Below are 53,965 nucleotides of genomic sequence, written 5' to 3' on the forward strand. Positions count from 1 at the left end.
TCGTCACCGGGCGCGTGCAGGGCGTGTCGTTCCGTGCGTACGCCGAGCAGGAGGCACGCCGGGTGGGTGTGACGGGCTGGGTGCGCAACGAGCCGGACGGGTCGGTCGCCGCCCACGTGGAGGGCGACGACGAAGCCGTCGACGCCCTGGTGGCCTGGCTGCGGCACGGCCCCCGGCTCGCGGTTGTCGAGCACGTCGACGTCCGCGACGCGGAGGCGGTCGGCGCGAGCTCGTTCGAGGTCCGCTACTGACCGCTCACGCCCGGGCGTGACCGCCCCAGTTGGCGAGCTTGGTCGCCACGGTGTGCAGGTCGGCGCGCCAGACGGTCTCGTCGACCGGCGGCAGGATGGCGTCCCACTCGACCGCGAAGGACCCCTTGATCTGCTCGAACCCCGCGGGCCGCGCGAAGAACCAGACGTGGAAGTGGGCCGAGCCGTCGCCCCAGCGGTTGACGTGGACGCGGCCGATGCCGTCCAGGCCCTGGATGATCCGGACCAGGCGGTTGCAGATCCGGCCGAACGTCGAGGCCTGGTCGTCGTCGAAGTCGCCGGCGTCCATGTGCTCGCGCGAGTGCAGGACCACGACCATGGGCAGCCCGCTCGGCTCGCCGTCGTGGGTGAGGATCCAGTCGTCGTCCTCCCACACGATCCGGTCCTCGGGGACGCCGGCGCACACGCGGCAGGGGGCGCCGCCCTCGTCGCCCTCGCGGGGCGCGGCGGGAGCGGGCGCGTCGAGCGCCTTCGGGGCGAGGGCCCCGTCGACGACCTCCCACGGGAAGACGTCCCACCCGGTGATCTCCGGGGCGGGCAGCCGTCCGTCGGCAGCGGCGGCGAGGACGCGGGCGTGGATCTGGGATGCAGACTCCGGCATGGCCTCATGCTGCCAGCCCGACTTGCGCCGTACGGCGGCACCCCCGGACGATCGAGCCCATGACTGCTCCCGTCACCGTCTCGATCACCCGGACCGTCAGCCCCGGCCACCACGACGAGATGGTGGCCTGGATCCGTGCCGGCTCGGCGCTCGCGGCCCGATTCGAGGGCTTCCTCGGCTCCGGCTGGGTGCGGCCGTCGACGGGGTCGGAGGAGTGGCACATGCTCTACCGCTTCGCCGATGACGCTGCGCTCGCGACCTGGGAGGCGTCCCCGCAGCGCGAGTGGTGGCTGGGCGCCGCCCAGGGGTTGGTCGGCGAGTCGAGCATCGAGCGCCGGACCGGCATCGAGGGCTGGTTCGACCCGCCCGCGACGTACGACGTCGAGGACCTGCGGCCCACCCCGCCGGCGCCGCCGCGGTGGAAGCAGGCGTGCGTGATCTTCCTCGTCTTCTTCCCGCTCAGCGTCCTCGCCAACTGGGGCGCGAGCCACACGATCTCGGGCCTCCCGCTCGTCCTCCGCGTGCTGTGCACGGTCCTGGTGATGACCCCGGTGATGACGTACGTCGCCCTGCCGTGGATCACCAAGCGGATGGAGTGGTGGCTCCGGCCCTCCTCTTGACGTCGAGGTTTCTCCCTCGAGGGCCCGGGCAGGGGACCTGCATGAAGAGAGTCTCGGGAATCCTCATCGTCCTGCTCACCACGCTCGGTCTCACGTTCGGGACCGTCGGCACGGCCGCCGCCGTGACGCAGTCGAGCGCCGCGTCGCAGTTCTCGGCGGCCGGTATCGGCTGGACGTCGTCCGGCGGCTGCACCGACCCCGGCAACTCGACGTGCACCTCGTTCGAGGGCATCCGGCAGGCCACCATCGACGGCGCGATCACCCTGAAGAACGCCAGCGGCTGCTCGCTCACGATCACCGGCGGCACCGAGACCGGCCACGCGGGCGGCCAGTACAGCCACTCGACCGGCTACAAGCTCGACTTCTCGCGCACCGCGTGCCTGACCACGTGGGTCCACAACACCTACACCTACTCCGGCACCCGCACCGACGGGACGCCGCTCTACACCGCCGCCTCGGGCAACGTGTACGCCGACGAGGGCAACCACTGGGACGTCCTCTACTACTCCTGCGGCTGCTGAGCGATAGTCGAGCGACCGACTCGACTATGCTGGCCCCATGTCCGTCGACACGCTGCCCCCGCTCCCGTCGTACGACGACGTCCAGGTCGTGGTCCCCGCGCCGGGTGTCGGTCCGGGCAACTGGGCGGGCGCGGCGAGCGCGGTGCTGGTCGACGGGACGTTTTGGCTGACCTACCGGGTGCGCCGCCCCCTCACCGAGGGGCGCGGCGTCTCGGTGGTCGTCGCCAGCTCCACCGACGGCGTCACCTTCGAGGAGGTCGCCGTCGTCGACCGGGAGGCGTTCGGCTGCGAGTCGTTCGAGCGTCCGGTCCTGGTGCCGGTGCCCGGCATCGGCTGGCGCCTCTACCTCTCCTGCGCGACCCCGGGCTCCAAGCACTGGTGGGTCGACAGCCTCACCGCGGCGACGCCGGCCGACCTGCCCGGTGGCGAGCGCCGGCTGGTGCTGCCCGGTGACGACGAGGTCGCCGTCAAGGACCCGGTCGTGGACCGGACCGAGGACGGCTGGCGGATGTGGCTCTGCTGCCACCCGCTCACCGAGACCGGTCACGAGGACCGGATGACGACCCGGCTGCTGACCAGTGCCGACGGCCTCGACTGGACCGACGCCGGCGAGGTGCTCGCCGGTCGCCCGGGCCACTGGGACGCCCGCGGCGCCCGGGTGACGACGGTGCTGTCCGACGCCCCGCTCGTGGTCCTGTACGACGGTCGCGCCGACGCCGCCTCCAACTGGTACGAGACGACGGGGGTCGCGCGCTGGGACGGCGAGCGCCTGGTCGCCGACGACTCCGACCCGATCGTCTCGCCGCACTCCGACGGCGCCTGGCGCTACGCCTCCGCCGTGCCGCTCCCCGACGGCCGCACCCGGTTCTACGTCGAGGCCGCGCGCCCCGACGGCGCGCACGACCTCGTGACGCTGGTCCGTTAGCCGGCCTGTGCGGGACGCCGCTCGTCGAAGGAGCCTTTCGGCTCGCTGGAGAGCCAGTCGGAGAAGTCCTGTCCGGTGAGCTCGGAGAGCAGCCGGACGTCGTCGGCGAAGGCCGGCACCAGCCGTTCGCGCTGCTCCGGCGACAGCCGCGGGCGACGGGCGTCCTCGCGGGTCCGCAGCCGCTCGGTCAGCGGCACGCTGGCCCGACGCCACACCTCGGGGCGGGCGAACTGGCCCAGGTGCGCCCCCGCGCGGATCACCGGGCCGAGCACGGTCGGCCGCCACCCCGGCGGGACATAGCTGCGTGAGTTGTCCCGCGGGATGGTGGCGACCAGCCCCGGCGTGATGCCGAGGAAGCGGCAGGCGCGGTCGACGGCAGCCGGCGGGTCGTCGACGATGTCGCGGTAGCGCAGCACCAGGATCCGCGCGGGATCCACGTGCTGGTGCAGGTGGGCCAGCTGCTCGCCGTACATCCCGAGCTCGCGGTAGCGCCAGAACGGCGCCCAGCCGGCGCGGACCCGCTCGTCCTGACGCGCGAAGGCCGTCTCGAAGTCGGCGATCGGCTCGAGGCCGTCGCACCACAGGTGCATCCAGTTGGAGTAGGCGCGGTCCACCGGGTCGCGCACCACGGCGATGATGCGTACGTCGGGCAGGGCCTCCCCGATCCGGCGGTGCGCGCCGCGGCTCCACAGGTAGAACGGCGTGCTCTCGCCCCGGACGGTGTCGGGGCGGGCGGCGTCGAACAGCGCGGCGTACTCGTCGTGGCGCCAGATCCACTCCTGCTGGGAGTGCGCGTCGCCGGGTCCGCGCCAGGCCGGTGGGGGAGCCCCGTCGCAGAGCCAGAACTTGGGCTCCTTGGGGCGGGTCACGAAGACCTCGGGGTGCTGGGAGAGGGCGGCATGGAGCGCCGTCGTGCCGGCCTTGGGCGCCCCGACGATCAGGAAGTCGGGCTGCGGTGCTCGGATCATGGGTCCCTCCTCGAAACCAAAGTAACTCAGTACGAAAAGGAGGAGAAGGGGGAACTCCTAGAGTGTCCGTGTGGCCGACGTCAACATCCCCTCCGCGCCCGTCATCAGCGGCGCCACCCACCTCCACTCCGGCAAGGTGCGCGACCTCTACGAGCTGCCCGGCGGCGACCTGCTGATGGTCGCCAGCGACCGGATCTCGATCTTCGACTTCGTGCTCGACACGACGATCCCGGACAAGGGCGAGATCCTGACCCGGATGTCGCTGTGGTGGTTCGACCAGCTCGCCGACCTCGCGCCCAACCACGTCATCTCGACCGACGTGCCGGACGCCGTCCGCGGCCGCGCGGTCGTCTGCGAGCGGCTCGCGATGTACCCCGTCGAGTGCGTCGCCCGCGGCTACCTGACCGGCACGGGCCTGCTCGACTACCGCGCCTCGGGCGAGGTGTGCGGCATCGCGCTCCCCGCCGGTCTCGAGGACGGCAGCCGGCTGCCTGGGCCGATCTTCACGCCCGCGACCAAGGCCGAGCTCGGCGACCACGACGAGAACGTCTCGTACGACGCGGTCGCGGCCACCGTCGGCGGCGAGCGCGCCGCCGAGCTGCGCGACCTGACGCTGCAGGTCTACGGCCGGGCCGAGCAGGTCGCCCGGGAGCGCGGCATCATCCTGGCCGACACCAAGCTCGAGTTCGGGTCCCGACCCGACGGCACCACCGTGCTCGCCGACGAGGTCCTGACGCCCGACTCGTCCCGCTTCTGGCCGGCCGCCGAGTGGCAGCCCGGCCGCACCCAGCCGTCGTACGACAAGCAGATCGTGCGCAACTGGGCCCTGTCGCCCGAGTCGGGCTGGGACAGGTCGTCCGGTGACGCGCCGCCCCCGCTGCCGCCGGAGGTCGTCGAGCGCACCCGGAGCCGGTACGTCGAGGCCTACGAGCTCCTCACCGGCGAGACCTGGTGAGCACCCGGTTCCCGGTCACCTGCGAGGTGGCGTTCGACTACCTCGTGGACCCGCGGAACCGGCCGGCGTGGCAGTCGAGCCTCAAGCGCGTCGACGAGGTCGACGGCGACGTGCGCGTCGGCCAGACCTGGGTCGACGTGACCCGACCCGGTCTGCGGCCGCAGATGGAGACGACCGAGCTCGACCGCCCGCACCGCTGGACCGAGCGGGGCACCTGGCGCGGGTACGCCGCGACCCTCACGCTCACCTTCACCGAGACCGCGGAGGGGTGCGACGTCGACGCGGAGGTCGTGATCACCGGCCCGTTCGTGTCCCTGCTGCGGCAGATCGCGCCCCGCGCCGTCCGGCGTGACCTCCGCCACGCGGCCAGTATGTTGAGCGCATGACGACGTACAACCTGGCGAGCCTCCTCGAGGACGGCGCCACGACCTACCCGGACCGGACCGCGATCGTCTTCGGCGACTCCCGGCTGAGCTACGCCGAGGTCGACACGTTCTCCAACATGGTGGCCAACCTGCTGGTGTCACGCGGCATCGAGCCGGGCGACAAGGTCGCGCTCACCTGCCCGAACCTGCCTTACTTCACGGTCGTCTACTTCGGCATCCTCAAGGCCGGTGCGACGGTCGTCCCCCTCAACGTCCTGCTCAAGGGGCGCGAGGTCGCCTACCACCTCGGCGACTCCGACGCGAAGGCCTACTTCTGCTTCCAGGGCACGCCCGAGCTGCCGATGGGCGAGGCCGGCCATGCCGGCTTCAGCGAGGCCGAGGGCTGCGAGCACTTCTTCGTGATCACCGCCGGGCTCGGCGACGCCTCGCCGATCGAGGGCGTCGAGACCATGGCCCAGGCGATGGGTGGCCAGCCGGCGACGTTCGACACCGTGGCGACCGACGAGGACGACACGGCGGTCATCCTCTACACGTCCGGCACCACCGGCCAGCCGAAGGGCGCCGAGCTGCGGCACCGCAACATGCGCGACAACGCGCTCTCGGGTGCCGCGCTGTTCGGGGCGGACGCCGACAACCCCGACACCTACCTCTGCGTGCTGCCGCTCTTCCACTCGTTCGGCCAGACCGTCTGCCAGAACGGCGCCTTCGCGTACGGCGGCACCGTCGTCATGCTGGCCCGCTTCGAGGCGCGCGCGGCGCTGGACCTGATGCAGAAGGAGCGGATCAGCTTCTTCGCCGGGGTGCCCACGATGTACTGGGGACTCCTCGGTGCCCTCGAGGGCGCGCAGGCCGACGGCCTCGACGTCGCCGAGCTGGCCGGCAACCTCCGGGTGGCCGTCGCAGGCGGCTCCGCCCTGCCGGTCGAGGTGCACAAGGAGTTCGAGAAGCGCTTCGGCGTCACGATCCTCGAGGGCTACGGCCTGTCGGAGACCTCGCCGGTCGCCTCGTTCTCCAAGTACGGCGAGCCGGTGCGGGTCGGCTCCATCGGGCTCCCGATCCCGGGCGTCGAGATGCGGCTGATCGCTCCGCCGGACGGGTCGGGCGAGTGGAAGACGGTCGAGGGCGCCGACGAGATCGGTGAGATCGCGATCAAGGGCCACAACATCATGAAGGGCTACTACGACCGCCCCGACGCCACCGCGGAGGCCATCCACGACGGCTGGTTCCGCTCCGGCGACCTGGGCCGGCGCGACGAGGACGGCTGGTACTACATCGTCGACCGCTCCAAGGACATGATCATCCGCGGCGGCTACAACGTGTACCCGCGCGAGATCGAGGAGGTGCTGATGACGCACCCGGCCGTGTCGCTGGCCGCGGTCATCGGCGTACCCCACGAGAGCCACGGCGAGGAGATCAAGGCCGTGGTCATCCGCAAGGACGGCGCCGAGGTCACCGAGGACGAGCTGGTCGCCTGGGGCAAGGAGCAGATGGCCAGCTACAAGTACCCCCGTATCGTCCAGTTCGTCGACGCCCTCCCCATGACCTCCACCGGAAAGATCCTCAAGCGTGAGCTCAGCTGACACCCACGTGGTGATGGAGACGGACCGCCACGAGACGCGGTTCCGGCTCACCCTCATCGCCATGATCGTGCTGCTCTTCGCGGTGCCGATCGGCACCGCGAAGGCGCTCGACCTCGACGCCCGGACCCCGGTGACGATCGCCGAGGACACGCTGCGCGAGAACTACGACCTGGTGCTGATCGACGATGCGGGTCACGCGATCCCGGAGGACTCGGGTGCCGTCACCCAGTCGGAGTTCAGCATGACGCCGGGCTCGACCACCGAGGGCGTGCCGTTCAAGCTCCACGGCAAGCTCGTCCACTGCACGATCTCGATGCCGGACGACGACCCGAGGTCGGTCACCGCGACCTGCGACTCCTGACCCGCCGACGGCCTACTCGAACGGGTTGGGCAGCGCCCCGGGGAGACCGGCGAGCAGCTCGCGCGCCTGGCCCGCGACCTTGTGCTCGACGAGCACCTCGTAGCGCGTTGCGACCACCTGGGTGATCGACGAGAAGTCGCGCTGGCCGCGCGTGAGCGCGTAGCCGAGCAGCGCCCACACGATGCCGAAGACGGCGCCGAGCAGGATCGTGGAGACGATCATCGCGAGGACGTTCTCGTCCACGAAGAACGAGAAGATCAGCCCGACGAACAGGCCGAGCCACAGTCCGGACAGCAGGCCGCCGAGGGCGACCCGGCCGGTCGTCAGCCGGCCGGTGATGCGCTCGACGCGCTTGAGGTCGGTGCCGACGATCATCAGGTGCTGCACCGGGAACTCGTTGTCGGACAGGTAGTCGACGGTCTTCTGGGCCGACGCGTAGTCGTCGTACACGGCCAGCGACTGCGGGAACTCGAGGCGGAGCGGGTTCAGGCCGGGCACAGGGGAGGACATGCTCATGGCCCCAGTCTGCCCTGCGCCGGTCACAGCCGCGTTTCTGGCTCGCAGCGACCGGGTAGGTGCCGAGGAAGCGCGACGACTCGGGACGGGGACCGACATGACGCTGGAGATGCTCAGGGGCGACGTCGACGCAGCCGCCCAGAAGATCGGCGCAGCCGCGGACGGCATCGGCGCGACCGAGCCGGGGCCGCACCTGGCCGGCGTGCACGGGGCGCTGCCCGACAGCCAGAGCGCGGGGGCGGCGCAGTCGCTCACCGAGAGCTGGGGGACCGCAGTCAGTGACCTGACCCGCGACCTCGGTGCGCTCCGCGACCAGATGATCGCGGCGGCCAACCACCTCGAGGCCGAGGACGAGGTCGTGCACACCGCCTTCCGCCGGCCGATGGTCGGTGCCCAGTGACCACCATCGCCCAGCTCGAGAGCTGGGATCCCGCAGCCGTGGGCGCCAGCGCGGAGAGCCTCAACGCCGACCGCAAGGCCCTCGTGGACCTCCAGGACGAGATGGACGCCGGGAGCCCGCCGGGCAGCTGGCAGGGCGAGGCCGCGACCGCGGCCGTCGGCTCCCACGACCGGATCTACGCGCGGCTCGCCGACCTGGTGGCCGCCGTGTCGCCCGTCGTCGAGGCGCTCGATGCCGCCCAGGCCTCGATCAAGAGTGCCCAGGACTCGCTCCACGCGGCGCTGTCCACGGTCGCAGCGGAGGGCTGGAAGCTGGAGGAGACCGGCGGTGGCGGCGTGCGCATCACGGCGCCGGCATCGTCCGACGACGGTGGCGGCCTCCTGGGCGCGATCGACGAGAAGGTCGACCAGGCCCGGATGACCGCGCTGGCCCAGCAGATCGCCGACGCGCTCCAGGCCGCGTCCGACGCGGACTCCCAGCTGGCCTCGGTGCTCACCGGGGCCCGGGTCGGCAGCTACGACGGCGGCACGGGCACCCTCGCCGACGCCGCCCTCCCGCCGGAGATGCGCGGGCTCAGCAACGCCGAGCTCGTCGACTACATGTTCAAGCACCCGAAGGAGACAGCGCCGTACCTCGACGCCCTCTCGGACGACCAGCGCCAGGCGGTCGGCAGTGCGCTCTCGACCCGGTGGGACGACATGGCGGTGCCGGTGGTCGCAACCGGCGACCAGGACGCCTACCCCACGCAGGCGGAGCTCGACGAGCTCAACGAGCTGACCGCTGCGTTCGGCGAGGACCCCGTCGTCGCGACGACGCTCCTCGACGACCTCGGCCCCCGCGGCCTGCTCGAGCTCCAGACCACGCTGCTCGCCAACCCACCCGCCGGTGCCGACCCCATCAGCTGGGAGTCGGCCGGCGAGGCCCAGCGGATCTGGGGGCACACCCTGGCCGCCGCCACGGCCGGTGCGGACTCGGGCCCCGGTGGCGTCGACCACGTCTCGGCGGAGTGGATCGACCAGCTGAACGCTGCCGCGCAGGGGCACTACGACCTGGCGCCGGGCGTGATCGGCAACGCCTACGGCTACCAGGTGCTCTCGCCGCTCCTGGCCGCGGACGGCCACTCGGCGTACTTCCTCAACGAGGTCGGCACCGGGATGGAGAAGTTCGAGCACGACTACATGGACGACAACGGCGGAGCGAGCCCGTGGGACAGCTACACGTTCCCCGGCGAGCTCGACCTGACGCACCTGAAGGACGGGATGCCCGACCCCGACCAGCCCAACGGGCACGATCCGTTCGGCGGGCTCATGGAGGGCCTCTCGCACAACCCGGTCGCGGCGCGCGAGTTCTTCAACGACCCGTTCGGCGACTCGGTCTACGACAACCGGGTCGACCACTACCTCAACGACCGCGACTGGTCGAACTTCGAGGACTACGGCGACCGCCCGTCCGAGATCGGCACGCTCGGCGACGCGTTGACCACGGCGACCACCGTCGACCCCGAGGCCGGCTCGGCCTCGGTGATGAACGACGTCGTCAACGCCGTCGGCGACCCCGACCACGAGCTCGCCCCCGAGCTGCGCTCCGACGTCGGCACGATGGTCAGCCACTACATGCCGTCGGTGTTCGACACCATGAACGGCGACCACCCGATCACGACCGGCGACCCGGTGCCGTGGCTGCCCGGCGACCAGCGCAACGACCTGATGGTCGACTTCGACCCCGACCACCTCAAGTACACGCTCGACCAGGTCGGCCGCAGCGAGGACGCCGGCGGGATCGTGTCGGACGCGGCGGCGAGGTACGCCAACCTCGGCTACGACACGATCTTCAGCGGCGGCGCGGACGGCGACCTCGGCCCCGGCCCCGACGACCCCGACGCGCTCTGGGCCAACCGGCTCGACCTCGCCGACAGCCGGGTGAGCGACCCCTACGCGCACGTCGCCAGCTACCTCGGCGGCGGGTACGCCGACCAGCTGCGCGCCGACGGGCTCGCGGCCGACGCCGCGACCAGCAACGCGGGCGACAGTGCCTGGAAGGTCGGTGGCTTCATCGCCGAGCAGGCCGTCGGCAAGGTGCCGGTCGTCGGCAGCTTCGGCGACTTCCTCGTCGGTCAGGGTGTCGACGCGATCACCGGCGCCAACGACGTCGACACGACCGAGCAGGTCGAGCAGCAGATGGGTCACCACCTCAGCGACGTCAACGGCTCCGCGCAGGCGATGGCCCAGAACGCCGTCTACCGGAACCTCCCCGACTCCGTCCTCGACCACGTCGGCAGCGACGGCCACGGCGGCTCGGTCTTCGACGCCCCCGACGGCACCCGACTGCCGATGTCGCAGTGGGGCCCGGAGCAGGCAGACGCCTGGCACCGGGCGCAGGACATCACCGGCGTCTCGTCCACGGGCTCCCAGCTCCAGGACGCGATGGGGGACCGCATCACGACCGCCCTCTCCGAGCGCGACCAGTTCATGGGCAACTACGGCGAGCAGACCGGCGACGGCGACGGATGAGGTCGGTGCTCCGGGGGATCGTGGGGGTGGCCGTCGCGACCGTCCTGCTGTCCGGCTGCACGGACGACCCGCCCGAGCCCGACGACGACGGGCCCTCCTCGGCCCACGTGCTGGACCGGCTCGCCGAGCACCCCGACACGATCGACGACCACGGGCTCGATGAGCTGGTCGCCGCCGGTGGCGACGACGACGCGGCGGAGGAGTTCCGCCGCACCTACCTCGCGTACGTCGAGGGCGGGGTCGACCGGACGATCCGCGATGCCGGTCGCGAGGACTGGGACCAGGTCCTCCGGACGATCGACGACGAGTGGGTGCAGCCGTCCGCCGACGTCCTCGGCGCGCTGGAGGCCGGCTGCGACCAGGAGGGCGGCACCTGCAGCGATCGGCTCGAGCTGGCGGAGCAGGGGCTCCGCGACGCGGTCGAGTCGGCGACGTACGCCGCGATGCCGGCGAAGCTGCTGCCCCGGGTGTTCGTCGAGGACGGTCAGCGGGTCGCGATGTCGGCCTGGACGACGGCCCAGAGCGACGAGTGGCGGCGGCTCCGGGACACGACGTTGCTGCCCGGCACCAGTGGTGTGGTCGAGCAGGCGACGTTCGCCCGGATGCGGAGCGTCGGGGCCTGAACGGCCCCACTAGACTGGCGGCGCACTCGCACCCCTCCCGAAGGAGCGCCCCGTGGCCCGTGTCGTCGTCGACGTCATGCCCAAGCCCGAGATCCTCGACCCCCAGGGCAAGGCCGTGCTCGGCGCACTGCCCCGGCTCGGCTTCAGTGGCGTGACCGACGTCCGCCAGGGCAAGCGGTTCGAGCTCGAGATCGACGGCGAGATCACCGACGCGGTGCTCGCCGAGGTCGAGAAGATGGCGGAGACGCTGCTCTCCAACCCGGTCATCGAGAACTACGCGGTCCGCGTCGAGGACTCCGTCGCCGCCGAGGCGGCTCGGTGAAGATCGGCGTCGTCACCTTCCCGGGCTCCCTGGACGAGGTCGACGCGCAGCGCGCCGTCACCCTCGGCGGCCACGAGGCCGTCGCGCTGTGGCACGGCGACCACGACCTGCGCGGCGTCGACGCCGTGATCCTGCCCGGCGGCTTCTCGTACGGCGACTACCTGCGCTGCGGCGCGATCTCCCGCTTCTCGCCCGTGATGACCGAGGTCATCGAGGCGGCCGGCAAGGGCATGCCCGTGCTCGGCATCTGCAACGGCTTCCAGATCCTCTGCGAGTCCCACCTGCTGCCCGGAGCGCTGATCCGCAACGACCACCGCAAGTTCGTCTGCCGCGACCAGCGCCTGCGGATCGAGAACACCAGCACCGCGTGGACGACCGCCTACGACGAGGGCGCGGAGATCACCATCGTCCTCAAGAACGGCGAGGGCGGCTTCGTCGCCGATGCCGACACACTCGACCGGCTCGAGGGCGAGGGGCGCGTCGTCGCCCGCTACCTCGACGTCAACCCCAACGGCTCGCTGCGCGACATCGCCGGCATCACCAACGAGCGCGGCAACGTGGTCGGGCTGATGCCGCACCCCGAGCACGCCGTCGAGGACCTCACCGGAGCCGGGACCGACGGTCTCGGCTTCTTCACCAGCATCCTGGAGAGCACGTTCGCATGAGCGCAGTCGCATGAACCCCCTGAAGACCTTCCGCCTCGTCGCCGTCGCCGAGGCGGTCACCTGGGCCCTGCTGCTGACCGGCATGGCGTTCAAGTACACCGACGTCACCGACGTCGGCGTCCGCGTCTTCGGCATGGTGCACGGCGTCGTCTTCATCGCCTACTGCCTGGTGACGGTCCTCGTGTCCGTCGACCAGCGCTGGTCGCGGAGCCGGTCGCTGCTGACGCTGCTCGCGGCGGTGCCGCCGTTCTTCACGGTGCTCGCCGACCGCTCGGCCGAGCGCGCCGACGTCCTGGGCAGCTCGTGGCGCCTGACCCACGAGGCACCGGCCTCGGTGCTCGACCGCCCCGTCGCCTGGCTGCTGCGCAACCCGGTCCGCGGCGCGCTCGCCGGCCTCGTGGCCGTGGCCGCGCTCACCGGTGTCGCCCTGCTGGTCGGCCCTCCGGCCGGCTGATCAGATCTTGCCGCCCTGCAGGGCGGCCCAGGTCGGTCCGCCGGCGATGCCGTTGACCGGGACGCCGATCCGCTGCTGGTAGGCGCGGAGGGCACGGTCGGTCTTCCAGTTGAAGACCCCCGTGGCCCGGACCGCCGCAGCGGTCGCGTCGGTGCCGGCGGCGGACAGCGCCCGCTGGACGCGTCGTACGTCGGGGCCGGCGGAGCCGAACTTCAGCAGCACCCGGTTGCCGGCGCTCAGCAGCGCCGTCCAGTCGTTGCGGGTCCAGCCCGGCGTGACCGGCAGGCCGTGCGCGCTCTGCCAGGCGTTGGCCGCCGCGGCCGTGGCGCCGTTGTAGCGCCCGTGGATCCGGCCGGCGTACGTGCCGTCCTCCTGCAGCAGGCACTGGAGAGCCTTGACCTGGACGGGGTTCGGCGTGCTGGTGCCGTTGGCCGGCCGGATCACCTGGTAGCCGGCACGCGGGATGACGACGCCGCCGCAGTGGACCTCGGGGGAGGCCACCGAGCCCTGGCCCAGGTTGAGGAAGTTGCTGTCGATGTTGATGGTGACCTTGCCCCAGGTCTCGTCGTGGCCGCCCCGGTACTGCTTCACCCGCGAGCGCGGCATCCAGCCGTCAGCGCGGATGTACGGCGTGCTGGTGCTGGCGATGCCGTCCCAGCGGGCGATCCAGATCTGGTCGGGGAGGGTGAAGGCCGTCGGTCGCGTGACCCGCGCGTCGTCGAGGGCCCGGATGCCCGACCCGGCGCTCGAGTAGACGCCGGAGACGTAGCCGAGGGCGTGCAGCTGCTCGGTCCACCCGCTGAGGAAGGCCAGCGCCGACTCGCGGCACTTCGCGTTGTTGGAGTCGAAGCCCTCGAGGTCGTACCAGAGGGTGCTCCCGGTGGTGATGCCCAGGTCGATGGCGGCCGTGACCGACTCCGCGGCCTGGGTGCGGCCCTGACGGAGGGCGACGGCGTACAGGCCGTTGTCGTTGGCCTTGGAGCTGATCCGGAAGTCGTCCTTGTAACGCGGGAACCGCGGCTGGCAGGAGGCCTGGGGTCCGAGCGTGATCGGCAGCAGCCGCCAGCCCTTGGCGAGCTGGGTGCTGACCCAGGTCGCGTTCAGGTAGGTCTGGTTGCGGCAGGCCCGCGAGTCGCCGGCGATGTAGATGCCGACGGCCCAGAAGGGCGAGGTGCGGAGCCAGCGGTTCATCTTCGCCTGGCTCGGCGCCTGGCACTGGTCGAAGCCGAAGCCGGTGAAGTCGCCGGGCGTCACCACGTTGGCCTTGCGCGCCTTCGCCGCGAGCGGGGCGGCCGCGTCGGTGGCCTGCTCGCTCCCGCTCACCGCCATCAGTCCGGAGACCGTGAGGGCGCTCAGCGCCACCGCGGTCGCAGCGCGTCGGGCGAGGGGAAGAAACCGGCGAGGCATGTCGAGCTCCAGAGAAAGGCGTGGTCGCTGCCTCGCGGCCGAGGCCACGTCACCATAACCTCACCAATCACACCAGTCACAGCCTTCGCCGACAACTACAGCGCTGTAATTCGCTCGGTGCCAACCACAAGGTTTGCTCAATCGGCTGAGCACGTGCGGGAACGGGAGCACGCTGGCCGCACGCAACGATCGAGGGGGTCGATCATGAGTGACAGCTGGAGCATGCTCCCGTTCCTGGGCCGCGGGCCGGAGTTCTTCCTGGACCCGGTCGAGGGCGGTACGCCGACGACGAGCGCCGACGGCCGGTGGTGGTGGGACGGACGCGTCTGGACGCCCGTCCTCGCCGCCCGCCAGGCGAGCTAGGCCGCCTCGACCGCCTCGGTGAGGTCCGCGCGGACCGGCTCGACCCGCGCGGGCTCGGGGGCTGACGCCCGCCGGGTCCGGAGCGCGAGGCCCGAGACCAGCAGGGCCAGGGCGGTGAAGCCGGCCGACGTCAGGAACGCCGCCTGCAGCCCGGGCACGAACTCGCCCGGGACCGCACCCGCGGCGTACACCGACACGATGACGGCGATGCCCACGGCACTGCCGAGCTGCTGCGTGGTCTGCAGCAGTCCGGACGCCGATCCGGCGTGCTCCGGCTCGACGCCGCCGAGCACCGTGACGGAGATCGGCATGAACACCAGGCCGGTGGAGAGGCCGGCGATCAGCATCGGGCCGAAGACCGAGCCCCAGTAGGTGCCGTCGGCACCGGCGGCGCTGAGCCAGGCGTAGCCCACGGTCATGGCGGCGGTGCCCGTCATCAGCATGGCCTGCGGGCCGACCTTCTGGATCAGCCACGGGGTGAGGCGGGACATCCCGAAGATGCCGAGGCTGAAGGGGAGGAAGGCGAAGCCGGACGCGAGCGGGCCGAAGCCGAGCACCCGCTGCACGTACTGCACGACCAGGAAGAACATCGACAGGTTCGCACCGATGACCAGCGCCATGACGGCCAGCGCGGCGACGCGGCGCCGGTTCCTGACCAGGTGCGGCTGGATCATCGGGTGCGGGTGCCGCGTCTCGGTGCGGGCCAGCAGGAGCAGGGCCGCGACGCCGAGGACGATGCCGCCGATGGTGCGCACCGAGGTCCAGCCGTGCTCGGGAGCACCGATCAGCGCCCACACGATGGACACGGCGCCGATGGTGGCGCTGGCGGCGCCGACCAGGTCGAAGCGTCCGGGGCGGCGGGCGGTCTCGGCGACGAAGCGACGGGCGAGAAGCAGCACGGCGATGCCGAGCGGCACGTTGATGAAGAGCGTCCAGCGCCACGACCCGACGTCGGTGAGCAGGCCACCGAGGATCAGGCCGATCGAGGCGCCACCGGACGAGACCGCGCCGAAGAGCGCGAGGGCCCGGTTGCGCGCGGCCTCGTCGGGCGCGCTGGTGGTGAGCAGGGCGAGCACGCTCGGTGCGGCGAGGGCCGCTCCGACGCCCTGGAGGGTCCGGGCGGCGACCAGCTGGCCGGGCGTCTGGGCGAGTCCGCCGAGGGCGGAGCCCACCGTGAAGGTGGCCAGCCCGATCTCGAAGACCCGGAGCCGTCCGAAGACGTCGCCGAGCCGGCCGCCGAGCAGCAGCAGGCCGCCGAAGGCGAGCGTGTAGGCGTTGAGGACCCACGACAGCGACGCGGGGCCGAAGTCGAGGTCGGCGTCGATGCGGGGCAGGGCGACGTTCACGACGGTGGCGTCGAGCACGATCATCAGCTGGGCGACCAGGACGATCGCGATGCCCGCGGCTGCGCGGCCGGCGTTCGGCGGCAGCTCGCTGGGCCGACCCGTGCCCCGGGCGGGGGTGGTGGTGGTGAGAGACATGGTGGAGAGTCCTGTTCTGGCCTCGTGGGCCGAGGTACAGTAGATCCGGAGGGTTCCTCCGCTTCATCCAGAACAATACGGAGACTGTCTCCGTTTAGCAAGTGCAATGAGGGAGTTTTCCGTGCGAGCCGATGCCCAGCGCAACTACGACCGCATCGTCGAGGTGGCGCGCCAGGTGTTCCGCGAGCGTGGGTACGACGCCTCTCTCGACGACATCGCCAAGCTCGCCGGCGTCGGTCCCGGCACCCTCTACCGGCACTTCCCGAAGCGCGAGAACCTCCTCGACGCCGTGATGCAGTCCTGGGTCGACAAGGTCACCGAGACCACGGACAAGGCGCTGACCCACGAGGGGTCGGACCGCGACCTGCTGCTGAACTGGTTCCAGGAGTACGTCGGCCTGATCAGCCAGCACAAGGGCGGACCCGCCAAGATCACCTCCGCGATGGGCGACCCGGACTCCCCGATCATGACCAAGTGCCAGGTCCTGGCATCCGCCAACGGCCGCGTGATCGAGCGGCTCCGCGAGGACGGCGCGCTGCGCGACGGGGTCGAGACCATCCAGGTCTGCCGCCTCGTGGGCGGCATCGCGACCGTCGCCGACCAGAGCGACCTCGACGCGTCCGCCGTGCGCCCGATGCTCGAGGTCGTCGCCGACGGGCTGCTGAGGTAGGACCCGTCAGGAGAGCTCGCGCGACGCCGCGGGTGCCTCCCCGTCGTGTGAGAACCCGATCGCCCGGACCAGGGCGCGGGATCCGTACGGCGCCGTCATCCGGACCCGCACCTGCAGGTAGCGGCCGGGACGGTCGAGACGGGTGCCCTCGACCCGCCGCCACCGCGACCAGGTCCCGTCCGGTCGTGACCGGTCGCCGGTGCGCACGGCCACGACGACCCGGGATCCTGCGGGACGGGTGGCGTCGAGCACCATCGCGGTCCAGCTGACCTTCTGCCGGGCGTCCTGGACGGTGGAGATGAACGTGCCGACCCCGCCGGCCGGCAGGGCCAGGGCGCCGAAGCCGGCACGGCTGACCCGCACGTCGCCGCTCAGCCGGCCGGTGCGGAAGCCGAGCGCGGTCTGCAGGGCGACGCCCGGCGCCCGGGTGCGGAGCCGGATCGGCGTGCCCGAGCCCGAGTTGCCGGCGGCGTCCGTCCCACCGACCGTCAGGCGGTACGCCGTCTCGGTCGCGAGCCCGGTCAGCACCACCGTGTGCCGCCGCACCAGCCCGTCGTCGCGTCGCGAGCCGACGCCCGGCGTCGACCGGTCGGTGAAGTGGACGACGGACGTCGCAGGCTCGGCGGTCCGCCACGACACGCGCGCGGTGCCGTCGGGCAGCGAGAGCGCACGGACGGCGGTCGGCACCGGAGCGCGGTGGTCCGCGGCGGGGGTGCGGAAGGTGGCCGGCGGCCGATCGCGCCGCGGCCAGGTCCGGAGGTGGCCGTCCGCGCCGCGGGTGAGCACGCGGTAGAAGTACCTCCGGCCGGCGGCCAGCCCGTCGACGGTGAGCGAGTGGCGGGCGGTGCTCCCCGCCGACGTCGTCACGCGGTCGAGCCTGCCGGCCGACGTGCCGAAGCGGACCGTCGAGGTCCCGGGTGCTCCGCTGCGCCAGCGCACCGTGGCCTCGCCCGACGGGCTCGACGCGACCCGCGCCGCCGAGACCGCGGCTGCCGAGCCCGCCGAGCCCGCGCCGTACGCCGCCGACCACGTGCCGGCCGACGCGGGGAAGACGGCGTACTGCTGGCCCTTGACGGTCATGGTGGTGAAGGCGACGGCGGTGCCTCCCCGGGTCAGGCTGCTCAGCACCGTCCCGCCCGGTCCGGCGACGGGCAGCATCGCGGTGAGGCGCGAGGCGCCGCTGCCGACGGCGATCGTGAAGCCCAGCGTGGAGCCCGACCACGAGAGATCGCCGAACGAGGAGCCGTTGCGCCCGTCGACCCAGGTGAGCATCTGGCGCGCGGTCACGACAGGCACGCCGCGCTCCTGCGCGGACGCGAGGAGCTCGTCGCTCTCGAAGGTCGTCGCCGCGTCGGTGTGCATGTTGGCGGTGAACGCGCCGTAGTAGCCCTGGGCGCCGAGTGCCCGGTCCAGGAGGGTGTCGACGGTGAACGGGTAGCTCTGCTCGGACTCGTCGGTCATCGCCGTCTGGGCCTGGTAGACGTCGAGCATCGAGCCGTCGGTGTCGGTGAACCGCATCGGGATGCCCGACCCGTTCATGAAGCCGGGACGGTCCTGCACCCAGCTGCCCGGCCAGAAGTAGTAGTTGGTGTCGAGGCGGATCCCGTTGGCCAGCTCGGCCCTGGGCTGCGAGCTCCAGTCGCTGAACGCGATGCAGTGGGTCCGGTTGGTCGTGGGCGCCAGGACGCCGGAGTACTTCGCACGCCACTCCGCGAGCTGGGAGCTGTAGCCGCTCTGGAGCTGGGCGAGCGAGGTGAAGTTGGCGCAGTTGGTCGTGTGGTGCAGCCCGACCTCGAAGCCCTGGCCCTGGTAGGTCGTGGCCTGGGCGTTGCTGAACGGCGTGGACGTGTAGACGTACGACGTGAAGCGGGGGCAGGTCCAGGCCGCGACCGAGCAGCCGGCGGGGCTGGCGGCGAGGTAGGAGGCGAAGCGGCCGGCCGTCCCGCCCGTGCCGTGGTCGTCGCCGGTCGCGACCACGACGGCCTTGTACGTGTCGGGGAAGTACCAGAACCGCGGCAGCGGCATCCGGTCGCGCCGCATCACCGTGAGGAGGTTGGCCAGCAGGCGCTGCTGCTCGTCCGCCTGGGGGATCGACACCTTGGCCAGGTTGACCCAGTCGGTGGTCCCGCTGCCGCCGAAGAAGAGGTCGTCGGACCGGATCGGCGTCTGGGCGTCCCGCTCCTGGGCCGCCCACGCCGGGTTGCCCTGGCGGGTCTGCACGACCGACTTCGCCAGGTCGTAGGCGAAGGTCGCGACCTGGCCGCCGTTGCTGCCGACGCTGCGCCACGCCACCGCGGGCTGACCGGTGGACGCCGTCGCGGTCGAGTAGAGGGTCGCGACCGTGGTGGCGCCGGCGAGTGCGTAGCGGTTCGCGGCCCCGTGGAACTGCATCGTGTCGGTGGTGATCCCCGCGCCCGGCGCGGTCGCGGGGTCCACGGCCAGGTAGCCGTCGGAGACCGTGCCGGCCTGGGCGCTGAGGCCGGCGAGGCTCAGGAACCGGCTGTCCGGTCGCATCAGCACGAGGTCGCCACCGGCCGTCACCCAGTCGCTCACGGCGGCGACCTGCGCATCGGTCACGGGCACCTCGCCGACCACGAGCGCGCCGTACGGCGCCAGGCCGCTGGCCGTGAGCGCTGCCGGCCCGACCGTGGTGAACTCGTTGAGGCCCTCGGCGCGCAGGATCTCCGCGAGGTACGTCGAGACCGGGTTGCCCGCGCTGGTGACGACCGCGACGGGACCGCCCGGTCCCTGGTCGGGCGCCGGCGGTGCCGGTGCGGCGGTCTGGAACGACCAGCTCGTCGGTGCCGCGACGTTGCCCGCCGCGTCGCTGGCGCCGCTGACCTGGACGGAGTACGTCGTCGAGGAGGCGAGCGCGAGCGCGGGCTGGAACAGCAGTCGGGTGCCGCCGCTGTCGATCGCGGTGGTGCCGGCCAGCACGGTGCCCGCCGGGTTGCGGACCTCGACCGTGCCGGTGCGCGCCTTCAGCGGCTCGCCGTACGTCGCCGAGACGACCGTGTTGGTGGGGACCCCGGTCGCGCCGGGGGCGGGCGAGCGGTCCAGCAGCGACGGCGCCGTGGCGTCCGTGGCGCTCTCCTGGAAGACGACGTCGACCCAGTAGTTCTCGTTGTTGTAGCTGCTCGTCGGGAAGACGCCGGCGGTGCTGGTGTAGCGGTAGAGGCCGTTGCCGCCGTCGGTGCCGTTGGCGAGGGCGGTCAGCGGTCCGCGCGTCGTCGCGGCGCTGAAGTAGTTCCCGTTCACGACGTACCGCGACGGCGTGAAGTACGACGCGACGTAGGTCGTGTTCGCCTGCACCGCGACCGGGCTCGCGAAGGTCGCCTGCTGCCAGCCGCTCGCGCTCTCCCCGGTGAAGGTCACGGTGGCCAGCTTCGTGCCGGTGCCGCTCCAGAGGGTGCCGACGTGCGTGCCCGAGCTCTGGGTGGGCTTGAAGTAGCGGATCGCCGTGACGTACCCGGCCTGGCTGGTGCGGAACTTCACGCCGAGCTCCACCGCCGAGGTGTCCGGGTCGGTGCCGGCGGGCGCGGCGGTCGACGGCCAGATCGTGCACGGACACGAGCTGGCCGTCGCCGCGGTCGTGAAGCTCCACGACGTCGGGTCCATGACGTTGCCGGCGGCGTCGGTGGCCCCGGACACGGTCGCGGTGTAGGTCGTCGACGTCGCGAGCGCGCTGCCAGGGGTGAGCGTCGCGGTCTGGGTGGTGGCGTTGTAGGCGGTGGTGGCGGTGACGGCCGTGCCGGCGGGGTTGCGGAGCACGAAGCTGACCGTCGAGCCGGTGACGGCCTCGCTGAAGGTGGCGGTCGGCGCGACCGAGGTGGCGACGGCGGTGGCGCCGCTGGCGGGCGTTCGCGCGGTGACGGTGGGCTTGGTGGTGTCGGCGGCGACCGTGGTGAAGGTCCAGGTGACGGGGTCCATGGCGTTGCCGGCGGCGTCGGCCGCGCCGGAGAGCGTGGCGGTGTACGTCGTCGACGGTGCCAGGGCGCTGCCGGGCGTCAGCGTCGCGGTCTGGGTGGTGGCGTTGTAGGCGGTGGTGCCGGTGACGAGGGTGCCGGCGGGGTTGCGCAGCTGGAAGCTGATCGAGGCTGCAGTGACGGGCTCGCTGAAGGTCGCCGTGGGCGCGACGTTGACCGCGACGCCGGTGGCGCCGGCGGCAGGGGTCCGTCCGGTCACGGTGGGCTTGGTGGTGTCGGCGGCGACCGTGGTGAAGGTCCAGGTGACGGGGTCCATGGCGTTGCCGGCGGCGTCGGTGGCCCCGGAGACGGTGGCGGTGTAGGTGGTCGAGGGCGCGAGGGCCGCGTTCGGGGTGACGGTCGCGGTCTGGGTGGTGGCGTTGTAGGCCGTGGTGGCGGTGACGAGGGTGCCGGCGGGGTTGCGGAGCTGGAAGGAGATCGAGCCGGCGGTGACGGGTTCGCTGAAGGTCGCCGTGGGCGCGACGTTGACCGCGACGCCGGTGGCGCCGGCCGCGGGGGTCCGTCCGGTCACGGTCGGCTTGGTGGTGTCGGGGCCGTTGTCGTAGACGACGTCGACCCAGTAGTTCTCGCTGTTGTAGGACGCGGTCGGGAAGGAGCCCGCCGTGCTGCCGTAGCGGTAGAGGCCGTTGCCGCCGTCGGTGCCGTTGGCCAGCGCCGTCAACGGCCCGCGGGTGGTCGCGGAGGTGAAGTACGCCGAGCTGACGGCGTACCGCGACGGTGTGAAGTACGACGCCACGTAGGTCGTGTTGGCCGTGACCGGGACCGGGGTCGCGAAGTTGGCCTGCTGCCAGCCGCTGGCGCTCTCGCCGGTGAAGGTCACCGTCGCGAGCTTGGTGCCGGTGCCGGTCCACAGGGTGCCGACGTGGGTGCCGGTGGAGAGGGCGGCCTTGTAGTACCGGATGCCCGTGATGGTCCCGTTCTGGGAGGCGCGGAACTTCACGCCCAGCTCCACCGCGCTGGTGTCCGGGTCCGTGCCCGCAGGGGTCGCGGTGCTGGGCCAGATCGAGCACGGGCAGCCGCTGCCGCCGGAGGTGCCCGCCGTGATCGTGACGCCCGCGGACGGGGTCTCGATGTTGCCGCTGTCGTCGGCGGCCCTGCTGCGGATCCGGACGGTCCCGGCGGCTGCCGGGGTGAACGTGTAGGTCCACGACTCACGTCCGGTGGCGCGGTGCCAGGTGCTGCCGTTGTCGGTGGAGACCTCGATGCCGCCGACCCGGCCGCCGCCGGCGTCGGTGGCGGTCCCGGTGATCGTGATCGGGTCGCCGACCGGCAGCGTCGCGCCGGCCGTGGGCGAGGTGATCACCGAGGTCGGGGCCGCGGTGTCGGTCGACGCCGTCGCCGCGGTCAGCCCCGACTGCAGCGTGGTGGGCTGGACGCCCATGTCGGCCAGCAGGTTGACGGTCGCCTGACGCGCGGCCGCGTCGGCCGCGGCCGAGCCGCGGTCGTGGTTGGCGTCGAGACCCCAGGACCACTGGATCGTCCCCGCACCGAACACGAGGGCGCCGCTCGGGGCGCGGTAGAGCGTCATCGAGTGCGTCGCCGTGCCGCTGCTGTAGTTGGTGCCGTAGTCCTGCAGCACGTCCGCCTGACCGGTCGTCTGCGACAGCCGGACCAGACCCGGTGGGCGCGACCCGTTGTCGGCGTCCTGGTCCCACTCGTAGCCGATGACGTTGGTGCCGACGGTCGTGGTCTGCGTGCCGGTCAGGCTGGCCACGCGGGTGTTGCGCCAGAAGCGCATCTTGCCGTCGGCCGCCCCGACCTCCATGTCGATGGCGCAGCAGTTCGCGGTGAAGATCGTCCCGGACAGCGCGTTCTCGGGGCGCGCGCCGTCGGCGGGCGCACCGAAGCGCGGGTCGCGCCAGGTCGCCGTCGCCGTCGGGGGGTCCTGCGGGTCGATCGCGGCGTTCGCGTGCGTCTCCTTGTAGGAGACGAGGGTCCGGTACGGCGTGCCGGAGCCGTCGACGCTGTTCTCCCACCGGGTCTTCCAGAAGATCTCGTTCCCGCTGAAGAAGGCCAGGTCGACCCCGGCCGCGCGCGCCGCCTCGACGTTGGCGCGCTGCTGGCCCGACCAGTACTCGTCGTGGCCGACCGACAGGAACGCCTGGTGCTCGAGCAGCTCGCTCCCGCGACGGTCGGTGTCGACCCCGGAGGTGTAGCTCACGTCGTACCCGTTGGACTCCAGCCACCGGACCATCGGGTACTCCGCGTTGAAGACGAAGTCCTCGGGCGCGTTGGCGCGCGTGGTGAACGGCCGGTTGTAGCTGACCTTGTAGGCACGGCCCGCGGGCGCACCGGTGTAGAGGCTGTTGCCGCCGTACGCGTTGTAGGCCTGCCAGGTGGTGTCCGAGGTCTGGAAGAGCAGTTTGGACGCGGAGCTGTCGTTGCGGACGACGAAGAAGACGTGGCTCGACCCTGCGGTGCCGTCGGTGCGCACCAGCTTGGCGAAGTAGATCCCGGACACGGCGTCCGCGGGCACCTGCCAGGTCGCGTTCTGGGTCCAGTTGCCGCAGTCGGTCAGACCGGTGGCGGCGACGGTGATGCAGTTCGGCTGGTTGGGCACGATCGTGGTGGGAGCGACCGTCGTGACGAGCCGTGCCCCCAGGCCGCCGTAGTAGCCCATCCGATAGATGTCGAGGCGGTACGACGAGGCGTTGGTGTCGATCTTGAAGCCCTCGGTCTCGCCGACGTTCACGCTCATCTGCGTCGCGAAGCCCTGGATGTTGGTGCTGCCGGCACCGGTGATGCCCCACTCGCTCTCGGGGTTGCCGGTCTTCGTGTTCTCGCACGCCACCGGGCTGGCGACGGGAGCGTCGCACGGTGCGGCGACCGCCGCGGGTGCGACGACGACGCTGAGTCCGGCGACGACCAGGACGCCGATCGCGGCGGCGACCAGCGCCGTCGACCTGGGGAACCGTCGGGTGCGCTGCTGATCTGGGCTCATGGGGTCCGCCTCGCTCGCTCCACCCCCCGGAGCCACCCGCCGGGGGTGTCGGATTCGTCGCACGCTAGGGAGGTCCTCCGGTCCGGAGCGGATCCGGGCACGCAATTACCGAGCATGAGGGAGAGGGAGGGAGCCGGAGCCAGGTGCGCCGCCGCGCGGGGGCGCCGGTAGATTGACGCCGTGCTGGACACCGTCGCTGTCGCCACCGAAGACCCCACCCGCGAGCAGCCCTGGGCGGACCTCGGGCTCAAGCCCGACGAGTACGCCGAGATCCGCGAGATCCTCGGGCGTCGCCCGACCAGCTCCGAGCTCGCGATGTACTCCGTGATGTGGAGCGAGCACTGCTCCTACAAGAGCTCCAAGGTGCACCTCAAGCAGTTCTCCGAGATCCCCCAGGAGACGCCGGTCGGCAAGATGCTGGCGGGCATCGGCGAGAACGCCGGCGTCCTCGACATCGGTCAGGGCTACGCCGTCACCTTCAAGGTCGAGTCGCACAACCACCCGTCGTACGTCGAGCCCTACCAGGGCGCCGCCACCGGCGTCGGCGGCATCGTCCGCGACATCCTCGCGATGGGCGCGCGCCCGGTCGCGGTCATGGACCCGCTGCGCTTCGGCCCGCTCGACGCCGACGACACCCACCGCGTGCTGCCCGGGATCGTCGCGGGCGTCGGCGGCTACGGCAACATGCTGGGCCTGCCCAACATCGGCGGCGAGGCCGTCTTCGACGCGTCGTACGTCGGCAACCCGCTCGTCAACGCCCTCTGCGTCGGCGTGCTGCGGCACGAGGACCTGCACCTGGCCAAGGCGTCCGGCGCCGGCAACCAGGTGATCCTGTACGGCGCGCGCACCGGCGGCGACGGCATCGGCGGCGTCTCGGTCCTGGCGTCCGAGACCTTCGACGCCGACGGGCCGGCGAAGCGGCCGAGCGTGCAGGTCGGCGACCCCTTCATGGAGAAGCTGCTCATCGAGTGCACGCTCGAGATCTTCGCGGCCGGCCTGGTCGCCGGCATCCAGGACCTCGGTGGTGCCGGTCTGTCCTGCGCGACCTCCGAGCTCGCGTCCGCCGGCGACGGCGGCATGCACGTCGAGCTCGACCGGGTCCCGCTGCGCGACTCCACCCTGGCGCCCGAAGAGATCCTGATGAGCGAGTCGCAGGAGCGGATGATGGCGGTCGTCGAGCCCGACGACGTCGCCGGCTTCCTCGCGATCTGCGCGAAGTGGGACGTCGAGGCCGTCGTCATCGGCGAGGTCACCGACACCGGCCGCCTGCAGATCGACTGGCACGGCGAGCGCGTCGTCGACGTGCCGCCGCGCTCGGTGGCGCACGACGGCCCGACGTACCACCGCCCGCTGGAGCGTCCCGACTGGCAGGACGACCTGCAGGCCGACGCCGCCGAGGCGCTGGCCCGCCCGACCACCGGCGCCGAGCTGCGCTCGACGCTGCTGACCCTGGTCGCGTCTCCGAACCTTTGCGACAAGTCCTGGATCACCGACCAGTACGACCGCTACGTCCGCGGCAACACCGTGCTCGCGCAGCCGAGCGACAGCGGGATGATCCGCGTCGACCCCGACACCAACCTCGGCGTCGCCATCTCCACCGACTGCAACGGCCGCTTCGCCAAGCTGGACCCGTACGCCGGGGCGCAGCTCGCCCTGGTCGAGAGCTACCGCAACGTGGCGACGGGCGGGGCCCGGCCGCTCGCGATCTCGGACTGCCTCAACTTCGGCTCGCCCGAGGACCCCGCCGTGATGTGGCAGTTCGCCGAGGCCTGCCGCGGCCTCAAGGACGCGTGCCTCGAGCTCGGCATCCCGGTCACCGGCGGCAACGTCAGCCTCTACAACCAGACCGCGGAGACGGCCATCCTGCCGACGCCGGTCGTCGCCGTCCTCGGCGTCGTCGACGACGTGACCCTGCGTACGCCGTCGGCCTGGTCGGCCGGTGGCGAGCGGGTCTTCCTGCTCGGCGACACCCGCGAGGAGCTCTCCGGCTCCGAGTGGGCGCACGTGGTCCACGACCACCTCGGCGGCCTCCCGCCGGCGGTCGACCTCGAGGCGGAGCAGGCGCTGGCGCGGCTGCTGCACGCGGGCGTCGGCCTGCTCAGCTCCGCCCACGACCTCTCCGACGGCGGCCTCGCCCAGGCGCTCGCCGAGGCGTCGCTGCGCCACGGGGTCGGTGTCAGGGTCGAGGTGCCGGACGACGCGTTCGTCGCGCTCTTCAGCGAGTCGACGGCGCGGGTGCTCGTCACCGTCGCCGACGGCGACGCCGAGCGGCTGGTGCAGCTCGCCGGCGAGCACGGCGTCCCGATCGCCTCGATCGGCGTCACCGGTGGCGACGTCCTCGGTGTCGACGGCCAGTTCGAGATCCCGCTCGACGAGCTGCGGGCCGCCTGGACCGCGACGCTGCCGGCCGCGTTGGGCTGACCCCTTCCCAGGCATACCCGGTCGACCGGGTATCCCTGAACATGGAGGGCATTGCAGAGGCCGCGGAGTTGGTGAAGTGCCCTCCCAGTCCGCGAGGCCGTCGGCGCCGAACCACCACCGTGCGCCGACGTACCCTCCTGATGCTGCCCGCGGTCGCCGGGCTCGCGGCAGCGTGTGGACGCAGCCGACCCGGCCGACGCAGCGAGGAGCGAGGGATGCGCAAGGTCTCGTACGGCGACGATCCCGCGCAGTACGGCGAGCTCACCCTGCCGGACGGTGACGCGAAGGGCGTCGCCGTGGTCGTGCACGGCGGGTTCTGGAAGCCGGAGTACGGCATCGAGTACGCCACCCCGCTGGTGCCGAGCCTGGTGGCCGCGGGCTGGGCCGCCTGGGCGATCGAGTACCGCCGTGGCACCGGCGCCGCCGACACCCTCGACGACGTCCGGGCCGCGATCGACGCCCGTCCCGACGTCGACGGTCCCGTGGTCGGCATCGGTCACTCAGCCGGCGGCCACCTGGTCACCTGGGCCGCCGGACACGGAGGACTCACCCACGTCGTCTCCCAGGCCGGCGTCCTCGACCTGCAGGCGGCGTACGACGCCGGGCTCGGCGGGGGAGCGGTCGAGCTCTTCCTCGGTCACCCGTTCGGGCCCGCGGACGCGGCTGTCGACCCGGTCCAGCAGGTGCCGCTCGACGTGCCGGTCTGGTGCATCCACGGGACCGGCGACGACATCGTCCCGCTCAGCCAGTCGCGGGCGTACGTCGCGGCCGCGACCGGCGCCGAAGCGAGCGCCGAGCTGGTGGAGGTCGACGGTGACCACTTCACGCTGGTCGACCCGGACTCGGACGCCTGGGCGACGACGCTCGCCCACCTGCGCGACCTAGCGTGAGAGCACCGAGATCTTCTGCCAGATCTTGCGCGACATCCCGGTGGTCAGTGTCTCGATCGTGCTGACCGTGTCGAGGACGACCGCGTCGCGCGACTCCTCGGCGCACAGCGCCGCCGTCTTGCCGACCAGGCTGAGCATCTCGGAGCAGTAGTCGAGGTAGCGCTCCATCTGGTCGCGGTCGAGGCCGACGTCGGTGCTGAGGGCGGTCGGCACGAACGACGCGCGCAGCCGCTCCGGGTCCTTGGTCAGCTGGTGCATGTCGATGATGTGGGCCAGCGAGCGCAGTCGGTGCAGCATCTCCAGGATCGAGCCGCGCTGGAGCCGCTCGGGGAAGCTGAGCAGGAAGAACACGGCGATCGCCGCGAAGACCACGTCGTTGATCGTGGTCTCGATCAGCGGCAGCCAGTCGAGCCCGTCGGGACCCTGGTCGCCCACGGCCGCGTGCGTGGCGAGCGCCAGGGCCGCGACGGTGCCGATCGCGATGAGCGAGATCAGGGCCCGTGACACGACACGCGCCGTACGGATCCGGGAACGGTGCACCGCGGCGCCGCTCGCCACCTGCTCGACGAGGCTCCCCAGCTCCGCGGCGACGTCGCACAGCCCCCGGCCCGGGAAGCGCGCCTCGATCCGGGCGTGCAGCCGGTCGACCGTGTCGGCGACCGGCCGGGACATGAGCTTGTCGAAGGACTCGGCCACGGCGATCACCCTAGGGCGTGCCCCGGGTGCTCAGCTGTCGGCGTGCACTCTCTCGGCCAGTCGTACGGCGGCGTGCCGCACCAGGTCGGCCAGGTCCGGGTCGGTGACCGCCTCCTCCGGGGCCTGCCCGAAGGTGAGCGCGGCGGGCTGGGTCAGCCACGCCCACGCGCGCCAGGGGTCCATCCCCGAGGCGAGCAGCGGCTCCAGCAGCGGGGCGACGTCGGGCCGGACCTCGCCCTCGTCCGTGAGCTGGAACCCGGGGACCACCACGCCGCCCTCGACCGGGACCACCAGCAGCCGGTGCGTCTGCGCCGCCTTGTGCACGGCGTACCGGGTCGCGTCGACCGAGGCGCCGCGCACCTCCGCGAGCGTCTCGTAGCCGAACCACGGCGTCTCGAGCAGGGCAGTGCGCAGCCGCGCCTGCCGGGCGATCAGCAGCAGGCCGACCGGCACGGCGTGCTCGGGCTCGGTCCCCTCGCTGTGCAGCAGCCGGTCGAGCTCCTCGACGCGGTCGGGCTCGCTCCACACCGCGTGACCCGACGCGTCGCGGGTGAAGGTCGGCAGACCCGCCTCCGCCAACGCGTCGACGAGGCCGAGGCCCTCGAGCCAGTCGGCGAGACGGTCACCGTCACTCACGGGCGCAAGCCTAGCTGCGCACGTGCATCCGCTCGCCCTGGGGGCCGAACAGCGCGAGCACCTCGACGGGGTGCGGGCCGGGGTTGCCCAGCCAGTGCGGCGTACGGGTGTCGAACTCGACCGCCTCGCCCGGCTTGAGGGTCATGTCCTGGTCGCCGAGGACCAGCCGGAGCCGGCCGGAGAGCACGTAGAGCCACTCGTAGCCCTCGTGGGTCGCGAGGGTCGAGGGGAGGTTCTCGTCCTTCGGGAAGATCACCTTGAAGGCCTGCAGCCCGCCCGGCCGCCGCGTCATCGGGAGGTAGGTGCGACCGTGCCGCACGATCGGCTTGGACCGGATCCGCGGGTCGCCGGTCTCGGGGGCGTCGACCAGCTCGTCGAGCGGGATCTGGTGGGCTCGGGCGAGGGGCAGCAGCAGCTCGAGGGTCGGCTTGCGCTGGCCGGACTCCAGGCGCGACAGCGTGCTCACCGAGATGCCGGTCGACTCCGCCAGCTCGGCCAGCGTCCCGCCCCGCTCGATACGGGCGGCCCGCAGCCGGGGACCGACCGCGTCCAGGACCTCGTCGAACTCGCTCATGCGCCCAGTTTGCCATTCCGGCAACGAAGTTTGTCAATCCGGCGAAGGCGCCCGCACACTCGGGGACATGGAGAACACACCCAGCTTCGACGTCATCGTCGTCGGCGGCGGCGCCGCCGGACTGAGCGGAGCGCTGGCCCTCGGCCGCGCCCGCCGCTCGGTCCTGGTGGTCGACGCGGGCGACCCCCGCAACGCACCGGCGAGCCACGTGCACAACTACCTCGGCCGGGAGGGCACCCCCCCGGCCGAGCTCTACGCGATCGGCCGGGAGGAGGTCGCGGCGTACGGCGTGGAGGTGCGTCGCGCCCGGGCCACCACGGCCGTGCGGACCGACGTCGGCTTCGAGCTCACGCTGGACGACGGGTCCCGCGTCGCGGCCCGCCGGCTGCTCGTCACCACCGGCCTCACGGACGTGCTGCCCGACGTCGCCGGCCTGGCCGAGCGCTTCGGCCGCGACGTGCTGCACTGCCCCTACTGCCACGGCTGGGAGGCGCGCGACCGAGCCGTCGGCATCATCGCGAGCAACCCGTTCGCCGTGCACGGCGCCCAGCTCTGGGGCCAGTGGACCGCCGACGTGACGCTCTTCCTCAACGGCCGCCCGCCGCTGTCCGAGGAGGATGCCGAGCGGCTCGCCGCCCGCGGCGTGACGGTGGTCGAGGGCCCGGTCGCCGCGGTCGTGGTCGAGGACGACCGGCTCACCGGCGTACGCCTGGAGTCCGGCGAGGTCGTCGCGCGCGACGTCCTGGTCGCGGCCCCGCAGTTCGTCGCCAACTCCGACCTGCTGGCGTCGCTCGGCCTCGAGCCGGTCGCTCAGGAGATGTTCGGCGAGGTCTTCGGGTACGCCGTGCCCGCCGTCGACCCGTCCGGCCGGACCGCTGTCGCCGGCGTCTGGGTCGCAGGCAACGTCACCGACCTGCGTGCGCAGGTCATCTCGGCCGCAGCGGGCGGGCTGAACGCCGCTGCGATGATCAACATGGACCTGATCGAGGAAGAGACCGCGACCGCGGTCGAGGCCTACCGGAGGAAGAGCGCATGAGCCACGACCACCAGCACGGCGGCCACCAGGAGCTGACCCGCGACCACTTCGAGCAGGCGTCGTGGGACGAGCGGTACGGCGGGGACGGCCGCACCTGGAGCGGCCGGCCGAACGCCGTGCTGGTCGCCGAGGCGAGCGACCTGACGCCCGGCCGGGCCGTCGACCTCGGCTGCGGGGAGGGCGGCGACGCGATCTGGCTGGCCGAGCAGGGCTGGCAGGTGACGGCGATCGACTTCTCGGAGGCCGGGCTGCGCAAGGCCGCCGAGCACGCGGCCGAGCGCGGGGTCGCCGACCGGATCGAGTTCCGCCAGGCCGACCTGCGCACCTGGTCGGCCGAGGGTGAGCAGTGGGACCTGGTCACCTCCTGCTTCCTGCACCTGCTCGACCACGGCATGCTCGACGCCACCCGCGAGATGGCCGCGGCCGTCGCCCCGGGCGGCACGCTGCTGGTCGCCGGCCACCACCCCGACGACGAGCACACCGGGCTGCGCTGGTCGATGCCCGGCGTGATGTTCACGGCCGACGAGCTCGCGCCCGCGGTCGACCCGGAGCAGTTCGACGTACGTCCCGAGGCGCGCACGCGCACCGAGACGCGCAACGGCGAGACCCACACGGTCACCGACGCGGTGCTGGTGGCAACGGCCAGGTCCTGACCTCAATCGGGCCTACGCTGGCGGCATGTCCACCAGTGCCCGGATGCTGCGGCTGCTCTCGCTGCTGCAGACGCACCGCTACTGGCCCGGCTCGGAGCTGGCCGGCCGTCTCGAGGTGAGCCCGCGCACGCTGCGCCGCGACATCGACCGGCTCCGCGAGCTCGGGTACGACGTCGACGCGGTGCGCGGGGTCGCCGGCGGCTACCAGCTGCGGGCCGGCGGCGCGCTGCCGCCGCTGCTGCTCGACGACGACGAGGCGGTCGCGATCGCCGTCGGGCTGCACACGGCGGCGTCCGGCGCGGTCGCCGGCCTCGAGGAGACGTCGCTGCAGGCACTGACCAAGGTGACGGCGCTGATGCCGCCGCGGCTGCGGCGGCGCATCGACGCCCTGCGGTCGCAGACCGACGGGGTCCCGTGGGGTCGCGGCGGCGAGGTCATCGACGCCGAGGTGCTGACCGTGCTCGCCCAGGCGTGCCGTGACGACGAGCTCGCGACGTTCGACTACGTCGCCCGCGACTCCGAGGCGACGCACCGTCGGGTCGAGCCGCACCGGCTGGTCTCGCTCGGCCGGCGGTGGTACTTCGTCGCCTACGACCGCGACCGCCAGGACTGGCGGTCGTTCCGGGTCGACCGGATCAGCAACCCGGAGGCGAGCGGGCAGCGGTTCCGGCCGCGCGAGCTGCCGGCCGAGGACGCCCCGGCGTTCGTGCGCGCCGGCATCAAGGCGGTCGGCCAGCGGTACGTCGTCCGCGTGCGGCTGACGGCCGGCCTCGCCGAGGTCGAGTCGTACGTCGGGCGCTGGGCGACCGTCGAGCCGGACGGCACCGGCTGCGTGATGACGATGCAGACCGACACGCTCGACTGGCCGCTGATGGTGCTCGCGCACCTGGACAGCGAGTTCGTGGTCGAGGGGCCGCCCGAGCTCGTGGAGCTCGTGGCCCGGGCGGCGGAGCGCTTCGGGCGCGCCGTCTCGAGCTAGCCCTCGAAGCGGGCGAGCTGTGCGACCTCGTCGGTGACCTGCTGCGTCGTCCCCACCACGCCGCGGATGGCGACCCGCGCCGAGTCGGCGGCGGTGAGCTGGGCGGCGGCTGCGGACGAGATCGTCGACTGCGCGGAGCTGACGTCGGCGAAGACCGCCTCGATCTGCTCGGCGTTGACCAGCACGTCCCGGGTGCCGGTGCGGACCTCGGCCACGACGGCCTCGATGCGCTCGGTGGCGCGGGCGGTCTCGGTGGCCAGCTCCTTGACCTCGCCGGCGACGACCGCGAACCCGCGACCGGCGTCGCCGGCCCTCGCCGCCTCGATGGTCGCGTTCAGCGCGAGCAGGTTGGTCTGCGCGGCGATGCCGGTGATGGTGCGGGCGATGTCGGCGATCTGCGTGGCCGACTCCTCGAGCCGCCGCATCACGACGTTGGACTCGGTGACGCTGGCGGCGGCCGCGCTGACGGAGGCGGCCGCGCCGGAGGCGGCGGCGTCGATCTCGGCGGCGGCGGCGACCAGGTCGCCCATCACGGTCTCGGACTCGGTGACGCCCGCCTGCAGCGTCGAGCCGGCCGCGTTGAGCCCGACCAGGCGGCGCTCGAGCTCGGCGGTGCGACCCTCGCGGGCGGCCAGCTCGGTCCGGGCGAGCTCGGCGGCCTTGGCCTGCTCCGCGACCAGCGCCTCCTGCGAGCGCAGCTGCTCGGCGACGGTCTCGTCGGCGCGCTGCTGCTCGACGCGGCGGGCGTCGTCGGCGGCCTCGGTGTACTTCCACGACCAGGCGAGTGCCGCGCACTCGCCGAGCAGCAGGGTGGCGTGCAGCAGGGCGAAGAGGATCGGGTGCGCCTGGGCGCGCGGGTCGGAGAAGACCATGGTCGGAGCGGCCAGGCCCATCCCGATGTGGTGCACGGCGACGATCGCGATGGCGAGCAGGAAGGGGATCCAGGACTGGTAGAGCGCGACCAGCGCCACGGTGACGAAGAAGTGCAGGTGCAGGTCGGTCATGCCGCCGGAGATGTGCACCAGCAGGCAGGAGCTGAGGATCAGGCCGGTGCTGACGGCGGCGGCGCGGACCGCCTGGCTCGTCGCGACGCGACCGATGGCGAGCAGGGTGACGATCGCGGCGAGGCCGGCGATCGGCACCCAGCCGCAGCCGCACCCTCCCGGGCCCGACAGCCCGCCCTCCGGGTGCCACCAGAGGGCGAGGCTGCCGAGCAGGGGGAGGTGCAGGAGGAGCACGATGCTCAAGGCGTCATGTCGGGAGCGGAACTCTGCCTCGGTGAGGCGGGCGCCCCGAGGCAACCAGGAGAGGTTGGACGTCATGGCGCAGTGATCGGCCCACCGGCGCCGGACCTGAGGATTCAGGCGGCGAGGGCCGGCTCGCCCGCCGCCTGGCTGAGTCGCGGCCAGTCCCGCGGCCGGGGGACCGACCGGACGCTCGTCGAGAGCGTCGGGATCAGGGCGACCCCGGCGGTCAGCAGGCCCAGCGCCGCCACCGCCGCGCCACCGCCGACCCCGGTCAGCAGCGCGCCGGCGATCACGGGGGCGAGCGGCATCGCGGCCATCGAGACGAACTGCGTCGTCGCCTGGACGCGTCCGATCAGCTCCGGCGGCGTCACCGCCATCCGGTAGGAGCCGATGCCCGCGTTGCCCGCCGGGTTCAGGAACAGCCCGGCCGAGAGCGCGGCGGCCACGACGGCCGGGTGGTTCCACAGCACCATCGGCACCACCAGCGGGACGAAGCTCCAGGCGATCAGCACGGTCAGCCGGCCGGTCGGGACCCGGTCGATCAGCCACGGCGCGACGACCGCGCCGAGGATGCCGCAGACGCCGGCCGCCGTCTCCACCAGGCCGATCTGGTACGCCGCGAAGCCGCCCTCGATGAGCCGGAGCACCGCCACGAAGAAGAGCGCGTTGACGGCGAGGTTGGCGAGCGCCGACCACACGACGAGCACCCGGAAGAGGCGGTGGTGCGCGATGAAGCGGATGCCCTCGGCCAGGTCCTGGCCGGGCCTGCGCGGGGAGGTGGTCGTCGGCGCGGAGAGGTCGGTGCGGATCCGCCCGAGCAGCACCCACGAGACGGCGAACGAGACGGCGTCGGCGGCGAACGGCAGCCACCGCGTCACCGAGAAGAGCACGCCGCCGAGCGGCGCACCGAGCAGGCCGGCTACGTGCTGGCGAGCCTGGTTCTGCGACAGGGCGGTGGGCAGGTCCTCGTCCGCGACGACGGTGCGCACCGCGGACATCTCGGCCGGGCCGAAGACCCCGGCGGCCGCGCCGGTGAGCACCGCGACGACCAGCAGGTGCGGCATCGTGATGGCGCCCTCGACGCCGGCGACGACGAGCGAGGCGTAGAGCAGCACGCCGCCACCGCTCGCGCACCGCATGATCCGGCGCCGGTGCAGCCGGTCGGCCAGCACGCCCGCAGGGAGCAGGGTGGTCACCATGCCGAGCAGGTACGCCGCCTCCGCGGCGGCCGCGGCCAGGGGCGAGCCGGTGAGCGCGAACGCGACGAGCGGGAAGACGAACGTGCTCACCCGGCTGCCGAGCTCGCTGATCGTCTGACCGACCCAGAGGACCGTGAAGTCGTGGTTGCGGGCGAGGGTCCGGTAGCTGCTCATATTCGCACCATATGTTGCGCACCTAACGTTGCGCAATAGTACGTGCGCAATTCGGCTAGGCTGCGCCCATGACGATGTACGACGACCCGCGCATCCTGCGCGCGATCGCGCACCCGACCCGCAACCGGATCCTGGCCGAGCTGCACGCGTCGGGGTCGATCCGGGCGGCTGACATCGCCCGGATGCTCGACATCCCGGCCAACCAGGCGAGCTTCCACCTCCGCCAGCTCGCCAAGTACGGGCTGGTCGAGGAGGCGCCCGAGGACGCCCGCGACAAGCGCGACCGGGTGTGGCGGCTCACCGCCACCGACGGCATCAACTTCCGGACCCAGGACATGCTCGACCAGCCCGGCGGGCAGGCGGCGTGGGACGTCTTCCGCCGCAACGCCGTCGCCTGGGGTCACTTCCTGGTCGACCAGGCGCTCACCGCGCCCGACCCCGACAACCGCCGGAGCCTCTCGGACTCCGCCCTGCGGCTGACCCAGGACGAGGCCGGCGAGCTGATGGAGGAGCTGGGCGCCGTGCTGCGGCGGTGGCGGGAGCGCACCCAGGGCAGCGACGACGAGCGCTCGACGTACTCGATCTACCAGATGATCCAGCCCTATCCCGAGCGTCCGGAGGGCGACTGATGCCCGCCCGGCTCCGGCGCCTCGCCCCGGCCGCGCTCGCCGACGCCGTCGAGGCCGGCGACCTGCGCCTGCTCACCAAGCACTTCATGGCGGTGCTCGAGGACCGCGCCCCGGGTCACTCCGTCGAGGTGCGGGTGCCGCCGTACGCCGCGGTGCAGGTCATCCCCGGCGTCCGGCACACCCGGGGCACCCCGCCCGCGGTGATCGAGATGGACGCCGACACCTGGGTCGCCCTCGCCACCGGCACCCTCACCTGGGCCGACGCCGACGCCGCCGGCCGGGTCCGCGCCAGCGGCGAGCGCGCCGACCTGACGCCGTACCTGCCGCTGGGGTAGTCCCTGACGAAATGGTCCTCCGGGAGCGCTCCCGGGGACCATTTCGTCAGGGACTACCCCGACGTCTAGGTTGACGTCCATGACTGATGAGCTCCGCAGCAAGGTCCAGTCCGTCCTTCCCGGGGTCCGCGCCGACCTCGAGGACCTGGTGCGGATCCAGTCCGTCAGCGCCGACCCCGAGCGGCTCCACGAGGTGGAGCGCAGCGCCGAGAAGACGGCCGAGCTGTTCGCCGCCGAGGGCGTCGACGTCGAGATCGTGCGGGCGTACGACGGCGCCCCGCCGGCCGTGATCGGTGAGAAGAAGGGGCCGGAGGGCGCACCCACGGTGCTGCTCTACGCCCACCACGACGTCCAGCCCGAGAACGACCACGCCGACTGGGACTCCGCGCCCTGGGAGCCGACCGAGCGCGACGGCCGGCTCTACGGTCGCGGCGCCGCCGACGACAAGGCGGGCATCCTGGCGCACGTCGGCGCGCTGCGGGTCTTCGGCGACGACCTGCCGGTCACCGTCCGCCTCTTCATCGAGGGTGAGGAGGAGGTCGGCTCGGACACGCTCGTCGAGCTGCTGGGCATGCACAAGGAGCGCCTCGAGGCCGACGTCATCGTGATCGCCGACTCCGGCAACTGGGACATCGGGGTGCCCGCCCTGACGACGAGCCTGCGCGGCCTGGTCCGGGTCGACGTCGAGGTCCGCACGCTCACCCACGCCGTCCACTCGGGCATGTGGGGCGGCCTGGTCCCCGACGCGCTGATGACGCTCAGCCGGGTCATCACCAGCCTGCACGACGACGCTGGCAACGTCGCGGTGGACGGGCTGCACAGCGGTCCTGCCGCCGACGTCGACTACCCCGAGGAGCGGCTGCGCGCCGAGTCGGGCGGCGCCCCCGGCATCGAGTGGATCGGCAGCGGCTCGACCGTCGAGCGGCTCTGGACCAAGCCCGCGCTCAGCATCACCGGCCTCGACGCGCCCAAGGTCGCCGGTGCCAGCAACACCCTCGTCCCGGCCGCGCGCGCCCGCATCTCGCTGCGGATCGCCCCCGGTGACACGACGGAGAACGCGCTCGCCTGCCTGGTCCGCCACCTCGAGGCCAACGTCCCGTGGGGCGCGACCCTCACGCACACCGTCGTCGACACCGGCGAGGCCACCCAGATCGAGGCCACCGGCCCGGCGTACGACGCGGCGCGGGCGGCGTTCACCGAGGCCTGGGACGGCACGGCGCCGGTCGACATGGGGGTCGGCGGCTCGATCCCCTTCATCGCGGAGTTCCTGGAGGCGTTCCCGCAGGCGAGCGTCCTCGTGACCGGCGTCGAGGACCCCGACACGCGCGCCCACGGCGCCAACGAGGGGCTGCACCTCGCCGAGTTCGAGCGGGTCGTGCTGGCCGAGGCGCTGCTGCTGCGCAACCTCGCCGACTGACCAGACGAGCCCGTCAGGCTGCGGGCAGCCAAACCCGGAAGGTGCTGCCCGAGCCGAGGACGGACTCGACCTCGATGCTGCCGCCGTGCCGGTCCACGATGCGGCGCACGATCGCGAGCCCCAGCCCGGTGCCCGCCTGGTGCATCGCGGCCGGGTCCGCGGAGCGGTAGAACTCCTCGAACACGTGGGCCTGGTCGGCGGCCGAGATGCCGATGCCGTCGTCGGTGCAGGTCAGCAGCACGGTGCCCTCGGTCTGCTCGAGGGCGACCAGCACGTGCCCGCCGTCAGGGGTGTACTTGACCGCGTTGCTGACCAGGTTGGCCACGATGTGCTCGAGCTCGTGCTGGGCGCCGAGGACCCACGCCGGTTCGTCGGTGAGACGGCCGGTGACGCTGATGTCGCGGCGGGCGGCCGGGCCCGCGTTGAGGTCGACGATGTCGGCGACGATCGCCGCGAAGTCGACCTTGCGCGCGGCGTCGAGCTCGCTGTCGGCCGTGCGGTGCAGGACCAGCAGCTCCTCGACGACGCGGGACAGGCGGGTGCTGCCGCGCTGGATCGCCGCGACCGCCGAGCGGGACCGGTCCGACAGGCCGGGGTCGCCCTCGAGCAGCTCGAGGAACCCCACGATGCTGGTCAGTGGGGTCCGCAGCTCGTGCGAGACCGTCGCGACCAGGTGGCTCTTGTAGTCGGCGAGCTCCTGGAGCTCCTGCACCAGCCGGTGCTCGCGCTCGTACGTCGTGGCGTTGGCGAGCGCCCGCCCGAGGTCGCGTCCGAGGTCGCGGGCCACCGCCGTCTCGCCCACGCTCCACTCGGCGTTCCCGCGGCCGCGCGTCAGGCCGATCCAGCCGAGGCACTCCGTGCCGGCGCCGAGGGGGACGACGAGCAGGGACTCGGCCTCCAGGAACTCCAGCACGAGCGTCAGCTCGCCGTCGTCGAGCGGCTCGGGCGGCCGGCGCTCGGGGGCGAAGACCCCGACGGTCTGCTGCTCCCAGGCGGCCGCGGCGTACCTGGCGAGGATGTCGATCAGCGCCGGCGGCGGCGCGTGCGGAGCGGCGTCGTGGACCGGTCGCGGCTCCGACCCGAAGAGGTGGGTCCACAGCGCGTCGGCCCGGAAGCCGTCCACGATGCTGGGTCCGCACTGGGTGAGGGCGTCGTCCACCGACATCGAGCCAGTGGCCTGCCGCACGATGTCGGCGGCCGCGTCGGCGAGCCGGACCTGCTCCGCGAGCCGCTCGGACTCGAGGATCGCCGCGATCGCCCGGCAGGCCTGGCGCGCGTAGGTGTCCAGCAGCACCCGCTCGGCGCCGTCCGGGACGCGACCGTCGCGGGGGGCGTCGAAGCCGAGCACTGCGCGCAGCGAGCCGTCGGCGTGGTGCATCGGCGCCACCAGGATGTCCTCGGGGTGCCAGACGCCGGGCACGGTCTCGCGGGGTGCGTCGGACGTCCAGCCCCACCGGTCGATGTCGAGCGAGTGCCGGTCGTGGGGGACGAACTTCAGCGCGCCCCAGTCGTCGGCCTCCGTCAGCGCGTCGACGAGCATCGCGACCGGTGCGAGGCTGTCCAGCAGGACCTCGCGGGCGTCCGCGGGCCCGACGACGGACAGCTGGTGCAGGTAGCCGTCGTCCCGCACGCCGCTCACCCCGATCACCTCGAAGCCGGTGACCGCCGCCAGCGTCTCGACGATGGGCAGCAGCGCCTCGCGGGCCTGGTCGTCGGACCACCGCGACCCGCGCACGGGTCGCTCGAAGTCATCGGGCTGCTGGGACATCAGCCAGATCCTATGAGGGGCAGCCCGTGACCGAGGTCACGCCTCGTCGTTGGGCCACCATGCCTCGCGATCTCGACACCGCTCCAGCCGGGATCGCCCGGCGCTCCTTCCTCGGGTACGTCGTCGCCGGGACGACGCTGGTCGCCGCCGCTGACCTGGGTCTGGGCGCTCCGGACGCCGCCGCCTCGGCCCCCGGGGTGCCGCAGCCGGCCGAGCTCTACGACCTCAACGACATGCTCACCGAGGCGGCGATGCCGACGGCCAACCTGATCACGGTGACCGTCCACGAGGACGGCACGGCGTCCTTCGCGCTGCCGCGCATGGAGGTCGGCCAGGGCATCACCACGTCGACCGCGATGCTGATCGCGGAGGAGCTGGAGCTCCCGGTCGAGAAGGTCCGGGTCACCCTCGCCGACGCCCGCCCCGAGCTGCTCTTCAACCAGCTCACCGGCGGCTCCAACACCACGATCTCGACCTACACGCCGATCCGGGTGGCTGCGGCCGTCGCGAAGTCCGCGCTGCTCGAGGCCGCCGCGATCCAGCTCGGGGACGCGGTCGAGACGCTGCGCGCCAAGGCCGGCGTCATCTCTGCACCGGGCGGCGCCCGGCTGTCGTACGGCGAGCTCGCGCGCGCCGCGGCCCGGCGTACGCCGCGGGCGGTGCAGGTGCAGCTCAAGGACCCGAGCGCGTTCCGGGTGGTGGGCGTGGGCCGGCCGCGGGTCGACGCGCGCGACGCCGTGACCGGGCGCAAGAAGTACGCCACGGACATGCAGGTGAAGGGCGCGCTGCCGACCATGGTCTGCCGGGCGCCCACCCTCAACGGCACTCCCAAGAGGCTGCGCAACAGGAAGCGCATCCTCGCGATGCCCGGCGTGCGCAACGTCGCGGTCGTCGACACCGGGGTCGCCGTGCGGGCCCGGACCTTCGGGCAGTGCATCGACGCGATCCGCGCCATGAAGGTCGACTGGGAGGACGGTCCCGTCGCCGGGCTCTCCGACGCCGACATCGTGGACGAGCTGCGGGCCGCCGAGCTGCCGCTGCCGGCGCTCACCGACTCGCTGTCCGACCTGCTCGCCGACAACCCGCTGGCGCAGACCGTCGAGGTCGACACGCTCTTCTACTTCCGCTCCAACTCCGCGATGGACACCAATTCCGCCATCGCCGACGTCCGGCCCGGCCGCGCCACGATCTGGGCCGGCCTCAAGTCGCCGATCACCGCCCAGGAGCGGATCGCGCAGGAGCTCGGGATGAGCGTCGACGCCGTCACGGTCCACGTCGTGCAGGCCGGCGGCTCCTTCGGGCGCCGGCTGTTCTTCGACGGCGCGCTCGAGGCCGCGAAGATCTCGCAGGCGATGGGCAAGCCGGTGAAGCTGATGTGGCACCGCGCCGACGACGCCCGGGTCGGTCGCGGCCACCCGATGGCCACCAGCAGGGTGCGAGCGGTCCACGCCGGCGGGCAGGTGCTCGCCTTCCAGCAGACCCACACGAGCGTCGAGACGGACTTCCGGCACGGGCTCGGGGAGGTCATCACCGCGACCGCGGCGAGCCTGCCGACCGGGCTCGGCAACCTCGGCTTCAGCGAGACGGTCTTCGAGCTGACGCAGGAGGTGCCCTACGACTTCGGCGTCATCAGCCAGACGCTCACCGAGACCGACGACCGCTTCAACACCGGCAGCATGCGCAACATCTACTCGCCCGACGTGCGCGCGGCAGGCGAGCTGACGGTGGACGAGCTGGCGGCGGCGATGGGTCAGGACCCGTACGAGTTCCGTCGCGCCAACCTCCGCAACGCGCGTGTCGTCGCCGTCCTCGACGCCGTGGCGAAGGCCGGGCGGTGGGGCCGCGCCATGCCGCACGGCACGGCCCAGGGCATCGCGATCCACAAGGAGTACAAGGGCTGCAGCGCCTGCCTGGTCGAGATCGACAACCGGCCGCGGCAGACGGGCCGCGACATCCGCGACGGGGTCGGCGGGCCGCGGGTCACGAAGGTGGTGTTCGCGATCGACGTCGGCCTCGTGGTCAACCCGCGTGGGCTGGAGGCCCAGATGCAGGGCGGCATCAACGACGGCATCGCCCTCGCGCTGACGTCGAGCATGCACCTGCGCGACGGCCACTTCCTCGAGGCCAGCTGGGACAACTACTTCTACACGCGGCAGTGGAACACCCCGCCCGAGGTCGAGGTCATCGTGATGCCGTCCGAGAGCGGCCAGCCCGGCGGGGCGGGCGAGGCGGGCGTCGCGGCCACGTTCGCCGCCGTCGCGTGCGCCTACGCGCGGGCGACCGGCGCGACCCCGGCGTACTTCCCGGTCAACCACCGAGACCCGCTCGAGTTCAAGCCCAAGCCGTACGTGCCACCCGTCCCGCAGTCGCCCACCAACGGGCTCAAGCTCACCTACTGAGGAGCGCCGCGTGCCCCGACAGACCTTCGTCCTCAACGGCAAGACCGTGACCCTGAACGTCCACGACGACGTCCGCGTGCTGTGGGTGCTCCGGGACCTGCTCGGTGTGACCGGCCCCAAGTACGGCTGCGGCATCAACGTCTGCAAGGCCTGCACGTCCCACGTCAACGGACGTGCGTTCAACCCCTGCTCGGTGCGGGTCGGCGACCTGAAGAAGACCGACGAGGTGACCACGATCGAGGGCCTGGCCGACACCGTCGCCGGCGACCTGCACCCCATGCAGCAGGCGTGGCTCGACCGCGACGTCGCCCAGTGCGGCTACTGCCAGCCCGGCCAGATCATGGCCGCGGTCGCGCTGGTCCGGAAGGTACGCCGGGAGCGCCGCTCGATCACCGACGCCGACCTCGACGGCATCCGCAACATCTGCCGTTGCGGGACCTACACCCGGATCCGGGAGGCGATCGAGCAGGGCGCGCGCCGGATGTAGCCGGATGTGAGGCGGGAAGCAGCCGGTCTCAGGCGGCCGGCAGGTGGACCTGGAAGGTGCTGCCGGCGCCGAGCTCGGAGTCGATGTCGAGGCGTCCGTCGTGGCGCTCCACGATGCGACGCACGATGGCGAGCCCCAGGCCGGTGCCCGGCTGCGCGAGCGCCTCCGGGTTGGAGGACCGGAAGAACTCCGTGCCGAGCCGGGCCACGTCGTCCGGCGACATGCCGATCCCCTCGTCGTGGCACGTGAACACCGCCTCGCCGTCGACCAGCTCGAGGCTGACGGTCACGTCGCCGCCTTCGGGGGTGTACTTCACGGCGTTGCTGACGAGGTTGCCGCAGAGCCGGTCGAGCTCGTCGGCGTCCCCGAGGGCGAGGACCGGGGCGTCGGGCAGCTCGACGTGCAGCTCGATCCGCTTCTGCTGGGCCGAGACCGCGACCAGGTCGACGACGTCGTCTACGACCTGGCTCAGGTCGACGGGGCGGGCGATGACCGGGTTCTCCGGGTCGCCGACCTTCGAGAGCAGCAACAGGTCGTCGATGACCTTGACCATCCGCTGGGCGCCGCGGTCCATGGCGGCCAGCGAGCTCGCCGTACGGTCCGGGACGTCGGGCGCCGACCCGAGGATCTCGAGGTGGCCGAGCACCGACGACAGCGGGTTCTTGAGCTCGTGCGCGACGGTGGCGATCAGCTGGCCCTTGTAGGTGTCCAGCTCCTGGAGCTCCTTCACCAGCTGGTGCTCGCGCTGGAAGCTGCGGGCGTTCAGGATCGCGCGCCCGAGGTCGTGCCCGATGTCGAGGGCCGTGGTGGCCTCCGCCTCGGTCCAGGCCGGGGCGCCGCTCAGCCGGGTGAGGACGAGGTTGCCGAGGCACTCCGGCCCGGCGCCGAGGGGGATGAAGAGGAGGGACTCGACCGAGAGCGTCTGCAGGAAGGCGAGGACCTCGCCGGCCTCCTCGTCGGACAGCGGTTCGAACGAGCGGTCCGGAGCGATGACCACGGCCTGCTGACGCTCCCAGGCCTCGAACGCGGCAGCCTGCGCGATCTGGACCATCCGCGCGTTGAGGCGCACGTCCACGCCGTCGGAGGAGTAGATGTGGCCGGTGTCAGCACCGTCGTGGCCGAACGTCTGGATCCACATGCCGGCGGCGCGGAAGCCCTCGATGAGGGCGTCCTGGCTGTCGGAGAAGATCCGGTCCAGGCTGAGCTGGGCGCTGGCGCGCCGGACGATCCGCCGCGCGGCCTCCGCCATCCGGACCTGCTCGGCGAGCGCCTCCCGCTCGAGCGCGACGACGACCGCGCGGCCCGCCTGGACGGCGTACGCGTTCAGGACCGCGCGCTGTGCCTCGTCGGGCCGGCGCCCTCCGACGGGCAGGTCCATCGCGAGAGTGCCGAGCAGCAGGCCGTCGTCGTCGTACAGCGGCGCGATCAGCAGGTCGAGGGGGTGCCACGCGTCGGGTTCGTCGATCGGCTCGTAGTCGGGCACCCAGCCCCAGGTGTCGCCGGCGCCCTCGTCGGTGCGCTCGTGGGGGACGAAGCGGAGCAGGCCCCAGTCATCGGCCTTGGCCAGCTCCTCGAGGAGCCGCGCCTCGGTGGAGCGGGTGCCCTCGAGCTCGGCGCGCGCCTCCTCGGACCCGGCGACGGCCACCGACTCGAGGGCGCCGTCCTGGCGGACCACGCTGATCGCGGCGATCCCGAAGCCGGCCACCTCGGTGACCCCCTCGGCGATCAGCTGGAGCGTGTCCCTCGAGGCAGAGTCCGACCACCGCAGGCGTGCGGCGGACTGTTCGGGGGTCACGTCCCGGGCCATCGGTCCTCGTCTTCTTCGGGTGAGGTCATGGTACGGCGCAGCCACCAGACGTCGCCGCGCACGCCTGGGAGCCTCATCGTCAGCGAGCAGCCGCGGCTGAGCCTTTCCCGTCCACCGGTCACGCCGAATCGATCCCGCCCGCGCGCGGCCGTAGACTCGGGCCGTGCCCTTCGAATCCAGCCCCCGCAAGGGCGGCGACGGCAGGCTGACCGCGGCGCTCGACCCCCACGACCAGGGTCCCCAGGACGCCTGCGGCGTGTTCGGCGTCTGGGCGCCCGGCGAGGACGTCGCCAAGCTGACGTACTTCGGGCTCTACGCCCTCCAGCACCGCGGCCAGGAGTCGGCCGGCATCGCGGTCAGCAACGGCCGCCAGATCCTGGTCTACAAGGACATGGGCCTCGTCTCGCAGGTCTTCGACGAGACCACGCTCGCGTCGCTGAAGGGCCACCTCGCGATCGGGCACAGCCGCTACTCCACGACCGGCGCCAGCACCTGGCAGAACGCGCAGCCGACGTTCCGCCCCACCGCCGACGGCTCCATCGCCCTGGGCCACAACGGCAACCTGATCAACACCGCCGAGCTCGCCCAGATGGTCGTCGACCTGCCCGGGCCCGACGACGAGCTGGAGCTGCACACCCGGCCGGTCGAGAACTCGACCAACGACACCGGGCTGGTCACCGCCCTGCTGGCGCACCACCCCGACACCTCGCTCGAGCAGCGGGCGCTCGAGGTGCTGCCGCTGCTCAAGGGTGCGTTCTGCTTCGTGTGGATGAACGAGAACACCCTGTACGCCGCGCGGGACCCCCAGGGCATCCGGCCGCTCGTGCTCGGCCGCCTCGACCGCGGCTGGGTCGTCGCGTCGGAGGACGCCGCGCTCGCCACCATCGGCGCCAGTGTGGTCCGCGAGGTCGAGCCGGGCGAGATGATCGTCATCGACGAGAACGGCCTGCGCTCCCACCGCTTCGCCGAGGCCGCCCCCAAGGGCTGCGTCTTCGAGTACGTCTACCTGGCCCGCCCGGACGCCACCATCAGCGGTCGCAGCGTCCACGAGTCCCGCGTCGAGATGGGCCGCCAGCTCGCCCGCGAGTACCCCGTCGACGCCGACCTCGTCATCCCCGTCCCCGAGTCGGGCACGCCCGCCGCGGCCGGGTACGCCGAGGAGTCCGGGATCCCCTTCGGGCAGGGCTTCGTCAAGAACGCGTACGTCGGCCGCACCTTCATCCAGCCGAGCCAGACCCTGCGCCAGCTCGGCATCCGACTCAAGCTCAACGCGCTCGAGCACATGATCCGCGGCAAGCGCATCGTGGTGGTCGACGACTCGATCGTCCGCGGCAACACCCAGCGCGCCCAGGTCCGGATGCTCCGCGAGGCCGGGGCGCTCGAGGTGCACGTGCGCATCTCCAGCCCGCCGGTGAAGTGGCCGTGCTTCTACGGCATCGACTTCGCGACCCGCGCCGAGCTGATCGCCAACGGGCTGACGCCGGAGGAGATCGCCGCCAGCGTCGGCGCCGACACCCTCGGCTACATCTCGCTCGACGGCATGATCGACGCGACCGGCCAGACGTCCGACCGGCTCTGCCGGGCCTGCTTCACCGGCGAGTACCCGATCGAGCTGCCCGACGAGAGCCTCCTCGGCAAGCACCTCCTCGAGGCGACGCTGAAGTCGCCGACCATGGGCAAGGCGCTGCCTGTCCTGAACAACCCCTGATCCAGGAGCACCCGTGACGGAGTCCAACGCGTACGCCGAGGCCGGCGTCAACATCCAGGCCGCCGACACGGCGATCGAGCTGATGAAGGGCTGGATCGAGAAGTCCCGCCGGCCCGAGGTCATCGGCGGGCTCGGCGGCTTCGCCGGGCTCTTCGACGCCTCGGCGCTGACCCGCTACGAGCGGCCGCTGCTGGCCACCTCGACCGACGGCGTCGGCACCAAGGTCGCGATCGCCCAGGCGATGGACATCCACGACACGATCGGGTTCGACCTGGTCGGCATGGTCGTCGACGACCTGGTCGTCTGCGGGGCCGAGCCGCTCTTCATGACCGACTACATCGCGACCGGTCGCGTCGAGCCCGAGAAGATCGCCGCGATCGTCAAGGGCATCGCCGAGGGCTGCGTGCTCGCGGGCTGCGCGCTGATCGGCGGCGAGACCGCCGAGCACCCCGGCCTGCTGGCCCCCGACGAGTACGACGTGGCCGGCGCGACCACCGGCGTGGTCGAGGCCGACAGGCTGCTCGGCCCGGGCCGGGTCCGCCCCGGTGACGTGGTGATCGCGATGGAGGCCTCGGGCCTGCACTCCAACGGCTACTCGCTGGTCCGCCACGTGCTTCTCGAGAAGGCGGGCCTGGCGCTGGAGGGCCACCACGACGAGCTCGGCCGCACCCTCGGCGAGGAGCTCCTCGAGCCCACCCGGATCTACGCCAAGGCCTGCCTCGCGCTCGCGGACCGGACCCAGACCCACGCGATGTCCCACGTCACCGGCGGCGGGCTGGCCGCCAACCTCGAGCGGGTGATGCCGGTCGAGCTGTCCGCGACCCTCGACCGGTCGACGTGGACCCCGCAGCCGATCTTCGACCTGGTGCGCCGCGTCGGCGCCGTACCCCAGCCGGACCTCGAGGCGACCCTCAACTGCGGCGTCGGCATGGTCGCGCTGACCCCGCCGGACGACGTCGACACGGCGATCGCGGTGCTCGCGGAGCACGGCGTCCGGTCCTGGGTCGCCGGCGAGGTGACGCCCGCGACCGGTCGCGGCGGCGCCGTCGAGCTGGTCGGTCAGCACCCCGGCTGGTGACGCGGGTCGTCACAAACTGTGATTCCGGCGGGAATCGCGCGAACCGATGTGCAGGAACAGCCGGGCAACAGGTAGCGTTGGCCTCACGAGAACTCTTTGAGACCAGCCCGGGAGCCACTGTGCCCCGGCCGAGCGTGCGAGGGGGCTGACCCTATGGGGCGCGGCCGAGCGAAAGCCAAGCAGACGAAGGTCGCTCGCGACCTGAAGTACCGCACTCACGAGACGGACTTCGGTGCACTCGCCAGTGAGCTCCACGGCTCCTCTGGCGAGGACGACAGCGGCCAGGTAGAGCCCGAAGAGCTCGAGAAGTGGTCGGACTACTCCGGCCCTCGCCGGGACTGACGCACGCCGGAGCGGACGTCATACGACCTGGTCGCCGCAACGACCAGCCCGTATGACGTCCTGAACGGTCAGCGGGGCAGCCAGGTCCCGCGCAGGCGACCGACCTCGCGCATCCGCCGCTCGGCCAGCCGGTCGGCGGCGATGGCGGGGGGTACGCCGTCGGACGCGGCGAGCTCGAACACGCGCAGCGTGGTGTCGAAGATGCCCGTCGCGCGCTGCTGGGCGCGCTCGAACGAGAAGCCCTCGAGCTCGTCGGCGACCTGGATCAGGCCGCCGGCGTTGACGCAATAGTCGGGCGCGTAGAGGATGCCGCGCTCCTGGAGCGCCTTCTCCACCCCCGGGTGGGCGAGCTGGTTGTTGGCGGCGCCGCACACGATGGTGGCGCTCAGCGTCTCCACGACGTCGTCGGTGATGGCGTCGCCCATCGCGCACGGCGCGTAGACATCGAGCTCGGACGCGACCAGCTCGGCCTCGGAGCCCACCACGCGCACCCCCGGGTGCTCGTCGCGCACCTGCGCGAGCGCCGGGGCGTAGACGTCGGTGACGATGACGGCGGCGCCGTCCTCGACCAGGTGCCGGACCAGGTGCCGGCCGACCTTGCCCACGCCGGCGACACCGACCGTGCGCCCGGCCAGCGACGTGGTGCCCCACGCGGTCTGGGCGGCGGCGCGCATGCCCTGGAAGACGCCGTACGCCGTCAGCACCGAGCTGTCGCCCGCGCCGCCGTGCGCGACCGTGCGGCCCGTGACGAACGAGCACTCGCGGGCGATGTCGTCCATGTCGGCGGAGAAGGTGCCCACGTCGCAGGCCGTGTAGTAGCGACCGCCGAGCGCCTGGACGTGCCGGCCGTACGCGCGGAGCAGCGGCTCGGACTTCTGCGTGGTCGGGTCGCCGATGATCACGGCCTTGCCGCCGCCGAGGTCGAGGCCGGCCAGGGCCGCCTTGTAGGACATGCCGCGCGAGAGGTTGAGGACGTCGCGGAGGGCATCGGCCGTCGAGGCGTAGGGGTGGAAGCGGGTGCCGCCCAGCGCCGGGCCGAGAGCGGTGGAGTGCACCGCGATGATCGCCTTGAGGCCGGTGGCGGGGTCGTTGGCGAAGACGACCTGCTCGTGCTCGCTGCCGAGGTCGAAGACGTCGACCGGGTGGGACGCAGACATGGATGGTCCTGCTTTCTGGGTCGGCCACGGGGTGGGTGGCGTCGTGTGGGTCGGCACGCAGGGGTGGCGCGTGCTCTGGATCACACGGTAGTCCCGACCTCCGGTCGCAGGAAAACCACGTCGCCGTGTGTCCCGTAGCCGCAGACGCGGCCGCCGTACGGCGTCCCGTCGAAGGCGACCAGCAGCCACGAGTCGCCCTCGGGCACGAGCGTCGGCCACGGGATGTTGGAGAGGTACGGCGCGGCCACGGTGCCGGTCTGGCGCAGGGCGAGGTCGAAGACCGGGTAGGACTGCGCGCGCTTGTCGCTCGCGAGCACCTGCCACTCGTCGTCGAGGCGCAGCAGCGTGGTCCCCTCCGCCTCGACGAGGCCGGTGGCGGCACCACGCAGGGTCAGCGCGTCGAGGCTCGGACCCCCGGCCAGGGCGGGATGGAAGCGGAAGAACTTCGTGGCGCTGACGAAGCCGACCAGCCAGCCGTCGTCGGTGCGCGCCAGGTGCGGGTCCCACACGCCGACCGAACGCAGCCCGTCGACGGGCAGTGGCAGGGGCTCCGTGTCGAGCAGGTGCGTGCCGCTGAGCAGGTCGGCGCTCGTGCGCGCCAGCGTGACGCCCACGGTCGGGCGCCGCCGGTCGAAGTCGGCCCAGGTGCTGGTCGCCACCAGCCACTCACCGGTGCCGTCCTCTCTGGTGTCGCGGAGCACGTGCGTCGCGTGGTCGCCGAAGGCCCCGGGCCGGTCGGGTCGCCGGAAGAAGACGTCGGAGAGGTGGGTGAGCCCGAGCGTGGCGGGCGTCAGCTCCCACAGCGAGGTGTGCGCGGTGTCGAAGAAGCCCGGGCCGGCGCTGGTCGCCGAGAGCACCACCCGGCCGTCCGGGACACCGCTGACCAGGCGGACGTCGCGCAGGCCGAGCTGGCCGAACCGGCCGGCGACCGCGGCGTCGCTGCGGAGCCCGCCCAGCCACGTCTCGTCGTGGGTGTCGATCCGGTCCTCCAGGTCGACGCGGGCCCGGGCGACCCACTCGCCGGCGTCGCGCGTGAGCGCGGTGAGGTGGGTGCCGGTCAGGGCCAGGCCGACCTCGCCGACCGGCCCGCGGGGCCGGGCCGATCGCCGCGAGCGGTGCCGCGTGGTCCGGCCCCCGGTCGTCACCTCGAGCCAGACCGCGTCCCCGTCGTACCTCGCCACGAGGCGGTCGGTGCCCGAGGACAGCTCGAGCGACCCCGGCCCGGTCGCGGCGGCGTACGGCGCCACCACCTCGTCGAGCGTCGACCCGGCGACCACCAGGTCGACGGGTCGGCGGCGACCCACCTCGGCGAATCGGGGGAGTGGGCGCACGGGGAAACCCTAGGGGTCGCTCAGCGTCCCTTGGCCGTCGCCTCCTGGAGCGCGGAGACGGCGATGTCGACCTCGGCCGTCAGCTCGTCGAGCATCGCCTCGGCGCCGTCCGTGCGGCCGGCGATGCCGAGCGCCTCCAGGTCGGCCGCAGCAGCGGCGACCCGCGGCAGCCCGAGGTTGAGCGCACTGCCCTTGAGCTGGTGGGCGGAGGTGAGCAGCGAGTTGGCGTTCGCGCGCTCGACGGCGGCGCGGATCGCGAGGAGCTGGTCGCCCACGCGGCCCATGAACGACGCCGCGGTCCGCTCGAAGAAGGACGTGCCGTCCTTGACCAGGCCCTCGAGCATCCGGACCCGGTCGGCGTCGAGGACACCGATCACGGCGGCCGCCTCCGGAGGCGGCTCCCGGTGCACCGGAGCCTCGGCGACCGGTGTGTCGGGCAGTCCGGCCCAGGTGCGCAGCGTGCGCTCGACCTCGGCGGCGTCAACGGGCTTGGTGAGGTAGTCGTCCATCCCTGCCTCGAGGCAGCGCTCCCGCTCGCCCTCGAGGGCGGACGCCGTCATCGCGATGATCGGCACCCGCTGCCCGGGCGGCTCGGCGAGGCGGACCTGGCGGGTCGCGTCGAAGCCGTCGAGGCGCGGCATCCGGCAGTCCATGAACACCACGTCGTACCCGTGCTCCCCGGAGAGCCGTTCGACGGCCGCGATCCCGTCGTCGGCGACGTCGACCGTGCAGCCCAGGTTCTCCAGCAGCCCGGTCGCCACCATCTGGTTGACGGGGTTGTCCTCGACGACGAGGACACGGACGCCGAGGTCCGCTCCCGGGACGGTGCTCCGGGCGCGGGTCGCGCCGGGCGGTCGCGGTGCCAGTACGCCGAGCAGGGCGTCGTGCAGCTCGACCTCGCGGACCGGCTTGCTGAGGCTGCTGCGGATGCCGGCGTCGGCCGCGCGCTGGCGGGGCACCTGCTCCGAGCTGAGCAGCACCATCTGGAGGCCGGCGAGCCCGGCGTCACCGCGCAGCTGCTCGGCCAGCTGGAGGCCGTCGACGTCGGGCATCCGCAGGTCGAGGAGAGCGACCTCGAACGGGTCGCCGAGCGTGACGGCCTCGTGCAGCGTGGTGCGGGCCTCGGCGGCGGACGAGACCGCGAAGGCGCGCATGTGCCAGGCCGCGAGCTGGTCCTCGAGGATGAAGCGGTTTGTCTCGTTGTCGTCGACGACCAGGATCCTGCGACCGCGCAGCTGCACCGGGACCTCGAACCGGCGGGCGGCCGCCCCGGCGACCCGCTCGAGCCGCAGCGTGAAGGAGAAGGTGCTGCCGACACCCGGCTCGCTGGTCACCCACAGCTCGCCGCCCAGCGCGTCCACCAGCTGCCGCGAGATCGCCAGGCCGAGTCCGGTGCCGCCGTGCCGACGGGTGGTCGACGGGTCCGCCTGGGTGAACGCCTCGAACAGTCGCTCGCGCGAGGCGGGGTCGATGCCCACGCCCGTGTCGGTCACGTCGACGCGCAGCACCACGTCGCGCGGGGTCTGCCGCTCGACCCGGGCCTCGATGACGACCTCGCCGGCGTCGGTGAACTTCACGGCGTTCGAGCCCAGGTTGCTGATCACCTGGCCGAAGCGCACGGAGTCGCCGCGCAGCTGCACCGGCACGTCGGGGTGGCAGGCGACGATCAGCTCGAGACCCTTCTCGTGCGCAGGCCCGCTGAGCACCGTCGCCACCTGGTCGAAGACCGCGCGGACGTCGAAGTCCGCGGCCTCGAGCTCGAGCTTGCCGGACTCGATCTTCGAGAGGTCGAGGATGTCGTTGATGATGCCGAGGAGCGTCATGCCGGCGTTCTGCAGGTTGGCGGTCAGCCGCCGTTGGTGATCGTCGAGGTCGGTGCGCAGCAGCAGGTCGGTGAGGCCGATGACACCGTTCATCGGCGTCCGGATCTCGTGCGACATGGTCGCCAGGAACTCCGACTTCAGCCGGGACGCCTCCATCGCGTCGTCGCGCGCCTCGGCGAGCTGCGCCGCCGTACGCTCGCGCTCGGCGACGAGCCCGAGCTGGTGGGCGATCTGGGCCATCAGCTGGTGGGAGTTCTCGTCGGGGGGCAGCTCGTCGGCGATCAGCTCGACGACCGCGATCACCTCGCCCTCGAGGATGACGGGCATCGCCACCAGGCTGTGGGTCTCGGCCATCGTCGAGGGGATGCCGACCGTGACGAGAGCGGTACGCCGGGCCTCGTCGGCGAGCTCCGGGTCGGGCTGGACGACCGCCTGGCCACCGCTCATGTCCAGCACCTCGACGCCCGGCACCTGCCAGTCGTAGAGGAAGCCGCAGATCGCCGCCCAGGTGGTGTGCTCGGGCACGCCGGCGCCGGCGATCAGCAGCGCCTCGCGGAGGTTGGTGGCGCGGTTCGCCGCCGTCGTCATCTGCTGGAGGAGGAAGAGCCGTCGGCTGGCCTCGGCCGCCAGCGCGTCGGCGTTGTGGAGGTCGGTGACGTCCTGGGCGGTGCCGCTCATCCGGACGACCGTGCCGTCGGCCGCCCGCTCGACGACGCCGCGACCGCGCACCCACCGGACCTCGCCGTCGGGGTGCAGGACCCGGTGGTCGAACTGGTACTCGCTCTCGCCGCTCTCGGCCGCCCGCTGGATGACCCCGCCCGCGTGCTCGCGGTCCTCGGGGTGCAGCAGTGAGATGTACGTGTCGAAGTCCGGGGTCGTCCCGACCTCGACGCCGAAGATCCGGCACATCTCGTCGGACCACTGCACCCGATCGGCGGGCACGTCCCACTCCCAGCTGCCGATGTGGGCGATCCGCTGCGCGGTGGCGAGCTGGTGCTCGCTCTCCCGCAGGGTCTCGACCAGCTCCTTGCGCTCGGTGTACGGCGTGACGCGGTGCAGCCAGCCGGTCCGGGCGCCGTCCCCGTCGAGGACCGGCGCATAGCTGAGCAGCCCCCAGACCGCCGTACCGTCCGGGCGCAGGAAGTAGGCCTCGATGTTCTCCGCGCCGCGGCCGCTCGCGACCATGCCGGCCAGGTTGGCGTCGAAGTCCAGGCGACCCTGCTCGTCGAAGACCTCGCGCGCCGGGAGTCCGGGCAGATCGGCGGCCTCGCGGCCCAGGATCCGCGCCATCTTGGCGTTGGCCCAGGTCGTGATGCCGGTGTCGTCGAAGAGCCAGAGACCGTCGGGGTTGGCGTCGAAGAGCCGCCGGAGGACCAGAGGGTCGTCCGTCGGCTGGGGCCCACCCCCGGTTGTCATGTCTCCATTTCTACCCGACCGGCGAGGATGGTGTTGTGAACATCGACGCACTGGACACCCGGCTGGGATCACCGGCCTCTCCCACCTTCGGTCTCGACACCTTCGGCGACGTCGCCGACGGCCCCGACGGCGAGCCCGTCCCGCAGGCCGAGGCGATCCGTCAGGTCGTGGCCGAGGCGGTGCTGGCCGACCAGGTCGGCCTCGACTTCTTCGGTGTCGGGGAGCACCACCGCCCCGACTTCTCGATCAGCGCCCCGGACGTCGTGCTCGCTGCGATCGCGGGCCAGACCTCCCGGATCCGGCTCGGCACGTCGGTGACGGTCCTCAGCTCCGACGACCCGATCCGGGTCTTCCAGCGCTTCGCGACCCTCGACGCGGTCTCGAACGGACGCGCGGAGGTGACGCTCGGCAGGGGCTCGTTCACGGAGTCGTTCCCGCTCTTCGGGCTCTCGCTCGAGGACTACGAGGTGCTCTTCTCGGAGAAGCTCGAGCTCTTCGCCCAGCTGCTGCGCGAGGAGCCGGTGAGCTGGGAAGGCACGATCCGCCCGCCGCTTGAGGGTGCCTCGGTCTACCCGCACACGGCCGACGGGCTCGTCGCGTGGGTCGGCGTGGGCGGCACGCCGGAGTCGGTGGTGCGCGCGGCGTCGTTCGGGCTGCCCTTGGTGCTGGCCGTCATCGGCGGCTCGCCCGCGCAGTTCGTGCAGCTGGTCGACCTCTACCACCGTGCGCTGGCGCACTACGAGCAGCCGACGCTCCCGATCTCCATGCACAGCCCCGGTCACGTCGCCGCGACCGACGAGCTGGCGCGCGAGCAGATGTACCCGCACCAGGCTGCCGCGTTCACCAAGATCGGCCGCGAGCGCGGCTGGGGTCCCTACTCGCCCGACCAGTTCGAGGCAGGCGCGAGCCCGCAGGGCGCGCTCTTCGTCGGCTCGCCGGAGACGGTCGCGCAGAAGATCGCGTGGGCGGTCCGCACGCTCGGCCTGTCGCGCTTCCAGCTGAAGTACGCCGTTGGCACGCTGCCGCACGCCGAGCGGCTGGAGTCGATCCGGCTCTACGGCACCGAGGTGGTGCCGCGGGTGCGGGAGCTCCTAGGGGAGTGACATCCGGATCGTCGTGCCACCCGGGTCCGGAGTTCCCATGTCGACCACCGCCAGCACGAACGACGCCGCCGACACCAGGCACGTCAGCGCGCCGACCACCAGCGCCGTACCCCGCCGGTCGGGAAGGTCGCGCGCCGCGATGAGCTCAGCGCCGCGGTCAGTGGTGGTTGCTGCTGGTGACGCGACTACCGGGATACGTGGTCACCGTGGTCGGTGGTTGCGGGGGCGATTTCCAGTAGCTGGTCGGGTTGCGGGTTCGCTCGGGTCGACCGTTGGGGCCCGGGTGGCATGGGATTGGCCCCGCCGGCGGTGTCGGCGGGGTGGGGGTCAGTGGGTTCGTCGTCGGTGTTCGTCGGTGAAGTCGGTGAGGTCGACGGGGTGGACCCGGCCCTTGGGGCTGGTCCAGGTGAAGCCGGTGCGGCTGGTGCGGTGGTAGGTCCAGGTGCTGAAGGTCTTGACCCGGTGGTGGAACCGGCACAACGGCGCGAGGTTCCAGGACGTGGTCTTGCCGCCACTCGCGTAGGGGGTGATGTGGTCGAGGTCGCAGCCCCGGGCATCCTTGCTGCAGTGCGGGAACACGCACGTGGGGGTGGTGAGGATCGCCTGCTCCCGCTGCCGCTGCGTGGGCGCGTAGGCGTCGGTGCTGATCTCCTCGGAGAGGTCCAGGACGGGCCGGATCGACACCTTCGTGCCCCGGGTGGTGCACCACTCGGTCAGTTGGTCGATGGTGGCGTACGGGACGTGGCCGCCCTCAAGGCCGACGATGCCGTGGGCCTCGGTCGGCTGGTGGTGGGCGTAGATGACGACCTCGCGCGGCGCAGCGGCATCGCCACCGAGCTGTCCGGCGGCCATCGCGCGGCGGGTGTCGAGGTCGAGCTCGGGGTGGTCAACGAGGAGGGCGTGGGCGCCGGCCTTGATCTGGGCCTCGAGGGCCAACGCGTCGGTGTACTCCAGGAGCCCGGTGATCGGCACGAGGCCCCGGTTGAGACGGGCGTCGGTCAACGCGATGTCGAGGTGAGCCTGGGCGGAACAGTCGAGGCGTTCGCCCTCGGCGTGCTCGGGGTCGGCCACGGCGGCGGCGGTCTCGACCTCCGACTCGACCTTCGCCCACGAGCACGACGCCAGCACCGGTGCCA

The 53,965-nt window shown here is 72.5% G+C and carries 47 protein-coding genes (1 of these 47 cut by a window edge); 30 read left to right on the forward strand and 17 right to left on the reverse strand.

Going from position 1 to position 53,965, the window contains the following annotated elements:
- A protein-coding gene (locus ASC77_RS18670; protein ID WP_056156377.1) for an acylphosphatase crosses the window boundary here: on the forward strand, window positions 1-251 show its 3' portion. Its footprint begins 22 nt before the window's first position; only the last 251 of its 273 coding nucleotides appear in the window; its start codon lies off the left edge, out of view; its stop codon occupies window positions 249-251.
- 4 nt (window positions 252-255) lie between these two features.
- Here the strand turns inward: ASC77_RS18670 and ASC77_RS18675 are convergent, their stop codons facing one another.
- Window positions 256-870 (reverse strand): hypothetical protein, encoded by a 615-nt coding sequence (locus ASC77_RS18675; RefSeq protein ID WP_056156379.1) that lies wholly within the window; start codon window positions 868-870, stop codon window positions 256-258.
- A 59-nt stretch (window positions 871-929) separates the two neighbouring features.
- Here ASC77_RS18675 and ASC77_RS18680 point away from each other — a divergent pair, with 59 nt between their 5' ends.
- The 3 genes from ASC77_RS18680 to ASC77_RS18690 are packed head-to-tail and all read left to right on the forward strand — an operon-like array spanning window position 930 to window position 2,936.
- Entirely contained in the window at window positions 930-1,490 is a 561-nt protein-coding gene (locus tag ASC77_RS18680) for an antibiotic biosynthesis monooxygenase (protein WP_056156382.1), read from the forward strand.
- Between the two features lie 41 nt (window positions 1,491-1,531).
- The gene (locus tag ASC77_RS18685) at window positions 1,532-2,011 is read left to right on the forward strand and encodes a hypothetical protein (protein WP_056156384.1); all 480 of its coding nucleotides are present in this window, start codon (window positions 1,532-1,534) and stop codon (window positions 2,009-2,011) included.
- Between the two features lie 37 nt (window positions 2,012-2,048).
- Window positions 2,049-2,936: a hypothetical protein gene (locus tag ASC77_RS18690; protein WP_056156385.1), complete on the forward strand. Its 888-nt coding sequence runs from the start codon at window positions 2,049-2,051 to the stop codon at window positions 2,934-2,936.
- Here ASC77_RS18690 and ASC77_RS18695 read toward each other — a convergent pair.
- Window positions 2,933-3,904, reverse strand: coding sequence for a sulfotransferase family protein (locus ASC77_RS18695; RefSeq protein WP_056156387.1), 972 nt, complete (start codon window positions 3,902-3,904; stop codon window positions 2,933-2,935). The genes ASC77_RS18690 and ASC77_RS18695 overlap by 4 nt on opposite strands.
- 70 nt (window positions 3,905-3,974) lie before the next feature.
- On the opposite strand from ASC77_RS18695, the gene ASC77_RS18700 reads away from it, so the two are divergent.
- The 4 genes from ASC77_RS18700 to ASC77_RS18715 are packed head-to-tail and all read left to right on the forward strand — an operon-like array spanning window position 3,975 to window position 7,186.
- Complete coding sequence (locus tag ASC77_RS18700; protein WP_056156388.1) at window positions 3,975-4,859, forward strand: phosphoribosylaminoimidazolesuccinocarboxamide synthase; 885 nt, start codon at window positions 3,975-3,977, stop codon at window positions 4,857-4,859.
- Window positions 4,856-5,245: an SRPBCC family protein gene (locus ASC77_RS18705; RefSeq protein ID WP_200945025.1), complete on the forward strand. Its 390-nt coding sequence runs from the start codon at window positions 4,856-4,858 to the stop codon at window positions 5,243-5,245. The genes ASC77_RS18700 and ASC77_RS18705 overlap by 4 nt, the downstream gene beginning before the upstream one ends.
- Entirely contained in the window at window positions 5,242-6,825 is a 1,584-nt protein-coding gene (locus ASC77_RS18710) for a long-chain-fatty-acid--CoA ligase (protein ID WP_056156393.1), read from the forward strand. Before ASC77_RS18705 ends, ASC77_RS18710 begins: the two co-directional genes overlap by 4 nt.
- A complete protein-coding gene (locus ASC77_RS18715) occupies window positions 6,812-7,186 on the forward strand; it encodes a hypothetical protein (protein ID WP_156391171.1) in 375 nt (124 codons plus the stop codon). Before ASC77_RS18710 ends, ASC77_RS18715 begins: the two co-directional genes overlap by 14 nt.
- 12 nt (window positions 7,187-7,198) lie before the next feature.
- Here the strand turns inward: ASC77_RS18715 and ASC77_RS18720 are convergent, their stop codons facing one another.
- Entirely contained in the window at window positions 7,199-7,696 is a 498-nt protein-coding gene (locus ASC77_RS18720; protein ID WP_414813195.1) for a general stress protein, read from the reverse strand.
- 103 nt (window positions 7,697-7,799) lie between these two features.
- Between ASC77_RS18720 and ASC77_RS18725 the strand changes: the two genes are divergently transcribed.
- The 6 genes from ASC77_RS18725 to ASC77_RS18750 are packed head-to-tail and all read left to right on the forward strand — an operon-like array spanning window position 7,800 to window position 12,676.
- Window positions 7,800-8,102, forward strand: coding sequence for a hypothetical protein (locus tag ASC77_RS18725; protein WP_056156399.1), 303 nt, complete (start codon window positions 7,800-7,802; stop codon window positions 8,100-8,102).
- Complete coding sequence (locus ASC77_RS18730) at window positions 8,099-10,612, forward strand: hypothetical protein (protein ID WP_056156401.1); 2,514 nt, start codon at window positions 8,099-8,101, stop codon at window positions 10,610-10,612. The genes ASC77_RS18725 and ASC77_RS18730 overlap by 4 nt, the downstream gene beginning before the upstream one ends.
- Window positions 10,613-10,617: 5 nt before the next feature.
- Window positions 10,618-11,235 carry a hypothetical protein gene (locus tag ASC77_RS18735; RefSeq protein WP_056156403.1) on the forward strand — a complete coding sequence of 206 codons (618 nt, stop codon included), beginning with the start codon at window positions 10,618-10,620 and terminating at the stop codon, window positions 11,233-11,235.
- Window positions 11,236-11,287: 52 nt separating this feature from the next.
- The gene (gene purS / locus ASC77_RS18740) at window positions 11,288-11,557 is read left to right on the forward strand and encodes a phosphoribosylformylglycinamidine synthase subunit PurS (RefSeq protein WP_056156405.1); all 270 of its coding nucleotides are present in this window, start codon (window positions 11,288-11,290) and stop codon (window positions 11,555-11,557) included.
- Window positions 11,554-12,222 carry a phosphoribosylformylglycinamidine synthase subunit PurQ gene (purQ, locus tag ASC77_RS18745; protein ID WP_056156406.1) on the forward strand — a complete coding sequence of 223 codons (669 nt, stop codon included), beginning with the start codon at window positions 11,554-11,556 and terminating at the stop codon, window positions 12,220-12,222. Before purS ends, purQ begins: the two co-directional genes overlap by 4 nt.
- Before the next feature lie 10 nt (window positions 12,223-12,232).
- Window positions 12,233-12,676 carry a DUF3817 domain-containing protein gene (locus tag ASC77_RS18750; protein ID WP_056156408.1) on the forward strand — a complete coding sequence of 148 codons (444 nt, stop codon included), beginning with the start codon at window positions 12,233-12,235 and terminating at the stop codon, window positions 12,674-12,676.
- On the opposite strand, the gene ASC77_RS18755 is transcribed toward ASC77_RS18750, so the two are convergent.
- On the reverse strand, window positions 12,677-14,083 hold the full coding sequence (locus ASC77_RS18755; RefSeq protein WP_082574909.1) for a glycoside hydrolase domain-containing protein: 1,407 nt from the start codon (window positions 14,081-14,083) through the stop codon (window positions 12,677-12,679).
- A gap of 204 nt (window positions 14,084-14,287) precedes the next feature.
- On the opposite strand from ASC77_RS18755, the gene ASC77_RS26780 reads away from it, so the two are divergent.
- Complete coding sequence (locus ASC77_RS26780) at window positions 14,288-14,446, forward strand: hypothetical protein (RefSeq protein WP_156391172.1); 159 nt, start codon at window positions 14,288-14,290, stop codon at window positions 14,444-14,446.
- Here ASC77_RS26780 and ASC77_RS18760 read toward each other — a convergent pair.
- A complete protein-coding gene (locus ASC77_RS18760) occupies window positions 14,443-15,927 on the reverse strand; it encodes an MFS transporter (RefSeq protein ID WP_056156413.1) in 1,485 nt (494 codons plus the stop codon). The genes ASC77_RS26780 and ASC77_RS18760 overlap by 4 nt on opposite strands.
- Window positions 15,928-16,048: 121 nt before the next feature.
- On the opposite strand from ASC77_RS18760, the gene ASC77_RS18765 reads away from it, so the two are divergent.
- Entirely contained in the window at window positions 16,049-16,597 is a 549-nt protein-coding gene (locus tag ASC77_RS18765; RefSeq protein ID WP_056156414.1) for a TetR/AcrR family transcriptional regulator, read from the forward strand.
- A gap of 6 nt (window positions 16,598-16,603) precedes the next feature.
- Here the strand turns inward: ASC77_RS18765 and ASC77_RS18770 are convergent, their stop codons facing one another.
- Window positions 16,604-23,524: a N,N-dimethylformamidase beta subunit family domain-containing protein gene (locus tag ASC77_RS18770; RefSeq protein ID WP_056156416.1), complete on the reverse strand. Its 6,921-nt coding sequence runs from the start codon at window positions 23,522-23,524 to the stop codon at window positions 16,604-16,606.
- Between the two features lie 180 nt (window positions 23,525-23,704).
- Between ASC77_RS18770 and purL the strand changes: the two genes are divergently transcribed.
- Together purL and ASC77_RS18780 are read left to right on the forward strand one after the other, a co-directional pair.
- Window positions 23,705-25,945, forward strand: coding sequence for a phosphoribosylformylglycinamidine synthase subunit PurL (gene purL / locus ASC77_RS18775; RefSeq protein ID WP_056156418.1), 2,241 nt, complete (start codon window positions 23,705-23,707; stop codon window positions 25,943-25,945).
- 215 nt (window positions 25,946-26,160) lie between these two features.
- Entirely contained in the window at window positions 26,161-26,835 is a 675-nt protein-coding gene (locus tag ASC77_RS18780; RefSeq protein ID WP_235547795.1) for an alpha/beta hydrolase family protein, read from the forward strand.
- Here ASC77_RS18780 and ASC77_RS18785 read toward each other — a convergent pair.
- From ASC77_RS18785 to ASC77_RS18795, 3 genes are read right to left on the reverse strand one after another with little or no spacing between them, the layout of a single operon-like run.
- Window positions 26,827-27,531: a hypothetical protein gene (locus tag ASC77_RS18785; RefSeq protein ID WP_235547797.1), complete on the reverse strand. Its 705-nt coding sequence runs from the start codon at window positions 27,529-27,531 to the stop codon at window positions 26,827-26,829. The genes ASC77_RS18780 and ASC77_RS18785 overlap by 9 nt on opposite strands.
- Window positions 27,532-27,561: 30 nt before the next feature.
- Window positions 27,562-28,167 carry a hypothetical protein gene (locus ASC77_RS18790; protein ID WP_056156419.1) on the reverse strand — a complete coding sequence of 202 codons (606 nt, stop codon included), beginning with the start codon at window positions 28,165-28,167 and terminating at the stop codon, window positions 27,562-27,564.
- A gap of 10 nt (window positions 28,168-28,177) precedes the next feature.
- Window positions 28,178-28,741 carry a helix-turn-helix domain-containing protein gene (locus ASC77_RS18795; RefSeq protein ID WP_056156421.1) on the reverse strand — a complete coding sequence of 188 codons (564 nt, stop codon included), beginning with the start codon at window positions 28,739-28,741 and terminating at the stop codon, window positions 28,178-28,180.
- A 67-nt stretch (window positions 28,742-28,808) separates the two neighbouring features.
- Here ASC77_RS18795 and ASC77_RS18800 point away from each other — a divergent pair, with 67 nt between their 5' ends.
- Genes ASC77_RS18800 through ASC77_RS18810 form a run of 3 tightly spaced genes read left to right on the forward strand, consistent with a single transcriptional unit; the run spans window position 28,809 to window position 31,409 of the window.
- Window positions 28,809-29,777 (forward strand): NAD(P)/FAD-dependent oxidoreductase, encoded by a 969-nt coding sequence (locus ASC77_RS18800; protein WP_056156423.1) that lies wholly within the window; start codon window positions 28,809-28,811, stop codon window positions 29,775-29,777.
- On the forward strand, window positions 29,774-30,430 hold the full coding sequence (locus ASC77_RS18805) for an SAM-dependent methyltransferase (protein ID WP_056156424.1): 657 nt from the start codon (window positions 29,774-29,776) through the stop codon (window positions 30,428-30,430). Before ASC77_RS18800 ends, ASC77_RS18805 begins: the two co-directional genes overlap by 4 nt.
- A gap of 25 nt (window positions 30,431-30,455) precedes the next feature.
- Window positions 30,456-31,409 (forward strand): helix-turn-helix transcriptional regulator, encoded by a 954-nt coding sequence (locus ASC77_RS18810; RefSeq protein WP_200945026.1) that lies wholly within the window; start codon window positions 30,456-30,458, stop codon window positions 31,407-31,409.
- On the opposite strand, the gene ASC77_RS27800 is transcribed toward ASC77_RS18810, so the two are convergent.
- The gene (locus tag ASC77_RS27800) at window positions 31,406-32,731 is read right to left on the reverse strand and encodes a methyl-accepting chemotaxis protein (RefSeq protein ID WP_082574913.1); all 1,326 of its coding nucleotides are present in this window, start codon (window positions 32,729-32,731) and stop codon (window positions 31,406-31,408) included. The two genes, ASC77_RS18810 and ASC77_RS27800, sit on opposite strands and share 4 nt — an antisense overlap.
- Window positions 32,732-32,769: 38 nt before the next feature.
- Entirely contained in the window at window positions 32,770-34,029 is a 1,260-nt protein-coding gene (locus tag ASC77_RS18820; RefSeq protein ID WP_056156429.1) for an MFS transporter, read from the reverse strand.
- A gap of 68 nt (window positions 34,030-34,097) precedes the next feature.
- Here ASC77_RS18820 and ASC77_RS18825 point away from each other — a divergent pair, with 68 nt between their 5' ends.
- The 3 genes from ASC77_RS18825 to ASC77_RS18835 all read left to right on the forward strand — a co-directional run bounded on the left by ASC77_RS18825 (window position 34,098) and on the right by ASC77_RS18835 (window position 36,410).
- Complete coding sequence (locus ASC77_RS18825) at window positions 34,098-34,658, forward strand: winged helix-turn-helix domain-containing protein (RefSeq protein WP_056156430.1); 561 nt, start codon at window positions 34,098-34,100, stop codon at window positions 34,656-34,658.
- A complete protein-coding gene (locus ASC77_RS18830; RefSeq protein ID WP_056156432.1) occupies window positions 34,658-34,993 on the forward strand; it encodes a sterol carrier family protein in 336 nt (111 codons plus the stop codon). The genes ASC77_RS18825 and ASC77_RS18830 overlap by 1 nt, the downstream gene beginning before the upstream one ends.
- 79 nt (window positions 34,994-35,072) lie before the next feature.
- Complete coding sequence (locus ASC77_RS18835; RefSeq protein WP_056156434.1) at window positions 35,073-36,410, forward strand: dipeptidase; 1,338 nt, start codon at window positions 35,073-35,075, stop codon at window positions 36,408-36,410.
- 13 nt (window positions 36,411-36,423) lie between these two features.
- On the opposite strand, the gene ASC77_RS18840 is transcribed toward ASC77_RS18835, so the two are convergent.
- The gene (locus ASC77_RS18840) at window positions 36,424-38,178 is read right to left on the reverse strand and encodes a sensor histidine kinase (protein ID WP_056156436.1); all 1,755 of its coding nucleotides are present in this window, start codon (window positions 38,176-38,178) and stop codon (window positions 36,424-36,426) included.
- A 26-nt stretch (window positions 38,179-38,204) separates the two neighbouring features.
- On the opposite strand from ASC77_RS18840, the gene ASC77_RS27735 reads away from it, so the two are divergent.
- Together ASC77_RS27735 and ASC77_RS18850 are read left to right on the forward strand one after the other, a co-directional pair.
- On the forward strand, window positions 38,205-40,577 hold the full coding sequence (locus ASC77_RS27735; protein WP_268788428.1) for a molybdopterin cofactor-binding domain-containing protein: 2,373 nt from the start codon (window positions 38,205-38,207) through the stop codon (window positions 40,575-40,577).
- 10 nt (window positions 40,578-40,587) lie between these two features.
- The gene (locus ASC77_RS18850; protein ID WP_056156440.1) at window positions 40,588-41,064 is read left to right on the forward strand and encodes a (2Fe-2S)-binding protein; all 477 of its coding nucleotides are present in this window, start codon (window positions 40,588-40,590) and stop codon (window positions 41,062-41,064) included.
- A 28-nt stretch (window positions 41,065-41,092) separates the two neighbouring features.
- Here ASC77_RS18850 and ASC77_RS18855 read toward each other — a convergent pair whose 3' ends face one another.
- Window positions 41,093-42,871 carry a sensor histidine kinase gene (locus tag ASC77_RS18855; RefSeq protein ID WP_056156442.1) on the reverse strand — a complete coding sequence of 593 codons (1,779 nt, stop codon included), beginning with the start codon at window positions 42,869-42,871 and terminating at the stop codon, window positions 41,093-41,095.
- Window positions 42,872-43,034: 163 nt separating this feature from the next.
- Here ASC77_RS18855 and purF point away from each other — a divergent pair, with 163 nt between their 5' ends.
- The 3 genes from purF to ASC77_RS18870 all read left to right on the forward strand — a co-directional run bounded on the left by purF (window position 43,035) and on the right by ASC77_RS18870 (window position 45,999).
- Window positions 43,035-44,579 carry an amidophosphoribosyltransferase gene (purF, locus tag ASC77_RS18860; RefSeq protein ID WP_056156445.1) on the forward strand — a complete coding sequence of 515 codons (1,545 nt, stop codon included), beginning with the start codon at window positions 43,035-43,037 and terminating at the stop codon, window positions 44,577-44,579.
- Window positions 44,580-44,592: 13 nt separating this feature from the next.
- Window positions 44,593-45,657 carry a phosphoribosylformylglycinamidine cyclo-ligase gene (gene purM, locus ASC77_RS18865; protein ID WP_056156447.1) on the forward strand — a complete coding sequence of 355 codons (1,065 nt, stop codon included), beginning with the start codon at window positions 44,593-44,595 and terminating at the stop codon, window positions 45,655-45,657.
- 153 nt (window positions 45,658-45,810) lie between these two features.
- On the forward strand, window positions 45,811-45,999 hold the full coding sequence (locus tag ASC77_RS18870; RefSeq protein ID WP_056156448.1) for a DUF3073 domain-containing protein: 189 nt from the start codon (window positions 45,811-45,813) through the stop codon (window positions 45,997-45,999).
- Window positions 46,000-46,067: 68 nt separating this feature from the next.
- Here the strand turns inward: ASC77_RS18870 and ASC77_RS18875 are convergent, their stop codons facing one another.
- The 3 genes from ASC77_RS18875 to ASC77_RS18885 form a co-directional block, all read right to left on the reverse strand.
- Window positions 46,068-47,156 carry a Glu/Leu/Phe/Val family dehydrogenase gene (locus tag ASC77_RS18875; protein ID WP_056156450.1) on the reverse strand — a complete coding sequence of 363 codons (1,089 nt, stop codon included), beginning with the start codon at window positions 47,154-47,156 and terminating at the stop codon, window positions 46,068-46,070.
- 80 nt (window positions 47,157-47,236) lie between these two features.
- Window positions 47,237-48,487, reverse strand: a complete 1,251-nt coding sequence (locus ASC77_RS18880) for a hypothetical protein (RefSeq protein ID WP_056156451.1) — start codon at window positions 48,485-48,487, stop codon at window positions 47,237-47,239.
- 20 nt (window positions 48,488-48,507) lie between these two features.
- Complete coding sequence (locus tag ASC77_RS18885; protein ID WP_056156453.1) at window positions 48,508-51,726, reverse strand: response regulator; 3,219 nt, start codon at window positions 51,724-51,726, stop codon at window positions 48,508-48,510.
- Between the two features lie 35 nt (window positions 51,727-51,761).
- Here ASC77_RS18885 and ASC77_RS18890 point away from each other — a divergent pair, with 35 nt between their 5' ends.
- A complete protein-coding gene (locus ASC77_RS18890; RefSeq protein WP_235547799.1) occupies window positions 51,762-52,829 on the forward strand; it encodes an LLM class flavin-dependent oxidoreductase in 1,068 nt (355 codons plus the stop codon).
- Window positions 52,830-53,156: 327 nt separating this feature from the next.
- On the opposite strand, the gene ASC77_RS27305 is transcribed toward ASC77_RS18890, so the two are convergent.
- Window positions 53,157-53,965, reverse strand: an 809-nt coding sequence (locus ASC77_RS27305) for an HNH endonuclease signature motif containing protein (protein WP_200945027.1), incomplete at its 5' end; no start/stop codon positions are given.

The sequence above is a fragment of the Nocardioides sp. Root1257 genome, from assembly GCF_001425175.1.
Lineage (GTDB): Bacteria > Actinomycetota > Actinomycetes > Propionibacteriales > Nocardioidaceae > Nocardioides.

What these genes read in the sequence shown, in the direction of transcription:
- ASC77_RS18675 (WP_056156379.1), bottom strand. Translation starts at nt 870, where the DNA reads ATGCCGGAGTCTGCATCCCAGATCCACGCCCGCGTCCTCGCCGCCGCT.
- ASC77_RS18680 (WP_056156382.1), top strand. Translation starts at nt 930, where the DNA reads ATGACTGCTCCCGTCACCGTCTCGATCACCCGGACCGTCAGCCCCGGC.
- ASC77_RS18685 (WP_056156384.1), top strand. Translation starts at nt 1,532, where the DNA reads ATGAAGAGAGTCTCGGGAATCCTCATCGTCCTGCTCACCACGCTCGGT.
- ASC77_RS18690 (WP_056156385.1), top strand. Translation starts at nt 2,049, where the DNA reads ATGTCCGTCGACACGCTGCCCCCGCTCCCGTCGTACGACGACGTCCAG.
- ASC77_RS18695 (WP_056156387.1), bottom strand. Translation starts at nt 3,904, where the DNA reads ATGATCCGAGCACCGCAGCCCGACTTCCTGATCGTCGGGGCGCCCAAG.
- ASC77_RS18710 (WP_056156393.1), top strand. Translation starts at nt 5,242, where the DNA reads ATGACGACGTACAACCTGGCGAGCCTCCTCGAGGACGGCGCCACGACC.
- ASC77_RS18720 (WP_414813195.1), bottom strand. Translation starts at nt 7,696, where the DNA reads ATGTCCTCCCCTGTGCCCGGCCTGAACCCGCTCCGCCTCGAGTTCCCG.
- ASC77_RS18725 (WP_056156399.1), top strand. Translation starts at nt 7,800, where the DNA reads ATGACGCTGGAGATGCTCAGGGGCGACGTCGACGCAGCCGCCCAGAAG.
- ASC77_RS18750 (WP_056156408.1), top strand. Translation starts at nt 12,233, where the DNA reads ATGAACCCCCTGAAGACCTTCCGCCTCGTCGCCGTCGCCGAGGCGGTC.
- ASC77_RS18755 (WP_082574909.1), bottom strand. Translation starts at nt 14,083, where the DNA reads ATGCCTCGCCGGTTTCTTCCCCTCGCCCGACGCGCTGCGACCGCGGTG.
- ASC77_RS26780 (WP_156391172.1), top strand. Translation starts at nt 14,288, where the DNA reads ATGAGTGACAGCTGGAGCATGCTCCCGTTCCTGGGCCGCGGGCCGGAG.
- ASC77_RS18760 (WP_056156413.1), bottom strand. Translation starts at nt 15,927, where the DNA reads ATGTCTCTCACCACCACCACCCCCGCCCGGGGCACGGGTCGGCCCAGC.
- ASC77_RS18770 (WP_056156416.1), bottom strand. Translation starts at nt 23,524, where the DNA reads ATGAGCCCAGATCAGCAGCGCACCCGACGGTTCCCCAGGTCGACGGCG.
- ASC77_RS18780 (WP_235547795.1), top strand. Translation starts at nt 26,161, where the DNA reads ATGCGCAAGGTCTCGTACGGCGACGATCCCGCGCAGTACGGCGAGCTC.
- ASC77_RS18795 (WP_056156421.1), bottom strand. Translation starts at nt 28,741, where the DNA reads ATGAGCGAGTTCGACGAGGTCCTGGACGCGGTCGGTCCCCGGCTGCGG.
- ASC77_RS18800 (WP_056156423.1), top strand. Translation starts at nt 28,809, where the DNA reads ATGGAGAACACACCCAGCTTCGACGTCATCGTCGTCGGCGGCGGCGCC.
- ASC77_RS18805 (WP_056156424.1), top strand. Translation starts at nt 29,774, where the DNA reads ATGAGCCACGACCACCAGCACGGCGGCCACCAGGAGCTGACCCGCGAC.
- ASC77_RS18810 (WP_200945026.1), top strand. Translation starts at nt 30,456, where the DNA reads ATGTCCACCAGTGCCCGGATGCTGCGGCTGCTCTCGCTGCTGCAGACG.
- ASC77_RS27800 (WP_082574913.1), bottom strand. Translation starts at nt 32,731, where the DNA reads ATGACGTCCAACCTCTCCTGGTTGCCTCGGGGCGCCCGCCTCACCGAG.
- ASC77_RS18820 (WP_056156429.1), bottom strand. Translation starts at nt 34,029, where the DNA reads ATGAGCAGCTACCGGACCCTCGCCCGCAACCACGACTTCACGGTCCTC.
- ASC77_RS18825 (WP_056156430.1), top strand. Translation starts at nt 34,098, where the DNA reads ATGACGATGTACGACGACCCGCGCATCCTGCGCGCGATCGCGCACCCG.
- ASC77_RS18830 (WP_056156432.1), top strand. Translation starts at nt 34,658, where the DNA reads ATGCCCGCCCGGCTCCGGCGCCTCGCCCCGGCCGCGCTCGCCGACGCC.
- ASC77_RS18835 (WP_056156434.1), top strand. Translation starts at nt 35,073, where the DNA reads ATGACTGATGAGCTCCGCAGCAAGGTCCAGTCCGTCCTTCCCGGGGTC.
- ASC77_RS18840 (WP_056156436.1), bottom strand. Translation starts at nt 38,178, where the DNA reads ATGTCCCAGCAGCCCGATGACTTCGAGCGACCCGTGCGCGGGTCGCGG.
- ASC77_RS18855 (WP_056156442.1), bottom strand. Translation starts at nt 42,871, where the DNA reads ATGGCCCGGGACGTGACCCCCGAACAGTCCGCCGCACGCCTGCGGTGG.
- ASC77_RS18870 (WP_056156448.1), top strand. Translation starts at nt 45,811, where the DNA reads ATGGGGCGCGGCCGAGCGAAAGCCAAGCAGACGAAGGTCGCTCGCGAC.
- ASC77_RS18875 (WP_056156450.1), bottom strand. Translation starts at nt 47,156, where the DNA reads ATGTCTGCGTCCCACCCGGTCGACGTCTTCGACCTCGGCAGCGAGCAC.
- ASC77_RS18885 (WP_056156453.1), bottom strand. Translation starts at nt 51,726, where the DNA reads ATGACAACCGGGGGTGGGCCCCAGCCGACGGACGACCCTCTGGTCCTC.